The sequence below is a fragment of the Exiguobacterium sp. PvP048 genome (assembly GCF_040549175.1).
GTDB lineage: Bacteria > Bacillota > Bacilli > Exiguobacteriales > Exiguobacteriaceae > Exiguobacterium_A > Exiguobacterium_A artemiae.
Map to the genome: position 1 here is coordinate 343716 of NZ_JBEPSU010000001.1, position 57671 is coordinate 401386.

Genomic DNA, 57671 nt, shown 5'->3' on the forward strand with positions numbered 1-57671 from the left:
GTAAAAGAAATCCTTGATCGATTTGACCGGCAACCGTCCCTTCGACCGTCACGCTTGCTTCTTTGACCCGTTGTAATACGACTCGCATTTCTATCCGCTCCTTATGTCATCATGACGCGATGCACGGCATACACGTCTGATATTTGTTTAATTCGATCGACGACCTTTTGCAGGTGATTGACGTTGTCGATTGCGATCGTCATTGAAATCTTGGCCTGTTTGCTGTCGTCTCCCTTACCGCTGACAGCTACGATATTCGTGTTCATCGCGGACACCGATTGGAGGACATCATTTAACAGACCCGCCCGGTCAAAACCGGAAATTTCGATTTCGACGTTATAACTCTTGACCGTCTTGCCTTCATGTTCCCATTCGACTTCAAGCAACCGTTCCGGATTCTGTTCATGAATCACATTCAGACAATCGGACCGGTGAATCGAAACACCGCGACCGCGGGTAATATACCCGACGATATCATCACCCGGAACCGGGTTGCAGCAACGGCTCATGCGGACCAGCATGTTGTCGATGCCTTTGACACGAACGCCTTCCGGATTTTGTTTCTTCGGTCGGTCAAACGTCTTCATTTCACTGATGGCTTCGTTTAATTCAAGATTTTTTGACTCTTTGTCTTTGCGCAATTTTTCCGTCAATTTATGCGCGACTTGGGCAGCGGTCAGACCGTGATATCCGACGGCAGCATACATATCTTCTTCTTGACCGAAGTTGAACTTCCGTGTCACGTCCTCAAGTGTCTTATCGTTGATGACATCCTTTGGTTCAAAGCCGAGTTTTTTTACTTCCGCCTCAATCAGTTCCCGACCTTTCGAGACATTTTCTTCCCGTTGTTGCCGTTTGAACCATTGACGGATTTTATTTTTCGCCTGACTCGATACACAAATCTTGAGCCAATCCTTGCTTGGTCCATAACTGTGTTTCGACGTAACGATTTCAATGATGTCACCGGTCTTCAGTTTGTAATCGATCGGCACCATCCGTCCGTTGACTTTTGCTCCAATCGTCCGGTGTCCGATTTCCGTATGGATCCGGTAGGCATAATCAATCGGCACCGACCCTTTCGGCAATTCGATGACGTCACCCTTTGGTGTAAAGACGTACAGCATATCGCTGAAGAAGTCGACTTTGACCGACTCCATGAATTCTTCCGCATCGGCGGTATCTTTTTGTAACTCCAGAATTTCACGGAAGTGGGCGATTTTATCTTCAAAACCTGACTTCGCCTCTTGCTCTTTTCCTTCTTTGTAAGCCCAGTGTGCGGCAATTCCGTATTCGGCGATGAAATGCATATCGCGTGTCCGAATTTGCACTTCAAGCGGTTCACCCTTCGGCCCGATAACCGTTGTATGCAACGACTGGTACATGTTCGGTTTAGGCATCGCGATATAGTCCTTGAAGCGTCCCGGCATCGGTTTGTATTGGGTGTGAATGATTCCGAGAACCGCGTAACAATCCTTGATGGAGTCGACGATGATTCGCACGGCCATCAAATCATAGATTTCGCTGAATTCTTTTTTCGAGTTCTGCATCTTGTTGTAGATCGAGTAGATATGTTTCGGACGACCATCCACCTCGGCTGCGATCTCGACTTCTTCGAGTACTTCGTTGACTTCATCGATGACAGACGTGACGAGCGCTTCGCGTTCCGTCCGCTTTTGTTTCATCATCGAGACAATCCGGTAGTATTGTTGCGGATTGATGTAACGCAGACTGATGTCTTCGAGTTCCCATTTAATCGTCGAAATCCCGAGTCGATGCGCGAGCGGCGCAAAGATTTCAAGCGTTTCTTCTGCTTTTTGGACTTGTTTCTCTTTGACCATATGTTGAAGCGTCCGCATGTTGTGCAGGCGGTCGGCTAACTTGATCAAAATCACGCGGATGTCTTCTGCCATCGCAATAAACATCTTCCGGTGATTTTCTGCCAATTCTTCTCGTTTGGACTTGTATTTGATCTTCCCGAGTTTCGTCACGCCATCGACCAGCATCGCGACATCTGCTCCGAATCGTTCCGTGAGTTCTTCCAGCGTAATGTCAGTGTCTTCGACGACATCATGAAGAAGAGCGGCAACAATCGTCGTCGCGTCGAGTCCGATATCTACCAGTATCCCAGCCACTTGAACCGGGTGAATGATATAAGGTTCACCCGATCGACGAAATTGTCCTTCATGCTCGTCTTTTGCGAATTGATAGGCACGTTCGATATCTTTGACTTCTGCCTCTGTCATGTACTCCGCACATCGAGCGAGAAGGTCTTCTACATTTACGATTTGTTTATTTGTCATCCCTTATCCTCACCCAGTCCCCGGGATTGATTACGCTGAATCCCTAATATATATCCTCTATTATCGTGAAATTTTGATAATATGTCAAAATAAAAAGAAATACCCCCCCGACCACTGCCGAGAAGGTATTGCTTATTCATTAATCTGCGTAACGAATCAAGGATAAAATATCGTATCCTTCTAATTTTTCACGTCCGCCTAAACCGTCAAGTTCAATCAGGAATCCGATTCCGGCAACCGTTCCACCGAGTTGCTCAATCATTTTGATTGTCGCTTCGATCGTGCCGCCTGTTGCCAGTAGGTCATCGAGAATGACGACGCGTTGTCCTGGTTGGATTGCATCGTGGTGCATCGTCAAGACATCTTTCCCGTACTCAAGACCATACTCGACACGGACTGTCTCACGCGGTAATTTTCCTTCTTTACGAACTGGAACAAATCCGATTTCCATCGCGTATGCTGCTGGGCATCCGACAACGAATCCGCGTGCTTCCGGTCCGGCGATGACGTCCGCGCCTTGCTTACGGGCATAGTCGATCAATGCATCGACTGACTGCTTATAAGCAGGACCGTTCTGCATCAGGGATGTGATATCTTTGAAACTGATTCCTTCTTTCGGCCAGTTTTCGACCTCTTTTATATGCTGTTTGAACTCCATGTCATTTCCTCCTGCTTCGCCGCTTCTACCAAAGTATCAAAACGCTCTTTCAACTGAGCGAGTGACGAATAAATGTATTGTTGCTCAAGACGTTGACGTTCCTCATGACGCTTGTACGTCGTTGCTTCCGTCAAGTCCCGTTTTTCAGCATTCGGGTTTACACCCGGCAGCCCGTCCTCCATTGTAACAAGAAAATCAAGTTCCGAAAACACTGAATGCATAAAGTTAATCGAACGTTTCGACCATTTTCGCGATTTCGACAAACGAACAAGCCCGATTCGGAGCTCGTCACGGGGACATTTCGCAAAGTAATTGAAATAATGTTTAAACTCTTCCCGTGACGGAATCGTCTCGAAATAGTACCCTTCATCCTTAAACGCACAGTAAATCCGTTCGGCATCTTTTAAATACGGCAAGAAAGCTGCTTCTTCTTCGGGCAAATCCAAAAAGACAACATTTGCCTTCGCCTCTCCGTTCAGCGGACGCTCGGCATATTTGGATTGTGTTTCTTCCGAAAATGCAACAAATGTCGTCGTGTCGTGCGGAAGTTCAAATAAATCCGTTAATGGTTTTTTCCCACCGCGGTAATCGAACAATTGATAATCCACGACGGCCAGATCCTGAATCATCAGTTGCGGTTTACGGAAACCGTTCCATTCGTTGATGTTCAGACTCCCCATCAATGAAACTTCAGCGAGCGATGATACTTCGTCAACGGCATCTCCAAACCCGAATCCGATACCATCGAGTTCCGTTTTCCCGTCCGTCACAAGAACCTTCAAGTGCGTTAAATCACGCCCGATTCGTTTCAAGTCCCGAATGTTGGCGCCTTCGACGACGACACGCGGCGACGGATTTCCCATACCAAACGGAGACAACCGTCCCATTTCTTCAATCAAGCCAATCGAGACATCCGAGACACGTAAACGTAAATCAATCTCCGTCGTGGCGATAAACGCTTCGTCCGGCAGACTTGCCGCTTGGGCATTCAACCGTTCTCGTAACACCGGGACGTTTTCTGATGACAATGTCATCCCGGCAGCCGCCGGATGTCCTCCGAAGTGCGGTAAGATGTCAGCCGTCTGATTCAACTCGGCAAAGAGGTCAAAGGCTGCAATCGAACGTCCTGATCCTTTAGCCGTCCCTTTTTCTGCATCGTGACACAACAGAATGACCGGACGATGGTACTTTTCAACGAGCCGGGATGCGACGATTCCGACGACACCGGGATTCCATTGATCGGAATCAACGACTAAAACACGATCGGATAGATAATGTTGCTCCACGAGTGCCGTCGCTTCTTCGGCAATTTTTTTGACGATATCCTGCCGTTGTTTGTTTTGCTGATCGAGTTGCTCGGCGAGCGGTTCCGCTTCTTCCATCGTTTCCGCAAGCAGCATCTCAAGCGCTGGCATCGCCGAGTCAAGACGTCCGGCCGCATTGATCCGGGGTCCAAAGGCAAATCCGACCGATTCTTCCGTCAATTCGTCTTCGACGAGACTGCAGACTTTCCGTAACGCCAGGATGCCAGGCCGTTCACTGGCATTCAATGCTTCAATTCCTTTTGCTGCAAGCAAACGGTTTTCGCCGATAAGCGGGACTAAATCGGCAATCGTTCCGAGTACAGCCAAATCAAGCAATTCTTCCGGTACACGCCCAAGCAGCGCGTGAGCGACCTTAAAGGCTACACCGGCTCCGGCGAGCTTCGAATACGGATAGTTGGAATCGACACCCGGATGAATCATAGCAAAAGCGTCCGGCAGGACATCTTTTGCTTCATGGTGATCGGTAATGATTAAATCGACGCCGAGTTCTTTTAAAACAGCCGCTTCCTCGATGCCGGAAATCCCGCAGTCGACCGTGATGACGAGACCGAATCCTTCTTCTGCTGCCCAGCGGAACGCCGCCTCGTTCGGTCCATAACCTTCCGTAAAACGATTCGGGATATAACATTCCGCCATCGCACCGACTTCAATCAACGCATGCCATAAAATCGCAGCGGAACTGACACCGTCAACATCGTAATCGCCGTAAATCAAAATCATTTCACCTTCATCTGCCGCCTGCTGAATTCGGGTGATCACTTTGGTCATATCCTGGAACAAAAAAGGATCATGAAATGCCGTTTGATCCGTTTCCAAAAATGCCTTGGCTTGATCGGCGGTATCAAATCCCCGCTGAACAAGCAAGTGCGCAACTTGCCGGGATACGTTCACCTGGTCGGCTAACTCGTCTATTTTAAGCGAATCGACGTCTTTGTCGATCCATGTTTTCTTTGAATGATACATCCAATCCCTCCAATCAACTCCATCATTATAGAACAAAACCCGCGTTAGCGATAGCTAACACGGGTCAGGTTATGAGGCTTGTTTAGATGATTTGAGCGTCCGGCCTTTCATGACGAGCCACAATTGGGCTGCGATGAAAATTGAAGAATACATCCCCATGATCAGACCCACCAATAAGGCAAGGCTGAATCCACGAATCGCTTCACTGCCGAAGATATAGAGCGCCGCTGCCGTCATGATGACTGTGACGACAGTATTGATTGAACGAATGATTGTCTGTTGAATCGATTCGTTGACAATATGCGACAATTCGCTGAACGTCACTTGTCGGCCGCCTTTTTCAGCATGGGCAAGATTTTCCCGAACCCTGTCGAACGTAACAATCGTATCATTGACCGAATACCCGATGATGGTCAAGATCGCTGCGATGAAGTACAGATTGACTTCAATCTGGAACAGCGAGAAGAAGGCGATGATCATCAAGGCGTCATGGAGCAACGCAAGAACAGTCGCAATCCCGTATAACGGTTGGAAACGGAACGAGACGTAGATGACGATCCCAAGCGACGCCAGTAAAACGGCATAAATTGCATTACGGGCAATCTCCTGACCGACCTGGGCAGATACAGTCGAAATGCTTGGTTCTTTCTTGTATTTCGCTTCAATCGCTTGTTTCATTTTCGAGATTTGTTGCTGATCGAATTCTCCGACGAACGTCACGTTCGCGAGCTTGCCGTCTTGCGCAAATTGAACACCGTTAATTTCCGCTGCGTCAATTCCGGCATCTTCGATAACGGAACGAACCTCTGATTCCTTAATCGTGTTCGTTGAAGAAATTTCAACCCGTGTTCCTTCTGTAAAGTCAATTCCGAGGTTCAGGCCGCGGAGTGTGAGCAACAAAACAGAAATGACGACAAGGGCAATCGTGATGATAAAGTAAATGTTCCGGTGTTTTACATAATCAAATTTCGTAGGATTAAAGTTCACGAATTTCACTCTCCTTTACGCCAAACCAGGTTTTCTTCTTATCAAACCATCGGCTGCTGACGAGAAGTTGCATCAGGTAACGTGAGATGAAAACATTCGTGACGAACGTGACGGCAATTGAGACCATCAGCATGATCGCGAATCCTTTGACGGTACTCGTTCCGAAGTAATACAACACGCCTGCAGAAATCAACGTCGTCAAGTTGGCATCAAGAATCGTACCAAATGAGCGGCGGTTACCGGCTTTGAAAGCAGACAAGACAGATTTCCCGCTTCGGAGTTCATCTTTGATCCGTTCTGCCGTGATGATGTTGGCATCTACCGCCATCCCGACTCCAAGGACAAGGGCCGCGATTCCCGGTAAGGTCAGGACGGCGTTAATTCCGTTAAAGAAGATCATGACGAGATAGATGTAGAACAACAAGGTAATGATCGATACGAAACCGGATACCCGGTAAAACAGCAACATGAACAAGAAGACGGCTGCGACACCGATCATCGACGCAAACAAAGTCTGGTCGAGGGCATCTTGACCAAATGCGGCCGAGACAGACGTCGAGTAGATTTCATCCAGCTTAACCGGTAGTGCTCCGGCGTTTAAGATGGAGGATAGTTGCTTCCCGTATTCTGCTGTAATGTCACCACCGGAGATGATGGCTTTATCCGAGTTGATCGGCTGTTGGACCGATGCATCGGAGACAATTTTAGAGTTTTCTTTTTGAATCTCTTTTTCGTACGTATCGCCTTTCTCATAGTCGAGCCAAATGACAAGACGATTGGCGGGCGGTTGCATTTTTGATACTTGTTGTGTCACTTCATAAAATTTTTCTTTCGACTTCATTGTCAGTTCGACGAGCGGTGCATTTGTTTGCGGATCGTATCCGACTTTTGCGCCTTTAGCCTTTAAGTCTGAACCATCAAGTAACACTTTGTCGTTGATGTCCCGGAATGACAATTCGGCTGTCGAGGATAGAATCTGACGGGCTTCACTCTGATTTTTGACACCGGCTAGTTGAACACGAATCCGGTTGTCTCCTTCAATCCGGATATCCGGCTCTGAGACACCCAGTACGTTGACCCGATTTTCGATTGCCGTCAGTGTCGCGCTCATCGCATTGGCATCGATGACGTCGCCTTTTTTCAACGGTTGTACTTCATACAACACTTCAAATCCGCCTTTTAAATCAAGACCGAGTTTTGTGTCTTTTAAGAGCCAATTCGATGTCGTGCCAATCAAAACGAGCAGCGCGGCAACGATGATGAAGAACGTGACCAGTTTTCCCTTCTTAATCATGCTACATTGTCCTTTCTCTCAATCCCAGTATATTTTCAGACAACTTTCTTATCCTATCCTAGCTTACATAAGAATTAGTAATCTTAGCAATCGTTTTTCTCATATAAAAACAGAAAAGACGCTTCCGAATTCGGAAAGCGTCTTTTTCTAGCCTTATTCGACGATTTCGTCGTCCATGACAGTCGTAGTTTTTTTCGTAACTTCTGCGACCGCACTACGGTTGAACGTCAATTGAGCGTTACCCGATTTCAATGTGACTGTCGTCTCATCTACTTTTTGTACGACCCCATGAAGGCCACCGATCGTTACGATCGAGTCACCGCGTGATAACTGGGTTTGCATCTCACGCACTTGCTTCTGGCGTTTGTTCTGTGGACGAATCAACAAGAAATAAAACACCACGAAGATCAAGATCATCGGGAGGAATGTCAATAATTGTTGCATCTGAGTCAGCTCCTTTTCATTCAAATCACGTTCATTATACCGTAAAAAGAATAGAATTGTCAGACCATTTATCAGAAATTCTTCGCGTTCGGTAAATTATAACCGTATTCTTCGAAGAATTCGTCTTTGAAATCAAGCAGACGATCTTCGCGAATCGCTTGACGGACGCCTTCCATCAACTTGACGAGGAAGTGAAGATTATGTGTCGAACAAAGGTGAAGACCAAATGTTTCCTGTGCCCGGATTAAGTGATGGATATAAGCACGCGAGTAATTCTTACAGGCGTAGCAATCACACTTTTCGTCGAGCGGACGGAAATCACGCGCGTATTTGGCATTCCGGACGACGAGACGTCCGCTTGATGTCATCAACGTACCATTGCGGGCAATCCGGGTCGGCAAGACACAGTCAAACATGTCAATCCCGCGGATGGCTCCTTCGATCAAGGCATCCGGCGAACCGACGCCCATCAAATAACGCGGCTTGTCTTCCGGCATGAGTGGTGTCGTGAAATCAAGGGCACGATACATGACGTCTTTCGGCTCTCCGACCGACAGACCGCCGACTGCATAACCCGGGAAATCAAGCGATGCGAGATCGCGTGCGCTTTGGCGGCGCAAATCTTCATACTCTCCGCCTTGAATAATCCCGAACAAGGCTTGATCCTGCGGCCGTTCATGAGCTTCAAGGCAACGTTCCGCCCAGCGGCTTGTCCGCTCGACTGAAGCTTTCATGTATTCGTGAGAAGCCGGGAATGGCGGACATTCATCAAAGGCCATCATGATATCCGAACCAAGGGCATTCTGGATTTCCATCGCTTTTTCCGGTGACAGGAATAGTTTGTCTCCGTTCAAGTGGTTGCGGAAGTTGACACCCTCTTCCGTGATGTTGCGCAAATCAGCGAGTGAAAAGACTTGGAATCCGCCCGAATCGGTTAAAATCGCACCGTCCCAGTTCATGAATTTATGGAGACCGCCGGCTTCCTTGATGACATCATGTCCCGGACGGACCCACAAATGATACGTATTTGACAAAATGATGTTCGCGTTCATGTTTTTGATCTGTTCCGGCGCCATTGTCTTGACCGTCGCTTGTGTCCCGACCGGCATGAAAACAGGAGTCTCGAAGCTGCCGTGCGGCGTATGGACGATTCCTAACCGCGCACCAGATTGTTTACAAGTCTTGATATGTTCGTACGTTACTGCATGTTTTGTCATCGGTTTAATTCCTCTCTCGTTAAGAACATTGCGTCTCCGAAACTAAAGAATCGGTAGTTTTGCGCAACAGCTTCTTCATAGGCATGTAATATGTGTTCGCGGGTCGATAAAGCGGATACGAGCATGATCAACGTCGACTTCGGCAAGTGGAAGTTCGTAATCAATCCGTCGATTCCTTTAATTTCCTGACCAGGATAGATGAAAATATCCGTCCAACCGGAAGCTTCAACAAAATCCCCATGATCGCGGATGACGGTCTCAAGCGTTCGTGTCGAAGTCGTTCCGACAGCAATGATCCGTCCGCCGTTTTTGCGGGTCTCGCGTAAAATCTTTGCGGAAGACTCCGGTAACTCGTAGTATTCACTATGCATTTTGTGGCTGTCGACGTCATCAACAGAGACCGGACGGAATGTCCCGAGTCCGACGTGCAACGTCAACGGCGCAAGCTGAACCCCTTTATCCGTCAGGGCCTGCAACAGTTCCGGCGTAAAGTGAAGACCGGCTGTCGGAGCTGCCGCACTTCCCCGTTCCCGGGCGTAAACGGTCTGGTAACGATCCTGATCTTCAAGCTGCTCGTGGATATAAGGCGGCAACGGCATCGTCCCGAGTTGATCGAGTACTTCATAAAAAATCCCTGTATACGAGAACTTCAGGATCCGTCCGCCGTCGTCGAGTGCTTCGACACATTCCGCGCGGAGCAATCCGTCACCAAAGGACAGGACGGTTCCCGGTTTGACGCGTTTCGCCGGTTTCGCGAGTGTCTCCCAGACGTCATCGCTTGTCTGTTTGAGTAACAACAGTTCGATTTTGCCGCCGGTCTCTTCCTTGACACCAAATAGGCGTGCCGGCAAGACCTTTGTATCATTGATGACAAGAGTATCCCCCGCATTAAAATACGAGACGATATCATGAAATTTTTCATGCCGAAGGGCGCCGGTTTCCCGGTTGACGACCATCAGCTTCGAACTTGTCCGATCGAGCAAAGGCACTTGCGCAATCTGCTCTTCCGGTAAATGAAAATCAAATAAATTTACATCCATCTTTAGTTTCCTTCTTTCAATCCTAAATGTCGCCGCGCAAACGGCGTCAAAACACGACCTCGTGGTGTACGTTGTAAAAATCCTTGCTGCAGCAAGTATGGTTCATAGACATCTTCAATCGTCTGGGCATCTTCACCGATCGTCGCAGCAATCGTTTCAAGGCCGACCGGTCCGCCGGCAAAACGTTCGGCAAGCGAACGTAACAGACGGTGATCGACGTCATCCAGCCCGAGTGCATCCACATGCAGACGATCAAGGGCGCCCGTCGCAAGTGTCGCATCGATTGCCGTTTGGTGTGCGACTTGTGCAAAATCACGGACACGCCGCAACAGACGGTTGGCGACACGGGGTGTTCCCCGGGAACGGAGCGCAATCGCTTCCGCTGCCATCCGGTCCGCTTCAAAACCAAACAAGCGGGACGTCCGTGTAACAATCGCCGACAATTCCGGCATCGTATAGTACTCGAGTTTCAGCGTCACTCCAAACCGGTCACGAAGCGGAGCCGATAACATACCGGCCCGCGTCGTTGCTCCGACGAGGGTAAACGGCGGTAAATCAATCCGCACACTGCGGGCGAGTTCGCCTTGACCGATGACGATATCGAGGCAATAGTCTTCCATCGCCGGATAAAGAATTTCCTCAATCGACCGGCTTAACCGGTGAATCTCATCGATGAACAAGACATCTCCCGGTTCGAGCGAAGATAAAATAGCAGCCAAATCGCCCGGACGTTCAATCGCCGGTCCGGCTGTCGTCTTGATACCGACCCCCATCTCATTGGCAATGATTGTCGCAAGCGTCGTCTTACCAAGACCGGGAGGACCGTATAAAAGTACGTGGTCCAGTGTTTCCTGACGGATTTTTGCCGCTTGGATAAAGACACTTAAGTTGCCTTTTGCCTTCTCTTGACCAATATATTGATCAAGTGTCTGAGGACGCAAACTCCACTCTTCCTGATCTTCCGCATGTGCGGATTCTGACAAAATCCGTTCTTCCACGTTCTCACCTCACATTCAATAACAACTGCAACGCCCGCTTCACATATTGATCCGTCGACAACACTTCACCTTGAAGTGCTTTTTTGACTTTTTCGACTTCCCGTTCACTGTATCCGAGTGCCGTCAACGCTTCACATGCTTCATTTAATTCCGCATTTCCTTGGGCAAATAATCCTTCGCTCGGAATATAATCCGGTGCGAGCTCTGCCAACTTCCCTTTTAAATCAAGGGTCATCTGCTTCGCAGTCTTTTTGCCGACACCGGGGAACTTGATCAAATAACTTTCCTTTTCCTGCTCAATCGCTTCAACAAGCGCATCGACGTCTCCGGACGCCACAATGGCGAGTGATCCTTTAGGACCGATTCCCGTTACGCCAAGCAATTTTGTGAACAGCGCCCGTTCCCGTCTTGAACGGAATCCGAACAAAACTTCCTGGTCTTCTCTGACATAATGATACGTATATACGATAACCTGTTCGTCTCCGGTCCGATAAAAAAACGGGTTCGGTGCTACGATTTTGTAGCCAATCCCCCCGAACTCGATCGTCACGAATTCCGCACAGACATAAGCGACTTCGCCGCGTACGAATTCTATCACTTTAGAACGCTCCCATCCATTAACAAACTCTCGTGTTATTGTAGCATATAACGAGGAGGCTCTTCAAAACGTAATTCTTTAAACGGAAGACGGTCACGATGGAAATTCATCTCTTCTAAACTACTAAAAAAACGAACCAGAAAAACGGAATGCGACATTCCTTTCTCTGGTTCGTAGTGCGTAAATGGTTCAGATTGACTTTTCTTTTCGGACGATCAAGAACGTTCAAGCATCCGTTCGAGTGCAAGTACCGCATATCGCGTCGTTTCCGGATCAACGGTAATGATATTGACCGGCTGACCGGCTTCGATTTGTTCGAGCGACCAGGCGAGGTGTCGTAAATCAATCCGGTTCATCGTCAGACAGGGACACATGAAGGGATTCAAGGAGACGATATCGAGTTGCGGATAATCGTTCGCCAGTCGTTGGACTAAGTTCATCTCTGTACCGATCGCCCATTTCGTCCCCGGTTCCGCCCGTTTGATTTGATCGATGATATAGGCTGTCGAACCGTTCAGGTCCGACGCTGCCACGACCTCAAAGGAACACTCCGGATGAACAAGAATTTTCCGCTCGGGGTCCGCTTGACGGAACTGTTCAATTTGTCCGACCGTAAACTTCTCATGGACGGAACAATGTCCTTTCCACAGGACGACCCGGATGTCCTCATCCGCTCCGTCGAATATCAGCCGATCCGCAATCGGATCCCAGACTGCCATCTGTTCCAGGGGAATCCCCAAAGCATGTGCCGTATTTCGCCCGAGATGTTGGTCAGGCAGGAAAAAAAGAATCTCGCGTTCCCCGAGTGCCCATTCGACCATCGGAACGGCATTCGAGGACGTGACCGTCGCTCCACCGTGCCGTCCGACAAACGCTTTGATTTCAGCCGTTGAATTGACATAGGTCAGCGGGAGAATCGATCGGCCCAACCGGTTCGTCAATATCTCATATGCCCGTTCCGTCTGAAATCCATTTGCCATATCAGCCATTGAACAACCGGCCCGCATGTCCGGTAAGACGACTGTATGTGTTTGATCCGTCAGCATATCTGCCGTCTCTGCCATGAAATGAACGCCGCAAAAAACAGTATATTCTGCGTCTGTCATCTGTTTCGCCAGTTGGGCGAGCTGGAGTGAATCTCCGGTCGCATCGGCGAACTGAACGACCTCATCTTTCTGATAATGATGTGCCGGTAAAAATAACCGTGAGCCCATCCGTTCTTTGATACCTTTAATGATTGTCACTAATTGTGCATCCGTTTTTTCTGAGTACGTTTTTGGAATCCCCTGCTCTGTAAATAAATCAAGACTCATCTTTTTTTTCCTCCCGCAATTTTCATACTGATGTCTAACGCCGGTGCCGAATGGGTCAATGCTCCGAGTGAGATGTAATCTGCCCCGCACTCACTATAGGCTGGCAACGTATCCAGCGTGATCCCGCCGGACAATTCAACGGTGATTGATTTCGGAATCCATGACCGGAACCGCTTAATTTCTTCCGGTGTCCGGTTGTCGAGCATGATAATGTCGACCCCTGCTGCAACTGCTTCCTTGACCTCTTCACCGGTCTCGACTTCGACTTCAATCGGTGTCGTATGACCGACTTGCGCCTTCGCCCGACGGACAGCTGCTGTAATCGAACCGGCGACGGTGATGTGATTATCTTTGATCATGACGGCGTCATCGAGTCGACCGCGGTGATTAAATCCGCCTCCGACTCGAACCGCATGTTTCTCAAGCATCCGGAGTCCCGGTGTTGTTTTACGGGTATCCGCAATCCGGACGTTCCCGGCGACCAGACGGACAGCCTGATGCGTCAATGTCGCGATTCCGGACGTCCGCTGAATCAGATTCAATGCGACCCGCTCTCCCGTTAAAATCGCTTGTAACCGCCCGGTCCACTTCGCAACGACTTCTCCCCGGACTATCGGTTCTCCGTCCCGGACAAGTGTTTCGTGTTCGACTCCGAGCAGTCGGGCTAGTTCGACCAATACCGCTTCGCCGCAAAAAATACCGTCCTCTTTCGCCATGAAGTGACCGGTTCCTATTTCATCGCCGGTCAAACACACCTCACTCGTCACATCCTGATGCCCGATGTCCTCCACCAAAAAATCCTCAAGCTGTCGTCGTAGATACCATCTGTTCATGTTGTCGGTCTCCTTTTAATCGTTGAATTGCACCTTCAAGCAACAGCTTTGCCGTCATCAGATGCAGGCGCCTCAGTTCAGCGTCCCGTCCTGTTGCCCGTTCCTCCGGTTGGTTTTTGAAGGTTTCCAAGGTTTGTTTAAGTACGGTTTCATCAAGATGGACGGCCAGCGCTTCTGTCCATGATGGGTCAAGTGCCACCTTCTCTTCATCTTCTTTGAACTGATTTTCAGGCAATGGCAGACGGGGCGGCAACTGGAGTCGTAACGCCAGTTCCTTGCCCATCACAAAACATTCGAGAAGTGAGTTCGAGGCTAATCGATTTTTTCCGTGCAATCCTGTTGAAGCGACCTCTCCGACTGCATACAGTCCCGGAACAGTTGTCCGTCCGAGACGATCCGTTTTAATCCCGCCCATTAAAAAGTGCACACCGGTCGTCACTTCGACGATATCAGGTGATATGTTCAATATTTCACATTTTTCAACAAATGTTGGAAAGTGTGTTTGCAGATGTTCGACAGGCGTCGTATTGAGATAGACCGCTTCCTGTTCTCGTACCGTCGTGATTCTCATCGCCACTTCATCCCGGGCCGCCAAGTCGCCTTGCGGATGATCCGACATCACGCGCCGGCCGTCTGCCGTCATCAAAAAGGCACCGGCGCCACGTAAAGCTTCCGTAATCAAACCGTGACTGACGCCGTCATGCAACAAAACGGTCGGATGATGTTGGATATAACCTAAATCCGATAGACTGGCGCCAACTTGAGCAGCCAAAGCTAAACCGTCACCGGTCAAGCTCGGTTCATTCGTCGAGGCTGCAAACAGTCCGCCGATGCCTCCTGTCGCCAGGATGACAGACCGAGCTGAAAAGACAATCGGTGTTTCACCTTGATATCCTCGTGCTCCGACAACCTGTCGGTGATCAGTCAACAATTCCGTGATGACCGTGTTTTCCCTGACAGGATGCTTGAGCTGTCGAAACAGTTGCGTCATGATTCGTTCTCCTGTTTGATCTCCGCCACTGTGAAAAATCCGCGGTAACGAGTGCGCCCCTTCCTGACCTAGAGCGTATGCTCCTGTCACCTGACGATCAAACGTAACACCAAATGCTTCGAGTTCCGGAATCACCTGCTTTCCGGTTGCGGTGATAAAAGAAATCATCGTTTCATCGGTCCGTCCTTTTGCCGCCTGCTTCGTATCCGCTTGATGACTGACATGGTCGGCTTCGAGATACGCTGACGCAATTCCGCCTTGTGCCCGCATCGAATTTGTTTCTGTCCTTGTTCCTTTTGAGACGAGAATGACATTCAGATCAGCCGGAAGATGCAGGGCAACCGATACGGCAGCTAGTCCTGTCCCGATGATTAGAACATCCACTTCTTCTGTTTTATGTAAAGACATATGAAAAACACCTCTATACAATTATATTTACTATTGACTTGACAATAAGTTTGGCATATTTTTAGCTGAGTGACAAGATGAAAGGATACGATAATTGATGATTTATTTAGATCACGCGGCAACGACACCTATGCACCCGGATGCCATCGAACAGTATCGGGACACGGCAGAACGGTTCTACGGCAACAGTTCTTCGCTCCATGACACGGGAGAAGACGCCCTTCAACTGCTGGAACAGGCACGGAATAAATTAATGCAATGGCTCGGTGTAACGGAAGGAACGATTATATTTACGGGCAGCGGTTCTGAAGCTAATTACATCGCTTTAAGCCATCTTCTCCGCCAAACCAATAAGACAACTGTCTTGACACTTAAATCGGAACACGATTCCGTTTTACTTCCTTTGCAACGGTGGGCAGTCCATTGGCAGGCACTCGATTTAAAGACGACCGGTGAATTCGACTGGGACTTATTCGAACAAGCGTGTACGGAAGAGGTCGGTGTCGTCTCTATCCAGCAGGTAAACTCAGAAACAGGATTCATCTTTCCGATTGCCGCGATTGCCGCCTTTTGCCGAAAAAAAGGTATTCTGTTCCACTGTGACGGGATTCAAGGCTTTTTGAAGAACCCGGTTGATTTGACCGACGTCGAAGCTTATACGATCAGCAGTCATAAAGTGTATGGACCGAAAGGACTCGGTGCCGTCTATTTGCGTCATCCCCTGTTCAGTCCCTATTATGAGGCGCACCACGAATTCGGAATCCGGCCGGGAACCGTCGATGTCCCGGGAATTGCTGCTTTCATGATGGCATGTCACCGTTATCTTCAGGAAAATCAACAGATCCAGGCATCGAGCAAAAGATTTCGTGGTATGCTAAAAAAAAGACTTCCAGCTGCTTATTATCAAATCATTGAGTCCCCTCAGCAACTTCATTCGATTTGTGCCATTCATACGAAACAACGGGATGGTCAATTCGTCCTCCTCGCCCTGAACCGTGCCGGAATTGCCGTCTCGGCGGGAAGCGCTTGTCGTGCAGGTGAAAATGGCCCCAACTCGACTTTACGGGCGATTGGTTTTGATGAGTCGGCGGCTCATGGATTGATTCGACTCAGTTTCGGTCGGATGACAACAGCCGAGGAAGTAGAGCGATGTATCGATGTTCTATGTTCTCTGGAGGAATCAGATTAATTGGAAAGGCAGGAATAATCATGGGAAGAAGACAGTCCGGAGAAGAACGCCGGCAAGAGTTGTTAGAAATCATTCAACAAAGCGAACAACCCGTCACAGGAACGAAGTTGGCGAAGCAGGCAGGTGTCAGCCGCCAGGTCATCGTGCAGGATTTATCATTGCTAAAAGCAAAAGGACATCCTGTCGTTGCGACTGCCCGGGGATATCTATTAAATCATCCGGAGCTTGACGAATCCCGCCATATGAGAAAAGTCGTCTGCCGGCACGCTAGTGATCAATTAAAAGCAGAGTGTGACGCCGTCGTCGATGAAGGTGTCATCATCCGTGATGTCATCGTCGAACATCCCGTCTACGGCTTTTTAACAGGAGAATTGATGCTGAAAAGCCGCCGCGATGTCCGGGCGTTGATCGAACAACTGGAAGAAACGCAGGCGACCCCTTTATCCACTTTGACGGATGGTGTCCACATTCATACGCTGGAAGCGGATAACGAAGAAGCGTTAAATGCCGCAATCGATGCGCTCGACCGTTTGGGTATTCTTGTTTCAGAACTCGATGTTTAATCACGAGGATGCCTTTTAAATACATCCTTTCATAACAAAAAGGTCCATTCCTAATCGGAACGGGCCTTTTGTTATGCAGATCAGACGTTTAAATCGTCCGTTCCTTCTGATGGTTCATGTTGTGAGAATACGGCTGAAACGGTCCGGACCCGCCGGTTTTCGACGTGCAGGACAGTCAAGGTCAACGGTCCATACACCATCTGAGTCCCTACTTCCGGAATATGACCGACATCTTCCATAATCCAGCCTCCAAGCGACTGTGCTTCCGTTTCCGGCATCGCCAAGTCAAATTGATGACAAAAATCTTCGATGTCGTATTCCGCCAGACATTCATACCGGTTCGGGCTCACCTGTTTCGTGTACTCGAGTGATTCATCATGTTCATCCCAGATTTCTCCGACCAGTTCCTCGAGAATATCCTCCAGTGTAATCAAACCGGCTGTTCCTCCGAATTCATCCAGTACAACAGCCATATGTGACTGTTTGACTTTTAATTCCGGTAGCAAATCAATGATGTGGGTTTGCGGAACGACAAACGAAACCGGACGAATCAATTCGCGAATTTCGACACGTCCGTGCTTGACGAATTCCCGTAAAAAGTCACGTTCTGATAAAACTCCGATGATGTGATCAATCGAATCCTTATAGACCGGCAAACGCGAGAATCCGCCTTTTTGCACTTCACGTAAAATTTCATCAAAACCGGCATCAATGTCGATTGCCTGAATATTCGTTCGCGGTGTCAGTGCTTCTTCGACCGTGACATTCTTAAAGTCAACCGCCCGATGCACGATTTCTGCTCCCGCTTCGTCCATGACACCTTCTTCTTCACTGATATCGACTAAAGCCCGTAATTCCTGTTCGGTGACAAGCGGTCCTTTCGGATCGGCCCCAATCAGCAACAACGCAACCTGTCGTAACTTCAGAAACAGGAAAATCGCCGGTTTAAAGAGACTCAGACAGACATGCAGCGGACCACTGATCCAAAACACATACGTTTCCGCATGTTCCCGAGCATAGGATTTAGGAATGAGCTCCCCAAATAACAAGATGAACAGAAACGTCAGAAAAACAATACTGATTTGTACCAATAGATCCGTCGATACCGTCATCGCCAACCAGCCGCCAATCATCGCGACACCGAGGTTAGACAAGGTATTTCCGATTAAGATGGCGGTCAGTGTCTCCTCATACCGTTGCAACAGACGAAGAGCTTGAGTCGCACGACGGCTCCCCTCCTCCGACTGATGCAAAATCCGTAACCGGTTTGCACTCGACAAGGCGGTTTCAGACGAGGAGAAAAAGGCCGAGATGACAAGCAGGACGAAAAACCAGATGAACTGAATCGCGGGAAGTGGGTCCACGATGCTCTCACACTCCATTTCTCAAATGAACTTGTTGTATTTTAGAACGAAGACTCGATGAATTCGAATTCGAAGTCGCGGATTCGAACGACGTCGCCGTCAATCGCACCCATCTTACGAAGTTCTTCATCGACACCCATTTGACGCAACGTCCGGGCAAAGCGTTTGATGGATTCTTCACGCATGAAGTTTGTCATCGTAAACAGCTTCTCGATCCGTGGTCCTTTGATGACGAAGCAATCATCTTCATCTTTCGAAACCGTAAATCCGGCTTCCGGTGCTTCATATCCGTAAACGACACGCGGTGTCGCTGTTTTTTCTTCGAGTTCTTCGAGACCGAATTCCGGCGTCGCATCAACAAGGTCGGCGATACGGAACAAGAGATCGCGTAATCCTTGGCGTGTTGCAGCTGAGATGGCAAACACTTCAAGATCCGGGAACGCTTCTTTGAATGCTTCGAGATTCGCTTCCGCATCCGGCATATCCATTTTATTTGCGACAACGACTTGTGGTCGTTCTGTCAGACGAAGGTTGTAGTCCGCAAGCTCCTTGTTGATGATATTGTAATCGTCAATCGGATCGCGTCCTTCCATACCACTCATATCGATGACGTGCACGATGACTTTCGTCCGCTCGACGTGACGGAGGAACTGGTGACCAAGACCTACACCTTCGCTTGCCCCTTCAATCAGACCCGGTAAATCGGCCATGACGAAACTGCGGCTGTCTTCCGTTTCAACGACACCAATGTTCGGCGTAATCGTCGTGAAGTGATACGCCCCGATTTTCGGACGTGCTGCTGATACGATCGACAGCATCGTTGATTTCCCGACACTCGGGAAGCCGACAAGTCCGACATCTGCGAGCATTTTCAATTCGAGTTTCAAGTATTTCTCTTCACCGGGTTCACCATTCTCTGCATGTTCCGGAGCCGGGTTCGCTGGTGTTGCGAAACGTGAGTTTCCACGCCCGCCGCGTCCGCCTTTAGCCACGATGGCTTGTTGTCCATGGTGGACAAGGTCAGCGATGACTGCATCCGTATCATCGTCATACACGACTGTGCCTGGCGGGACTTTAACGACCAGGTGCTCGGCTTTACGTCCGTGCATCCCTTTCGACATCCCGTTTTCACCCTGAACGGCCTTAAAATGACGTTTGTAACGGAAATCCATCAACGTCCGAAGTCCTTCATCCACTTCGAGAACGACGTGAGCACCATGCCCACCGTCTCCTCCGGCTGGTCCGCCGTCTGGAACATATTTCTCGCGACGGAACGCTACCTGCCCGCGTCCTCCATCTCCTGCTTTTACATAAATATTTACCTGATCGACAAACATGTCAGATCCCTCCTATTACTTTTCTTCCTCGACAGGAAGACTTTCGATTTCAATCACACACTCATGTTCTGTCTGTGACTCGATCTCCATCGGCGTCACTAGATCTTTAAGGCGCGACATATCTAGTAGATCCCGATAGATCTCGATGGTCACGCCCTCATGGAAGGTCACGGATACTTCTCCATTCCCCACTTCTATCATGTCAAACGCAGCTTCAAGAATAGACGCCAAGCGTGAATCCTCGATCTGCTTTGGTATTTCGATTACATCATATTCGACAGTTAGGCCTGTCCAATCTGCTCGTTGCAGTGCGAGTGCCGTTTTCGGTAGTCCAATCAGGGAAAGTCGTCCTTCTCGCGACGCTTGTTCCCGATACATTGAACAAATCGATTCAACAGCCGCCTCGTCACCCATCGCGCTATATGAACGAACAAGTTGTAACCGATTCAACCATTCGTGACGAAGTGACTTCAAAAGATCCAGTACCTGTTCATCCTTCATCAGTCGTTCCCTCCTAAAAAAAACAGACCCTAACCCCTGAAAGTGGCTAGAGTCTGCTTCATCGATCACTTATGCTGGGTAAACGCTGACTTGTTTTTTGTCGCGTCCGAGACGTTCGAAACGAACGACACCAGTTGCAGTTGCGAAAAGTGTATCATCGCCACCACGTCCGACGTTCATACCTGGGTGAATCTTCGTACCGCGTTGGCGGTAGAGGATTGAACCAGCAGAAACAGTTTGACCGTCTGCACGTTTCGCCCCAAGGCGTTTCGATTGCGAGTCACGACCGTTCTTTGTCGAACCTACCCCTTTTTTCGATGCGAAGAACTGAAGATTAAGTTTCAACATGTGGAATCCACCTCCTATATTTGTTCAAGTTGGATAAACTCACCGTAACTGTCGGCGATGGTTCCGAGTTGGACCAACATCGCTTCCAGTAACAATTGGGTGCGTTCACTGACATCCGGTGCTAAGTCAGCATACGGTTCTACGTAAAAGTAGCCACCTTCTTGTTGTTCTGCCATTTCAAGGAGCAGGACCTGCCCGAGCAGTGATTCGATGGCATTATATGCCCCGAAGATCACACTTGATGTGCCGGCACAGACTAAATCTAAACCAGGCTCAGCGAACTCGGCATGTCCTGTCACTTCGATGGAACGGATCAAATCCGCTTCATCTCGTCGAATCTTGACACGTATCATGGCTTACGCTTCGATTTTCTCGATGCGGACCTTCGTGTAAGGTTGACGGTGACCTTGCTTACGACGGTAGTTCTTTTTAGCTTTCATTTTGAAGACTGTGATCTTTTTCGCGCGAGCGTGTTTGATGACCGTTGCTACGACCTTCGCACCTTCTACGAGTGGAGCGCCGACTTTAACATCGTCACCACCAAGGATCAAGACTTCGCCGAATTCTACTGTGCTGTCGACGTCTGCGTTTAATTTCTCAACGTAGATTTCTTGGCCAGCTTCGACTTTAACTTGTTTACCACCAGTTTTAATAATTGCGTACATTACGTGCACCTCCTCTTAGGAACTCAGACTCGCCATCACGGGCAGCGGATGCTTTAAAACCCGGTCTGTGCGGTTGTAGTCATTTGGGTGCTTTCCAAACGAACTAACGTTATTCAGAATACCAAACGATGCTGACTGTTGTCAATAACGTTCTCCTTTATTCTTATTGTCTTTTGACGAAATCGTCACAATCGGCTTTCGTGCCGGTAAACAGAATCCCCGGTTCGCCTTCTACCAGAAGCAATTCGAGAGGACTTTCGGCAAGAAGCAACGGACTGAGCAAAGCGAGCGGAGCACGCACGACCGCCGCCTCCGCATGAGTTGCCAGTTCCATCAGCCGCGGTTCGAGTTGCCGGTGGATGGCAATCCTAGACGGCTGACCGTGATCCCGGGACCGTTCGAATAAGGACTTTCCGTGCCGCTGACGCGTCAATTCACATAATCCCATCTTCGTAAAACCGTATACTTCAATCTGTTTTGACTCATGTGCGGCCCGTTCCTTCAACAGTTGCGTCACCCGTGTCTGCCCTTTACTGGAACCCCTTAAAAAATCGACGGCAATCATGCCGCTAATATTCCGCAAACGGAGTTGCCGCATGATTTCAACAGCAGCTGCTTCATTGATTTGATCAAATGTCCGCTTTTGTTCTTTGACGGAAACCGTTTTCCCGCTGTTGACATCAATCACGGTCATCGTCTCGACTTCTTCAATCAACAGGTAAGCACCACCATCAAGCCAAACGACCCGGTCCAGTGCCTTCTCAATCGCCCGGTCGACCTGTTCCATGACCGGCAGGCGCCCTTTGATGACCGGACGCTCGACTTGCAACCCCATCTGCTCGAGCCGCTCTTTCTCCGCTCTGGTCGTGACAAGCGCTTCGGCGACATGACTTAACCGTTTCGCTTCCTGAATGATCAACGGCTCATCCTGTTCCAACGTCGCCTGCTGTAGCATGTGTTGATGACGCGCACGCAATTGCTTTAATTCCGTCATCAACACTCCGACCTCGGCTTGTGCCGCTTCTGTCCGGTATAAAATCCCTTCTTCTTCCGCTACCGGAATCACTTTCGCCAGCTGCTGCTGGACGACGAGATCCAGTTTGCGGCTGAAGCGTACACGGCGTCCATACGGGAAATAGACGAGAAACCGTCCGCCGTAGGTGATGTTTTGTGTGACTTTATGCTGTTTCGGCGCAGCCCCTTCTTTCACCACCTGTACGAGTAAGGTTTGACCGACCTGAACGGCTTGGCCGATTGTCGGAACTTCCGGATAACGGCGTAACGTCTCGAGCGTCTCATTGATCGGTAAATAAAGCGGCGTCCCATCCGTCGCAATCAAAAATGCCGCTTCCAGTGTCGGATGCAACCGATCGACTTTGGCATGCAGCAACGTACCGACCCGAATCTCATCCCGCATCCGTTCATGGTACTCGACGACCCGTCCTCCTTCGACCAATGCCACCCGTTCCAGGGACGGAGTCTGTTCACTAATCCATTTCATCTTCATTCCTCCATGAAAAATAGACTAGAAGCATCAAAACCCTTCTAGTCTATTTTTCCCCATCTTATTTCATGCCAAGCATTTTTTTAAGTTTCACGAAAAATCCTTTTTGCGGCTGTTCCATGATGTCGAGCAACGGAACAGACTCTCCGAGAATCCGGCGGGTGATGTTCCGATAGCCAAGACCAGCCCGGTTATCCGGATTCATCGTCACAGGTACACCACGATGTGAAGCCGCGATGACTTCTTCATCATCGACGATCAGACCAAGCAGATCAATCGACAGAATACGCATGATTTCATCGATATCGAGCATATCTCCAGATGCCATCATATGCGAACGGACACGGTTGACGACGAGCTTCGGTACGATTTGACGTTCCGAGCGCTCAAGCATTCCGATGATCCGATCTGCATCCTGAACCGCTGCTTTTTCCGGTGTCGTGACGATGACTGCTTCATCTGCACCGGCAATCGCATTCATGAATCCTTGTTCGATTCCTGCCGGGCAGTCAATCAAAACAAAGTCATACTCGAGTTTCAACGAATCAATGATGCCTTTTACCTGTTCCGGTGTAACGGATGATTTATCCTTGGATTGGGCAGCAGGTAACAGATACATTTCTTCAAAACGTTTATCACGGACGAGGGCTTGATGCAGTTTACATTGCCCGGTCACGACGTCAACGATATTATAGATACTCCGGTTGTCGAGGCCAAGTACGATATCCAGATTCCGAAGACCGATATCTGTATCAACGAGACAAACTGAATGCCCCATCAGCGCAAGTGCCGTCCCGATGTTAGCCGTTGTCGTCGTCTTACCGACGCCACCTTTACCAGATGTGACGACGATGGCACGTCCCACATGCGTTTTCGCATCTTTATGTACCTGTTCTTTCACTTGTTCCATATCTGTCACCCTCTTTCACTATCAATCGCAAATTGATCCATCCGCGCAAGCGGAACGGTTTGAAGACGAGAAAATTCTACTCCTGTTTCCCCGACAAACGCACAGCCCATATCCAGTGCCTGAATCGGCGCATCGTCCGGATCTTCATAAACAAAATCAGAAATTGAAATCCATTTCGGTTGTAAGACACTGGCAGCAATGACAGCTTGATGATTCCCGCCTTTTCCTGCATGAACCGTTCCACGTAACGCTCCCAGGCAATAAATGCTGCCGGTTGCGTGAACGACGGCTCCTGGATTGATGTCGCCAATGACGACAATCGATCCTTCAACGTCTACGACATGCCCACTGCGGGCCGTGCCGCCGAAGTAATGAAATGTTCGTTCCCCGTACAGGGCTTTTGCTTCATCCTTCGTCAGACACTCGCTGTCGTACCCATTAAATGAAAATGAATCATGACGCGCGACGATGGACTCGACGGCCGTCACAACGCCTTCGTCGACATAACGGCGACCAAAGAAGAAGGTAATCGGAACGGCGCGTCCGTTCTCGACGGATTTGTCGGCAAGCGTCAATTCTAAATCGTCAAGAAATTCATCCACACTGCACCTTTCATTTACATAGACGGCGAGGCCACCACGATGACCTTTCATCGTTACATAACGCTTACGCTCAATCATGACTCATCCTCTTTTCTCATCAAATGTGGATTGCACCAGTCGCGTCATCGGGTAATACAGCACGATGATCCCAATCAACTGCGCAATGAGACTCCTTGGAATGATTTGTGTCGCGAGTTCCTTGAAGGGAACACCGACCCCTACGACCGAAGCCGTGAAGAAATAAATATCCAGTTCAAACAAAATAGCGCTGAACGTAAAGGTGACGATAATCGTTAATACGTTCTCCTTTACATATTTTAGCACGAAGCTACTAAAAAGCGGAATGGCAGATAGCGCAAATAAATAAATTCCGATGATATCCGAGTAGACGAAATCATATAACAGACCAAACAGCAGTCCAAAACCAAGCGCCTGTTCGATTTTTCCGTAACGCCCCAAAAACATCAGCGCAATCAGCGTGACATGAATGACGTAAGGAGAGCCGTCTCCGAGCGGACCTGCGAACAGTGTTCCTTCCAAGATAAAAAGAAGGAACACGGCGAAAAACAACTTGATGTTATTCACGAGTGTCCCCTCCCTTGTCGGTCTCAGCGAAAGGTTCCTTCGCTTCGCGCTGGATCACGAAAACGTGACCAAACTGTTCGAAGTCTGCTGCCGGTTTGACGTATGCGATTTTCGAAGCACCGTATTGATCCGATTTCACTTGTTCGATCTTACCGACGACGATACCGCTCGGATACTTGCCACCGAGTCCGGATGTCGTAACAATTTGACCTTTTTTCAGTTTGGCGTCGTTCGGAATCTTCGTGAATTTCAAAAGATTCGTCTCTTCGTCAAAGCCTTCGATCGTTCCGAAGACCCCTTTTCCTTTTGTATCGTCAGCGACAGCTGAGACATTGTTCGTCCGGCTTGTATCCGATAATAACTGAACGAGTGAAGTGTAGGCACTTGTCTGAATGACACGACCGACCAATCCATCTGCCGTCACGACGGCCATGTTGGCTTTCACCCCTTGTTCTTTACCGATGTTGACCGTAACGAAGCGTTGCCACTCGGATGACGTCCGACCGATCATTTCTGCCGGTAATAACGTATAATCACGAATCGATCCCTTTAACTTCAACATGTCTTTTAATTCATTGTTCTCACGTTCCAGGTCGCGGACTTTAACGGAATTTCCGGCATAGTCGCCCAGTCGTGATTTTAAATACTCATTTTCCTTATACACATCGCGCACTTCTTTAACCGAAGTGACCGTATCATCAATCCAGCCAATCGGTGTCGCAAAAAGACGTTGGCCAACCCCGACCGTATCGCGGACAAAGCTTTGATACCAGTGGGTTTGGTTACGTCCTTGAAGCGAGATTCCGATTAAAATCACCAAAAGGAGAAAACTAAGGAGTGTGATGAGCAGTTTTCGATTATTTAAAAATCGCTTCATCGCTCATCCCGTCCTTATCTTTTTTGTGAGATGCCTGATTTCGAACGCAACACATTCATCATCTCCAGTGATTTACCTGTACCGATTGCAACACAGTCGAGCGCATTTTCCGCAACGAGTGTCAGGATGCGTGTTTCATCTTCAATCACAGCATCCAAGTTTTTCAGAAGAGCGCCGCCGCCTGTCAGGACGATTCCGCGGTCCATGACGTCTGCTGATAATTCCGGCGGTGTTTGTTCGAGCGTATGCTTGACACCGGCTAAAATCGCATCGACCGTATCAGACAACGCGTCACAAATTTCTGCACTTGTGACTTCGATTTGTTTCGGAAGTCCCGTTACGAGATCACGTCCACGAATTTCCATCGTCTCGTTTTCCGATTCTTCATCAATCCGCGCATAACCAATTGTCATTTTCAACGTTTCAGCCGTCCGCTCACCAATCATCAAGTTGTATTTCGATTTGATGTAACGAATGATCGACTCGTCCATCTCATCTCCACCAACACGAATCGATTGGCTTGTGACGATACCACCGAGTGAAATGACAGCAACTTCCGTCGTTCCGCCACCGATATCGACGACCATGGATCCCGTTGGTTCAGAAACCGGAAGACCTGCTCCGATTGCTGCCGCGAACGGTTCTTCAATCGTATAAGCTTCGCGTGCACCAGCGAGTTTGGCTGCATCTTCGACCGCACGTTTTTCAACGGACGTGATGCCGCTTGGTACACAGATCATGACGTTAGTCTTAGACGAGAATAAGCCTTTTTTCTTCGTTGCTTGATCCATGAAGTATTTGATCATCGTAGCCGTTGTTTCATAATCGGCGATAACCCCATCTTTCATCGGGCGTCGTGCCGTCACGTTTCCCGGTGTCCGTCCAATCATGTTTTTCGCTGCATTACCTACTGCTTCAATCTTTCCTGTATCGGTACGGAATGCGACGACAGAAGGTTCGCGCACGACGATGCCTTGCCCCTTCACATAAACGAGCGTATTTGCCGTACCTAAGTCAATGCCGATTTCACGGCTAAATGATCCAAACATTATTCAAAAAACCCCTCTCTGAGAATACACTTCACTAATTATAACGGAAAAGCCTTCCTTGGAAAGCGTTAAAACGTTACAGCTTGTTTACAGTTCAATGGTGGTTACAAAAGTAAAAACGCCTGAGGTCAGGAAGCACAGTTCCCCCTCAGACGTTATTCTTACATAAATCCCCGCTGTTTCATACTAATAAATTGTCCATGTCCGATGACGAGGTGATCGATGCAACTGATTCCGATCAATCTGCCCGCTTCAACCATTCGTTCCGAGACCTCGATATCTTCCCGGCTCGGTGTCGGGTCACCGGACGGATGATTATGGACGGCGATGAAGCTTGCCGCCGAACAACGGATGGCTTCCCGAAATATGTCGCGCGGGTGAACAATCGATGTATTGAGTCCGCCGATGAACAGTGTTTTCTTCGAGATCACTTCATTTTTCGTGTTCAGATACAGGCAGATGAAGTGTTCCTGTTGGTATAACCGCATCTCCTCCATCAGCAATTCCGCGGCATCATCCGGTGAGCGGACGACCGGACGGACCCATTTCGGTTCCGTGACGAGCCGACGGCCGAGTTCCAGTCCCGCCATGATTTGGAGCGCCTTTACTTTTCCGACGCCCGGTGCCTTCTCCAGTCCGCCGACACCTGCTGCTTCCAGTTCGATCAGCGACGGATAGATTTCAAGTAAGTCTTCGGCGATTTCAAGCGGACTTCGGTTCCGGGTTCCGCTGCGGACGAGACATGCTAACAACTCCACAGTCGTCGCCTGTGCCAACCCTTTTAATTGAATCATATCCTTTGGCCATTCAATCACTTCATCCGACCTTTCTGTACAAGGAATTACGCGAACATCGGCTCGATTCCAAATGCCTCAAGACGGCGGCTGATCGGATTGATCGGCAGACCGACGACATTGTAATAGTCGCCGTCGATCGCTTCGACAAACAGACCGCCTTTCCCCTGAATTCCGTATCCGCCCGCCTTGTCATACGGCTCATCTGTCGCAGCATAGGACAACATCCAGCTTTCTGGAATCTCGCAGAACCGGACCGTCGTCGTGACCGTAAACGTCTCCTCTCGTTCATCCTGCAAAAGCGTCACCCCGGTCACGACTTCATGCGTTCGTCCAGATAACCGCCGTAACATTTCGAGGGCCGCCGGTTGATCGGCCGGTTTTTCAAGAATGTGGTGATCCAGTGCCACGACCGTATCCGCTGCCAGAACGATTTCCCCGGGCTTCGCTACGGTACGGGCTTTTTTCCGTGATAAATACATCACGTACTCGTCAGCCGTCATCGGGTACGGGGCTTCCTCCAACACATCGGCCGGCCGTATCGTATGGGGCACACCGATCTGCCGTAACAGTTCAGTCCGTCTCGGAGAGGCCGAAGCCAGAATCAATGGGTGTTGCGTTATCATCAGTATCACGCTCTTTTCCTTCTTTTTCGACCAGTCTTACTGGAATCAACTTTCAGTATAACGAAAAACAAGTGCCGCTCCGAGTCAGAGCGACACCTGTTTTTTGATTAATTATCTGTAACATCGACAAACGGATCCGATTTAGGTGTCGTCTCTTGAAGAGGCGTCTGTTTATCCGGAATCAGCTGTGTCAAATCCGGACGGTAGTAACTTTCGATTTCCACCGTAAAGGACATCATCTCGTCCTCTAATACGATCGTCTGGCTTCCCGGACCGGGTTCATCCGGACCGGTTAGCTGAATTTGACGTAAAATCGTAATCCGGTCCGTCCGTTCGATCTGTTTGAGGAAGGCCATCAGTTCAAGATAGGACGGAGCCTCGACCGTCAAAGAAGCTGGCAGTGCCGTCGCGGTTGTGGTCGCAACCGGTGTCTCTGCAGTCTGGGCAGCTTCCGTCTCGGATTCTGTTGCCATTGCGCCATCGACGGCAGGCGTTGACTGGACCGGCGATGCAGGAGCTGCTTCCGTTCCAGTTGCGCCAAACGTGATAGCTTGGACTTTCACACCGGCAATTTGACTGGCCGCATTGATTGCATCAATCACGTCATCATTCGCCGGTACGACCGGTACTTGTTTTTGAAGAAAGCTGGATTCAGCAACATCCACTTTTTGTTCATTCGCCTTCGCTGCTTCAAGCTCCATCTGTTCCCGCTCAAGCGTTGCTTCCGTTTGATTCAGCTCTTGGTAAGTCGTATATGTTGTATATCCGAAGTAGGCGAGCCCTCCGACGATCAAGACAATCGTCAAGGCAAGAAGAATGAGACCACTGTATCGTTTCAATTTTCTTCCACCTCCTCTACTTCAGTCGAAACGGGTTCGCCCGCTTCTGTGTCGGTTGTCGGCGGTTCAACCGTTTCCATCGATTCCGCTTCCGGATCGACCACTGCATCCGTCGCCGCGTCTTCCTTCGGTGCATCGGGATCCGCCTGGTTCGTTTCCCCTTTGATGACTTCCGCCGGAACGACCGTCAGACCAAATTGTCCGATATAGCGCGGTTCTTCCGTCTCCGTATCATCCGTCGGCGTAATTGTCGTCGATGGAATTTCTTGACCGGTCGTCGGATCAATTGTCGTCGATGTGACGACTTCCGCCTCTTCATTCATCGTTTTTGTCGTGACACTCGTTAACGTCACTCCGGTGAAGGCCGTATCCGTCAACAATTGACGGTAAAACCCGTTTAACTCTTCAAGTGTCTCGAACTGCGCATTCATCGTGACAAGATGGTCGGCGCCATAGGCAAACTGCAGGATATAACCGCGTTCCGGCAGATACCGTGTAATCCGTTCAAGAGCCGGAACAGCTGGACGTGGTGTCGCTTCAAGCCCGTCAACTGTCTGCTTGAGCTGCGCGACTTCTTGTTTGGCGGATTGGGCCGATTCCGATTGTAGCGCCCGGACGATCTGAATCTGATTGTTCGAGGTCTCGATCCGGTCGGCAAATTGATCGGTCTGCCAGTAAAGATATCCGCCGACCATACCGCCGAATAGCAGCAGGATCAGCGAGGCGACGAGCGGAAACTTTGGAGCCACATCACTGTCCGGCAACAAGTTAATCCGGTCTTTATGGACCGTTGCTAATCCAACGAGGGGTAAGTAAGCTTTTGGAATCGATTGACCTGCCACATCAAGTACATCCGGTACTTGTTCCAACCGGACATCAAAGTTCGTTTCAAACCGGCGGACCAGCTCCTCTTGAAACGGAAAATCTCCAGTCAGCATGACGCGGCTAATTTCCCGCCCGTCCCGTGCTAACGAGAAGCGATAGAAATCAAGCACACGTGAAAATTCCAGTAACATCTCTTCCAAGATGAATTCGACGTTGGCATCGTCCGATTGATACCGGTAATGCAACCGGTCCTCGTTGACATCGACTTCCCAGGCATTCGCGACAAACGTATCGACCGAACGAATCAGACGCGGTATCTTGTCTTCAATGATGATCAGCTGATGATTCGTCGCGTTGACGTTCCAAATCAATAGATTACTGTCGGCTTCGACCTCATACAGCGCATCGAGACCAAAAAACGTTGCCAGTGGCTGGGGCTCCGCTGCCACGAGACGGATATGTTTTTTCCGGAACAGTTCCATGTACTGTTTTAACGCTTCGTTCGGTGCAGCATACAACATGATTTCCCGTTTACCGTCTTCTTCGAGCAGCGTGTAATCAAAATACGGTTCTTCAAACGGCAGGACGATGCTGTGTCCCAGTTCCATAAACAAATATCCGCGAATCTGATTCGTCTCGACCGTCTCCGGAATTTCGAGTTTCCGGGCCAGGACGAGTGATCCGTCAATCGCCAAGACCGCTTGCGAACCGCGGGGAACCTTTAACTTCGCCAATAAGCTGTCAAAAATCAGATCAAGCGATGCTTCCGGTTGGAGCCACCCCCCTTGAAGGGTTCCGGGCGGTAACGAGACGACGCCTCGTCGTTTGATAACACCCTTTTTAACGACCGCTCCAAAAATCCCGACATCTGTGAAATTAAAGTAAATATATGTACCTCTGCGCCGTGCTTGCGCCATATGTATGTTCTTCCTTTCCTAGAGGAACAGATCGAGATAAAGCTTCACCCAATCGTCCGCGAAATAATATGTCAGTAATGTTCCGACTGCAATCGAGGGAACAAACGGAATCGGTTGTTTTCGTTCAACGCGTTTGAAACCGAGTAACCCCAGTCCGATGATCGATCCGACGAACGCGGAAACAAACAGGGCGATGACGACGTGTAACGGACCTAAAAAAATCCCGAGCACACCAAACAACTTGACGTCTCCTGCCCCCATCCCTTGTCGTGACGCAAGAAAGATCACGAACAATAGAAAGAATCCGACGAATCCGCCAATAATTGGATTATACCAGTTCTCAAGGGGAGAAAGGTAGCGAACAATCAGACTAATCGGTAAAAAGAATAATAAGATTTTGTTCGGAATCAACATGTAGGCAAGATCGGACATGACGAGGATGCTGAGCAGACTCGTCAGCAGAATCGACAGGACGAATTGCATCGACCAGCCGAACTGATAAAAGGCGTACGCATATAACATACCGCCGAGTAATTCAAGTGCCGGATACTTGATTGAGATCGGCAGCTGACACGTCCGGCATTTGCCACCTAATGCGAGATAGCCGATGACCGGAGTCAGCTCAAGCGGACCGAGGACATGCCCGCAGTTCGGACAATGCGAGCGCGGACGGACGATGGATTCCCCGACCGGGACCCGTAAGCCGACGACGTTTGTAAATGAGGTCACGAGCAGCCCAATCAGGAAAAAATAAACGGTAAAGACGACTGTCATCATACAGTTCCCTCCTAAAAAAGTTCAGAAAAAAACCCCCGAGATGGGGGGAATGTTGCTTATTATTTCTTTTCTACTACTCCAGCACGTTTTAAGTCTTTTGGTGCTGCTGCTGTAAAGTATGTGTAGTCTGTTGATTCACTTTTCAGCGTAACTTCATAAGTGTAACTACCGTTCTTCTCAGTCACGGTAACGAACGAATCTTCATAAGGTGCATCAGAATTTAGAGCATCTTTCATATCATCGATGTATTTTTTTAACGAATCTGTTCTTGGAGCCTCTTTTGTACCTTTAGCAACAGCATTAGCTTCGATCGGTTTTTTATCTTCGTTGACACCAACTTTAATTGTTTCCCCAGGCTGAACCGGGTTCGACGAAGTATAAAGTTTTGCTGCTGCTACTAATTGTTTCGCATCGGATACAACCGCATCCTTACGTGAGTTCTCAATCAATCCGCCGATGGCGACGACAGCGATTGCTGCAATGATTCCTAAAATAACAACAACAACGAGTAACTCGATCAATGTCAAGCCGCGCTCGTCACGCATTTGTTTGGCGTCTAACCAGATTTCTTTCATACGTTCTAACATGTTTAATATTCCTCCCTAGCACTTTTTTACTATTTCCGGCGTATAGGTCATACTGTCCAGATGAATACTATTATAGTAGCACCATATTTTTTGTAGAAAATGGTTTTTTTCTACATCAGGTAAATGTTTTTACAGTTGTCAACTTGCTTGAATATCGGAATAGATTTTAAACATTGGGACAACGACAGCGATGACGATGACACCGACGATAACAGCTAATACTACAATCAATAACGGTTCGATAATGGACTTCAAGCGATCTGTTGTCGTCTCGACTTCCGTTTCGTAAAAATCGGCGACTTCCGTCAGCATTGAGTCAAGTCGTCCTGACTCCTCCCCGATCGCAATCATCTGTGTGACGAGGGGTGGAAAATATTTGTTTTTCGCCAATGGTTCGTGCATCGGAATTCCGCGGGCCATCGCTTCGTTCGCTGCGGCAATCCCTTTGCGGATGACCCGGTTCGTGACAATCCGTTCCGTGATATCGAGTGACGCGAGAATTGGGACGGATGCATTCAGCAGGACAGCCAATCCCCGTGTCATCAACGCAATTTGTGACTTTTGTATCAATGGACCAAAAACCGGAATCATCAATAACAACCGGTCGAAGACAACCCGTTGCCGTTCGTTCTTCAAGTTAAAATACAATAATCCGAGTAAACCAAACACAATTAAGAGTAAGACCCACCAATAGGCAACAAAAAAGTCAGAGACCGCCACGACGATTTTTGTAATCAACGGTAGTTCACTTCCCAGTTGGTCAAAAATCGACGCGAACGTCGGGACGACGTTTAACATCAAGAAGACGACGACGCCGATGGCAACAACCGAGACGACTGCCGGGTAAATCAGTGCCGAGATGACTTTACGTTTGATTTCATATTGTTTCTGCAACTGGGTGACGATATTATCCAGTGCTTCTTCCAAGTTTCCGCTTGCTTCCCCCGCCATCGCCATACTGACAAAAAACGTATCGAAGACACGGGGATGTTTTTCAATCGCTTGCGAAAATTGAATGCCGCTCCGCAAATCATCTTCAACTTCGACAAGTGCCCGCTCAAGCGGTTTTGAATCGGTCTGCTTCCGTAAGATTTCCGTTGCTTTGACAATTGAAACACCGGACCGGACGAGTGTCGCGAACTGCCGGGCGTACATGACCAAATGCTCGATTTTCGGTTTCGCGGTTAAAAATGTGATCTCCGTATTTAATCCTTTAGACTCTTGTTTCTCAAGTAACGTCACGGCAATTTGATCAGTCCGTAAACGTTCTGCTGCTTCCCGTTTCGTCAGTGCTGTAATCTTGCCTTTTTTCCGTTTACCGGTCATCGTGCGACCTTCATATTTGAAGACTGTCATTAATTCACCCCGATATGTAAGGTGTCGCGGCTGATGCTGGAATCAAACCTCGACTCACTAAGTCTTGTAATGCCATCTGCATCGTCTGCATCCCGTACTGTTTCCCTGTCTGCAGGACAGATTGAATCTGATATTCTTTTCCGGTCCGGATCAAGTTGGATACTGCGGGTGTTTCAACCATGATTTCAAGCGCGGCGACACGACCGGACCCGTCCGTTCGCGGCATTAGCCGTTGCGAGACGACTCCGGCCAGGACGTTTGCGAGTTGAGCCCGAATCTGATCCTGTTGCTCCGACGGAAAGACATCGATAATCCGGCTGACCGTCGAGGCCGCCGTCGACGTATGGACGGTTGCAAAGACTAAGTGTCCGGTTTCTGCTGCTGTCACGGCCGTCGAAATTGTTTCGAGATCCCGCATCTCCCCTAGCAGAATGACATCCGGATCCTGCCGGAGAGCAGACCGTAACCCGGTCGCAAACCGTGGGGCATCAATCCCGATTTCCCGCTGGTCAATCAAACTTTTCTGGTGACTGTGCAGATACTCGATCGGATCTTCGAGGGTGATGATCCGTTTATACATCGTCTGATTGATTTCATTGATCATCGCTGCGAGTGTTGTCGATTTCCCGGAACCGGTCGGACCGGTCACGAGAATCAAACCGTGTGGCTTTGTCAGGAAACGTTTTAAGACCGGCGGCAACGACAATTGGTCGAGTGTCGGAACTTCAGTCGGAATCGTTCGAAAGGCCATCGACAATGCACCGCGTTGGTAAAAACAGTTGACGCGGTAGCGTGCCACTCCTGTCACACCAAACGAAAAATCGATATCCCGGTCTTGTTTTAGCTGTAAAAACATTTCCTCGGTAATTAGCGAGCGTACGAATCCTTCGATGACGATTGGTTTCATTTTTTCTGTTCCGAACGGAGTTAACATCCCGTTGATTCGAAAGACCGGCGGTGAGCCGGCTGTCAGATGGACATCGGATGCTTCTTTTTCTTTTGACGATCGTAAAATATCTTCAATTTGGGCGCGTTCCATCGTACTCATTCGGAAATCACCGTCCGGAGAATTTCTTCGGTTGTCGTGATGCCTTGTGCGACTTTGGATAGTCCGTCGGCCAACAACAATCGTTGTCCTTGTGATTTTACATACATCGTGATTTCACTCTCCGTTGATTGATTCATGATCATTCGTCGTAAGCTCTCATCGACCATAACCACTTCTTGGATTGCCAGACGTCCGCGATAGCCGGTCATGTTACACGATGAACAACCGCGTCCCCGCATGACGGTCGTCGCTGTGATGCCTTCTTGTGCAAACAACTCTTCTTCCCGTTTTGACAGCGGCTGGGCTTCGCCACAGTCGCGGCAAACGCGCCGGACGAGACGCTGGGCAATCAGTCCTGTTACTGAGGCTGCAACGAGAAACGGTTCAACCCCCATATCAATCAATCGGGTGATCGAACTGACAGCGGAATTGGTGTGCAATGTCGAGAGAACAAGGTGACCAGTTAATGAAGCCCGGATTGAAATCTCGGCGGTCTCGATGTCCCGAATCTCCCCGACCATGACGACGTTCGGATCCTGCCGTAAAATCGAGCGGAGTCCACTCGCAAACGTCAAGCCGATTTTCGAGTTGACCTGGACCTGATTGATGCCGTCGACTTGATACTCGACCGGATCTTCGACCGTAATAATGTTGCGGGTCTCATCATTTAATTCATTCAACGCGGCATATAAGGTCGAGGATTTTCCGGATCCGGTTGGGCCGGTGATGAGAATGATACCGTTCGGTCGTTTTAACATCTCCCGGAACTGCTGTTCATTCCGTTCGCTGAATCCGATTTTTGCAATCGAGATGTTGGAATTCGAGCTGTCGAGAATCCGGATAACGACTTTTTCACCGTAAACGGTTGGTAACGTCGAAACACGGAAGTCATAGGCCACTCCGTTGTGGAGATACTTAATTCGCCCGTCCTGTGGCAGACGGGATTCGGTAATATCCAGTTCGCTCATGACTTTGATCCGGGTCGTCAAAATATTTTGAATCTGTTTCGGATAATTATTTTCAGTCCGCAATTCTCCGTCAATCCGAATCCGGATCGACAGGGACGTTTCCTGGGGATCCATGTGAATATCGGACGCCCGTTGGGAAATTCCGTTCTCGAGGATTTGATTGACCAGACGGATAATCGGCGCATCTTCGCGTGTCACCGTATCACGTGATGTGTCGGAAATCGTCATCTCGTCCGACTCGAGTAATTCGCGCAGGGATGAATCGATATCGTAATACTTTAAGATCGTCCGCCGGATTTCGTCGCGTGTCGCAAGACCCACTTCAATCATCAATCCGGTCTGCAACCGTAAATCATCAATCGCAATCAAATCCATCGGATCCGCCATTGCGATGAATAAACGATTCCCTTCCCGATAAACCGGTACAAGAGTATGCCGCTGTGCCAAATCTTTCGAAATCAATTTCGTGACCGCGACATCAACCGGATAGTTATACAGTTGAATGACAGGGATTTTTAATTGATGATGCAACGCTTCAATCAACTGTTGCTCCGTTAAATGACCGATTCGCAACAATGTATCCCCGAGTTTTTCCGATGTTCGTTTGACGGATAACGCCTCTTCAATCTGTGCTTCCGTCACAACGCTTTCTTCTAACAGCATTTCACCTAATCGTTTTCGTTTCATCGCCATTTACGTTGTCATCCTTCCGCGTGCCATGTTTCTTCCTCATCCAGTGGTGTCAGTTTTTGTTTTTTTTCATCAATGACACTCGTGATTGCCGTCACAACAAGAATTGATACGATGTAACCGGCAATAATCAAAGGATTTGAAATCCAGTCAAATTTAACGAGTAAATAAAGCGAAGTGACCAAGACGAGTGCCGTCAATGAGAGAATCACTTTTGCTGCGGTAGTCGTGACGAAAGGAATTTGAATTGCAAACATCAATCCACAAATGATGGTCGCAAGACCGATGATGATACCGAGTTCAATTGCTAAGTCCGTCCAGTTCATATTCATCCTCTTTTCTTTTTAGCAGAATCAGCCGACAGCGCCTTCCGTCGAATCGTCTTCGACCGGAGAGGCCGGGTCCCCTGTTGTCGGTGTGTCCGGAGTATCTGGTGTCGTCGGTTGATCCGGTGTCACAGGTTCTTCCGGTGTTGTCGTTCCGTCGGTTGTTCCATCCGTTGAATCCGTTGTTGAGTCATCCGTCGCATCATTGGTTGTTTCATCGTTCGTCGTATCGTTCGTCGAGTCGGTAGTCGGTTCTTCTGCCGGCGGTGTCACGACAGGCGGTAACTCCTCTTGACTGCTTTTCGTCACAACGGCAGGAGTTGCCGCATAAAAATCAAGAGCCAGCAATCGTTTAACTTCTCCTTGATTGGACTTCGTCACACGATACAATTCGATCGATTTCCCTTCGACCCCGGATTGGGTATCGCTGCTTGTTCCGGCAGACAGTGTTGCCGAATATCGTGTAATCGTCCGGTACGGAATCGTTTTTTCCGCTTCAAGGACGGCCGTGACCGTTTCTTTGAATGGTGTCCCACGTAATTCCAACGTGACATCGCTTCCATTCTTCGTCGCGACGACCTGATAATTGACAGCTTGTGTGTTGCGAACGGCAAAATCTGTTTTTTCATCAATTTTGACGTCATAACCAAGTGTGATATCATCCGGTAACTGCGCATGCGGCATCCGTTCGACGATTTCAAATGGAGTTTTCGCAAATAATTCGTATAGTTTACTGCCGATGAAAGAAGCAGCCATCGGATCCATTCCGTACGTTTTCACATTCATCAATTGACCGGCCTTAATATCGACTTTGGCCATTGCGTCAATCATCTGTTCTTCTGCTGCCGAACGTGTCGTAAACGTGACACTCGAGACGACTTCTCCTGCCGGATCAATGGCCGCTGCCGTTTCCGACGGATCAAAGTTTCCTTCTTCCAGCTTTTTGCTAGTTTTCATCAACCAAGCATTAAATGTCTTGACCTGTTCTTCCGTATATGTAATCGGTTGTGAGGCAAGGTAGGCTTCCATCGCTTCTTGATCGACGGTCACTTGTAAAGCCCCGCCCTTTTTTAAAGAAGCCTGTTTGATGGATTCTTCAATCTTAAATGTTACGAGTTCAGTCGGGATCGGTAACGTTTCTTCTCCTGTCCCGACCGTCAATGGTGTTTTTTTAGACCAGGACGTGACAGCTTCCTGCACTTTCGGCTTTGCTTCTTTTCGTGTCAATCCGCTGACCGGAACGGAGCCGATTCGGGCAGTATCGGAAAAATTTTCAATAACAGTTGCTTTGCCCGTAAAGGAAATCAAGGCAAACGAAGGAACATAGATAAGTGCGATCAAGGCGACCAATAACAGCGTATGCACAGCAAAACGTTTTAAATTTATCATTATCTGTTTCCTTTCCGTATGAAATAACCATTTCAGGTGTCTAGTATTTCCATTATAATGAATATTATGATGAAACATAAGTCCTACCTGACAAATACTTTCTCTATGTGTGAATACATACCTTTTTTCAATTTTCAGGTCCAAATATCCTATTGATTTAACCATGAGGTGAGTCTATGTCAAACCAGCAAGATGGGTTCTCGTTAATCGAGGTACTCGTCAGTATTACGATCCTATCCATCATATCTGTATCATTGATCAGTATTTTTTCACAGTCTCTGTCCGCTTCGAGAGATAGTACAAAACTAACGTTTGCGAATTACTTAGCCAAAAATGCCGCCTCCTACATCGGGCGGGAAGCACTGGAAACTGAATCCGGTCCATTTGTTTTCAGTGACCTGAAAGACAAAGCGCAACAAACAACTTATCAAAACGGAGCTTTTGCAATCCCGACGCCGAGCACGCCGTCATGTGGTGTATCGGCTATTTGTGACTCAATCTTCAATGATGCGGAAATAAATAATTTACCGTTTGATGTGAAGTTCAGCGTCACCCCCCATAAGATAAACGGTACAAACGATCCGAATCTACTCGATCTTTATATTTATGTCTATCCGGATGGACAACCGGAGCCGATTACGTCTTTGAAAGGATCGATCACCAATGCGACGCTTAATCAAAGTTTTCCCTCAACGAAATGATGGATTTTCGCTCGTCGAGCTGCTCGTCGCCATCGTCATTGCCGCCATTTTCAGTGCTGTCATCTTGACCGTATTTATTTCAGGAACTAAAAGTTTTCAAGCAACCGGTATCATTAGTGAATTGCGGAGCGAAGCTGACAGTTCAGTCGGTTTAATATTAAACGAAATCACCGGATTTGATGCTATCCGGATCGACCAAACGAATACATTATCATTTTATAAAAAAACATTGCCGAATATCAGTCGGACAACCGGTTTATTGGAGCGGTCCGAAGGTTTCATCCCCTATAATGCAAATCAGAACGATGTCATTGATCCGGTTGCCTATTCTTTTGTCGAAAAACGAATGGAAAATACGACGATGATTTATTCGGGGGCACCGGAGATTATTGATGAACAGACCAGCCTCAAAAAAACCTTTACCTTATCCAGTCCAGAAACGGTCACAATCAAGACCGGTGAGTTCCCTGGAGTTTATGTCATCCATGGAATTTTGACAATCACCTTGACCATTCAGTCCACCAATCAAGAAGAAACACAAACACTCACAAGTACGATTGGTTTTTAAGACAGAAAGGAGGACTCATGCGAAAATCCGAAGAAGGTTATACTTTATTATTTGTATTAGTAACTCTGACGGTGCTATCCGTCTTAGCGGTTGCAACGATTGGTATTAGTCTTCAATCTACGCGGCTGACAGAAATTCGCGGAACAAATATTGAAGTGGAGTCAGCAACACAAAGTGAGTTGAATCAAGCGATTGCTGCTTTACAGCAAATCGTCGCAACGACAGCAGGAACCAGCCCGACCAGTTCTTCGAAGGAATTATTCAGTGATCCGACCAATCAAATCATTGCAAAACTTGCGACTGCTGCGCCTAATGTCGAAGTCAAGTTGAATGAAGGTGCTTCAAATGTCCGGGTCAAGGCATTTGATTTAACAGCACAAGTGGCAGAAACGAAAGGCGATCAGCCGACCGTCCGGAAAAAATATACGCAACGTGTCTATTTATCCGCCATTCCAAGTTTTTTATATTATATTCTTGGCTCTGATAATCAAGTCATTTTAAATGGTGCCCCTCGAATTCAAGGGAATGTCTTTTCCCGGCAGGCATTAAAGGTTTCCGCATCACCGAAATTCATCTACAATGGTGCGACCGGCGCCTATACGGATAAAACAGCCCGTTCCTACATCGATGGTCAGGTTAAAGTTTTTCAGCCGAAGGATCAACCATTGTTGAGCTGTCTTGACTTCCTCACTTGTGATACGAGTGTATTTGACCCGACTGTCCAGACGGACCTGGTCGCAACGAAAGAAGCTTTGGTTCCGTTCGATTTCGAATTTGCTTTAAACGACTTTTTAAATATTCCGAGCACAACTACCCTTTCGGCATTACCGGGCTATTTGCGTGCTCAACCAATCAAACAAGCGATTTTAACAGGTCCTTTCCTAAACGAACTCAGTACAGACAAACAGCTGATTCGACCGGCACCTGCGGAAAATAACACGGTGACAATCACTGACGATATCGTCAAGGAATCAAAAGAACCGCTCATTATCGACGGTAATTTAACCATTTCTTCTTTAAATCCGGTGAATCAGCCGCTCGAAATCAAGCGGCCGATGGTTGTCTTAGGTAATCTATTGATTCGAGGGAATGTCAGCTTTGCAACGACCATGTTTTCAACGGGTTCGAGTCGACTGGACGATGCAAACATTCAAGGAATCGCCAGTTCATCCAGTCAAAACACGTTGATTCTTCTCAGTAAAGGAAGCCTGACGATTAACCGTGTGAACAAGTTTTCAACGCCACAGACATCAAAACCAGACATGAATGCCTTTTTATACAGTGATGATTCTGCCTTGAATCGAATCTATTCCGTCGGTTCTACGATGAATCTTCATGGAGGTATTTTCACGAGAGGTCAGCTTGAAATCAACGCCTACCGTGGAACGCTGGATTTACCAGAAAACAGCTTCCCGCAAGATGTGCTCGCCCTTCAAACGTTGATGACAGCCAAACAATCGACGGATGCTGAAAAATCACGCCTGCGTCTGACTTACGATGCCAGTGTTCTTCAAAATCCAACTGCCATGTTACCGCTCAGCCGCGCTGTTCAATTATATGTTGAGACACCCAAACGTCTTCCGTGACATACAAAAAACACGACATCCTTTCTGATGAGGATGTCGTGTTTTTCGTTATTTAAATGACTCTGCTCCGTAGCTCTTCGCTATTTTCTTTACTTGTTTCGCCGTTGCTGACGCCCCGTTCTTTTCTAGCAATTCGTATAAATCGATTCGATTTTGTTTGACGGTCTCGTAGATTGGTGGATCTGTTCCTCTATCCGGTGCAGCACCTGCTACAAGGAGCAACTCCATCGCTTCTTGATTTTGATCCACTGTCGCATAATACAGTGGGGTGTGACCAAATCGATCAAGTTGATTCAATTGCTTCTTGGAAGCTCGTTTGACGAGTAAAGCATAGGCATCGGCAGAACGATTGATGCTGGTTGAGACATGTAAAACATTTTGTTTGTTTTTATTCAGCTGTTTCGTTGAAGCTCCAGCCGCTAACCATTGTTTGACAACATCGGACGAAGCAAACTGTGCGACATAGAACCAGTTTTGTTGATTTCCGGCACTTGCTCGGTCCAGCAAGACAAGTGCCTTTTCGTACTCTAATGACTCTTGAAACTTCCGAATATACCGGTTTCGCTCTTTTGTAGACAAATTGACAGCTTCAGCTGCTTGTTCCAACTTGGTTGCATCTTTTGCTTTAAGACTTTCTTCAAATGTTTGCTGGTTTCGATAATCAATTAGAAAGTACGTTATCCCTCCGATTCCAATCAGAAACAGAAAGACTACGCTGATGATTTTTTTGCGCGTCACGTCGTTTGCCCCTTTTTAATACACATCGGTGTCACTTTCTCCTGTTGAACCGTCGGATGAAACCGTGACTTTAAACGTTGTCGTCAACGGTTGTTTCTCATTTGTTCCTTCTTTCGTCACTTCAAAAATATCTTTATTTTCTTTTAAAGCAGTTACTTTAATCCGGGCAACACCTGGTCGGAGCGCTTTTAATGTTTGAGCAGACGTATCCGTCTTGACATATTCCTTCCCTTGTAACACTTCCAAACGATAGAAACGTTCAGTCGCAGTAACCGGTAACCAGTTAAGAATCGGTCGTTTTTGATCGTCTTGCAAGGTCATCGTCAAATCATTTGCTGTCAACGAGATTGGATTTTCACGAACATTAATTTTAGTTACAGCACGGGTATCCGGGAAATCTTTTAATTGTAAGACCGCATCGACTGGACCGTTTGGTGTTCCGGTCAGCCCTTTGACGACATATCCGGTACTGGTCGCTGTCAGCTCAATCGCATCACTGATTTTTGATAGCACGAACGCTAAGCGGATATCCGGAGAAAACGTGGCCGTCACATTTTGAGTCGTTCCTTTCCAAAGTTCCAAATTGCTTGGACTAACAACGAGTTCCGGCAACTTGACTTCAATCGGATAAATCTGCGATTGTGCCAGATAAGTGGTTGACCCTGCCGCCGCCGGTACGACTGCTTGTACAGTTATCGTACCGGGTTTAATCCCTGTTAATTTCAATATGTCTGTATCCTTGCCTGTGGCTTCGACAGACGGCGTGTTCGTGATGATCCATTTAACCGGCGCATCTGTTCCCGATAACATGACGGCATCTCCGGTCATCGACTTCGTTTCTCCGACATACAAGACACTCGGGACATCACGAACAACTAATCCTCCAAACACATCATTAACGGTTAATTTTGACGTCGCAACAAGTTCTCGTCCATTCGCTACAGGAACAATCAATTTAATATCCGTTGTTCCGATTTTTTTCGGCACAATGATTCCATCTTGGTTGATGGTCGCAATGTCTGTATCTGCAATCGACCATTTCAACGTGCCGTACTGACTGCCGGCCGGACTGATTTCCGGCAAGACTTTATAGGACGGTGTATTGAGATCGATTCGGACCGGCTGAATTTTTACGTCTGTCGCATAAGGCGTTGATAAAGCATACCCGAGCGTCGGAAAAGCTTGTGTATCGTTGGAAACAGATGACGACTTGTCTTTTCCATTTTTCTTATCCCGATAAATCGTTTTTGTTGAACTGACGGTATTATCTTTTTTATCAAACAGATGAGTTCCCACGCTATCTTTTGCTCGAACTTTTACGGTAAATGTAAGTTCAGACGGTTGCGCAACCCATAATCCTTTATGGACCCCTTCGATTGCTTCATCGTATTCAATATCCGGAATATCTCCGGTTAATTTTTTTCCTACAATTTTAATGTTACCCAGTCCGGTCGCTGAAACGACATCAATATTTTCCGGGAAATTTTCAGTGAATAAGATGTTTTGCATTGTAACTGAAAATTGACTCATGATATATCCGTTATTTCCAATGGCATCTTTTTGAAGCATCGGACTGGTTTTAACTGTATACGTGATATCAGCTGTTTCACCTTGCGGAATGGTGGCCGGATTGATTGAACGCGACAAGATGAACGGTGAGGAAGCAGACGGTTGAACGACTTGAATCGTTCGTGTCTCAATCGTCTTCGCTCCGCGCTGATCTTCTGCTTCAATTCGGATGACCGCTGAGGTTTTACCCGACAGTTTCCCATTAAACGTCTGACTGACAAAGGAGTTATTCTTTAATTTATCGTTCTCAAATACTTTTTGATCATCGATATAAATCCGTGTTTTTAATTGGCGATCACGTAAATCATAGTCATTCACTTTATACGAAATCGTAAGCGGCTCATTACTTAAATAACTGGCTTGATTATCAGGCAGAATATTTTTAATCAGTGGTTTGTGATTAGCACCGATGAATGCGCGGTACATGGTATTGGAGAAAAGTTGCATTTCTCCAACCTTATCAAACTTAGAGGTATGTCCTGCTCCGGAGTAGGTCACGTTGCCTTTCGTATACATGTAGTAATGATTGCGTGCATCACCAACGGTTCTTCCAGCGTCTTGATTAGCTGCATCAACACTGTTTTCCCGGATGTTATACCATGGAATCAAATCGGGTTGTTCGAGATCCAGTCCAAAGTACTGGTTATGTGTTTCGGCAATATCAATTTCATCCGTAAGATTAAAGGGATACGATGTCATGACCCCTAAGTTTTGTTTGATGGCTTTAGTTGATTTATGAGGAGCCGCATATCCCATATTCGTGAAATTTTGTTGTCCTGCGAGTCCTGCGAACTTCGATTCCCAAAATAATTCTGAATTCGCCGATTGACTTGGTCTAAAAATCGTATCATGAGACAACATGAGTCCTTGTCCGGTATTTGTAAATCCAAGAATTTTATTTGAAGCCGCTTCACTTACAGCCGCCGCACCATAGGAATCCTGGAATCCAAATATTAATAAATCGTATTTGGAATTCAAATCAACGTTCGCGTAGTCCGAAGAAAATTTAGCAGAATCCGTTACTTCAATATTAAATTTATAAAAGTCCGGTTTCTCCAAATAAGTACCGCTTAAATAGGTATTCAACGATCCCTTACCTGTATCTCTTGTAACTTGAAGAACTTTTGCCTCTGCAACTTGGTCCTTCATCAAAAAACTGCCGGTCTTATAGTCGGTTAAACCGTCACTGCTTAAAACACGAATCATCCAGTTTCGTGGCCCCGTATAACTTGGGGCATCAAAATTATAGGTTAACGTACCGGTTTTTCCGGCCGGTTTCTCATCTATTTTTTCAGATTCGTCAAATTGATCGTTACTGTCAAAGTCGATGAAGAGTTGCGCCAGTTGATTCGTATTTTCGACACTAGTCGTATATGAAAAATCGATTGGTACATTCGGAACCGCCATCGGTCCTTTATCGACTCCGGTCAGCGCCGCTCCATTTTGTTGAACAGATACATTTTCGAGCCGTGGTCGAACAATTTTCTGTGCTTTTAATTTTGTAATGACCGTCGTCATGTCGGTATAGGTAGGGATATCTTTAAAAATTAAATTAAAATTACTTGAGGTTTGCGCGAAGACATCTTGATGTAAAAAAACAGGTAATCCTTTTTTAATGTAGGCATTTTTTATTTCGTTCGCTTTTAGCTTCGTAATATCATTTTCAATTTTATTGGTATTATGATTTTTTTTCGTATCCGAAATCGTCATCGAATAACGATCTGTACCCGAAAATACAGATGAATCAAAGACAATCGCGTCAAATGCGCCATCAAGTGAAAAGCGTGAGGCATTTAGTTCCTTGACCGTCATCATCTTGATCTCGTATTTAGTCGTATCCAGTCCCGTCAACATCGATGTGATGACGGTATTCGGATCAATCCGGTTTGTTGCTGACCAGGCATCCCGTACCTCTAAAATCTTAAATTTTTCTCCAGCTGCAGCCTTTGTATGTGGTGGTTGTATATACGTAATACTAGTAAATATCAATAAGCTGACTAAAAACAGACGTACCCAACGTTGCATCTCCATCGTCTCCTCGTCGTAAGATCTTAAAATCTAGGACTATATTACCCCACCTTTAGTATACAAGGACTTTTACTGTTTTCCCTTTTTTGTAAAAGACTGCGCCTTTAGTAATGTGCGGACTGTGCTGATGAAGTAGAGGGATCCGGTGACGATCAGCGTCTCTCCTGTCGTATCCACTTCCTTGAAAAAACGGTTGAGTTCCACCGCGTTCGCTCCGTCCGTCTTTAATTCTTCAAGCGTCCGCGCCCGCGGGAAATCAAATGTCGTCTCATAAATCTCTGACGTTACTTCCCGTAACTGCGTCAGCATCGCTTCCCTGTCCTTGTCCCGTAAGATCGAACACAGGGCGACGACCGGTTTTGACTCTTCCTTCAAACGTTCGACAAGTGCCGTCACCCCTTCCGGATTATGGGCACCGTCTAGGATGATCCGCGGTTTGCGGGAAATGATTTCAAAGCGTCCCGGATGCGTGGCGTTACGTAATCCGCGACGGATCGCGGTCTTTGACCAACCGAGCTGTTTCGCACAGACGACAGCATTGACCGCATTGTGGACCTGATGTATGCCTTCGAGTCCAAGACGTGTCTCGGGAATGCCTTCGTACGTCGCCCACGTCCCGGTCTCACTCAGCCGGTAATGGCGGATGACTTCCTGACTCCAGGACAGACTTGCCTGTCGATCGCCACAATAGGCCATCAACGGTACCGTCAATTCTTCCTGAAGTTTCCCGGCAATGACTCGTGTACCCTGTTTGATGATCCCGAACTTCTGTAAGGCAATCTCTTGGAGCGTATCTCCGAGAATCGCTTGATGATCGTGACCAATCGATGTAATGATTGCCGCTTTCGGCTGCTTCAGGACATTCGTTGAATCATACAAACCACCGAGTCCGACTTCGTAAATGACAAAGTCAGGACGGATTTGATTGAAGTGATAAAAGGCAAGTGCCGTCAATGCTTCGAATTCCGTTACGGTACCGATTGCCGATTCTATGTTCATCATTGCTTTCTGTACATTATTTGCCGCCTCAACCAGGTCCGGTTCACTGATCGGCACACCGTTCAGCATGATACGTTCCTCAAACTGAATGATGTACGGTGAGGTGAACGTTCCGATTTGCAGCCCTTGCGCCATCCCCATCTCCCGTAAGAAGGCGACCGTCGAGCCTTTCCCGTTTGTTCCCGCGACATGAACCGTCGGAATCGCATCCGGATCAATGGCAAGTTCCGCCAGTACCGCTTCCATCCGACTCAGTCCCGGTTTGATACCAAATGCCAGTAACGCCGATAACCATTCGAGTACATCTTCTCGTGTTCTCACGCTTGCTTCACTCCTTCAAAAAAAGTGACTCAAGAAAACTTGAGCCACTGTTAAGATTATTTTGCGAGTTCGCTGATCCGGACTTCGACTGCTGCCCGTTTCTCTTTGTAGTCTTGTGCTTTTGCTCGTTCTTCTTCAATGACATGTGCCGGTGCTTTCCCGACGAAGCCCGGGTTGTTGAGTTTTTTCTCGACCCGTTCGACTTCTTTTGTATACTTGACGAGTTCTTTGTTCAGACGGGCGATCTCTTCTTCGATGTTGATCAAGTCAGCGAGCGGAATGAACAATTCGGCTCCCGTTACGATGGCACTCATCGCTTTTTCCGGTGCTGTCATATTGCGTTCGACGAGCAACTCGGATGCATTGGTAAATTTCTTCAGGTACGAGACGTTCGTCTCTAAATCATGTTGGACTTGGTCGTCACTCGTTGAAATCATCAACTGGATTTGTTTCGACATCGGTGCGTTCACTTCCGCCCGGATGTTCCGGACTGAACGGATGACGTTTTGAACGGCTTCAAAGGCCGGGACAGCTGCTTTGAAGTCGAGTGCATCGTTTCGTGTCGGCCAAGCGGCACGTGTGATGGTTTCGCCTTCATGCGGCAGGTGCTGCCAAATTTCTTCCGTGATGAACGGCATGAACGGATGCATCAGACGCATGATTTGATCCAGCGTATAGGCAAGAATCGAACGTGTCGTCAATTTCGCTTCTTCGTCCTCACCGTTTAACGGCAACTTCGCCATCTCGATATACCAGTTACAGAAGTCTTCCCAGATGAAGTGATAGAGGACACGACCGGCTTCCCCAAACTCATATTTGTCCGACAGACGCGTCACATCATCAATCGTCGTGTTCAGACGCGTCAGAATCCACTGGTCAGCCAGTGATTTTTCACCTGACAGATCAATCTGGTCGTATGTCAGTCCGTCCATGTTCATCAACGCAAACCGGCTTGCATTCCATAACTTGTTCGAGAAGTTCCATGTCGCTTCGATTTTTTCCCAGTAGAAACGTAAATCGTTCCCCGGTGTGGAACCGGTCGTTAAGAACCAGCGCAGTGAATCGGCACCGTATTTCTCGATGACATCCATCGGATCAATTCCGTTCCCGAGTGATTTGGACATTTTCCGTCCTTCCGAGTCACGGATCAACCCGTGGATCAAGACATCGTTGAATGGACGTTCGCCTGTGAATTCATACGATTGGAAGATCATCCGTGAGACCCAGAAAGCGATGATATCGTAACCCGTTACGAGTGTTGACGTCGGGAAGTACTTCTGATAGTCAGCTGCACCTTCGTTTGGCCAGCCCATCGTCGAGAACGGCCAAAGGGCGGATGAGAACCATGTATCCAGCACATCGTTGTCCTGTTCCCAGTTTTCGATGTCCGACGGTGCTTCTTTGCCGACGTACACTTCGCCCGTTTCTTTGTGGTACCAGGCCGGAATCCGGTGACCCCACCAAAGTTGACGGCTGACACACCAGTCACGGATGTTTTCCATCCAGCGGACATAGGTGTTTTCAAACCGTTGCGGGATGAAGTTGATTTTATCTTCGCCTTGCTGTTCCTGCAATGCTTTTTCAGCGAGCGGTTCCATTTTCACGAACCATTGGAGCGACAAGTACGGCTCAACAATCGCGTCCGACCGTTCCGAGTGACCAACGGAATGCAGATGCGGTTCGATCTTGATCAAGACACCTGATTCTTTTAAGTCTTCGACAATCTGCTTACGGCATTCGAATCGGTCCATACCTTCGTATTTCCCTGCATTTTCGTTCATCGTTCCGTCTTCGTTCATGACGAGGACACGCGGTAAGTCATGACGATTTCCGACTTCAAAGTCGTTCGGGTCATGAGCCGGTGTAATTTTAACGACACCGGTTCCGAACTCCATATCGACGTATTCATCAGCAACGATCGGGATTTCCCGGCCGACGATCGGTAACGTGATCGTTTTTCCGACGAGATGTGCATAACGCTCGTCTTTCGGGTTAACAGCAATCGCTGTATCGCCGAGCATCGTTTCCGGACGTGTCGTCGCCAGTTCAACGTGACCCGTTCCGTCCGTCAAAGGATAACTGAAGTGATAGAAAGCGCCTTCGATATCTTTATAAATAACTTCGATGTCTGAAATTGCTGTTTTCGTCGCCGGATCCCAGTTGACGATGTATTCGCCGCGGTAGATCAAGCCTTTTTCATATAATTTGACGAATACTTCCTGAACGGCCTCTGACAGTCCTTCGTCAAGCGTAAACCGTTCCCGTGAATAATCGAGTCCGAGTCCGAGTTTTGACCACTGCTCGCGAATCGTTGAAGCATATTCTTCTTTCCATGCCCATGATTGTTCAAGGAACTTCTCACGTCCCATTTCAAGACGCGATTTACCTTCTGCGCGGAGTTTCTGCTCGACTTTTGCCTGTGTCGCAATTCCGGCATGGTCCATTCCCGGCAGGTACAAGACGTCAAAGCCCTGCATCCGCTTCATCCGTGTCAGCATATCCTGAAGTGTTGTATCCCAAGCGTGACCAAGGTGCAATTTACCGGTAACGTTCGGCGGTGGGATAACGATTGTATACGGTGCTTTCTCCGGATCCTGATCAGCTTTAAAATATTCCCCTTTTATCCAAAAGTCGTACCATTTTTCTTCCGTCGCCTGCGGATCATATTTTGTCGGCATTGATAATTCCTGCATCTGAATCGCTCCTTTAGTCCATAATAAAAACGGCTTCTCTCGTCCTCATCTAAGGACGAAAGAAGCCGTTGCTCTTCCGCGGTACCACCTTAGTTCACTCTTGACAGAGTGCCCTCTAGTCCGCGTAACGTGCGGCAATCCGGATTCTGCTTGCTGTCGCTTACAGAACCAGCTCGTGGGGTGACCTTCGTCAGCACTTCCTGTCACATCTCTCAGCCAGTGGATGTGTTCTCTCATACAGTCCGGTTGTTGACTACTCTTCCCGTCATCGCTGTTTTCCAAATTATTCTTTCTTTATTTTATCCGAGACCTCTACGGCTCGTCAAGAACTGCTTAACGATTAAATTCGAGTTGTAATTCTTTGAATGTCAGCTCGACTGCTGCAATCGTCTGCTCGATATCGTCGTCCGTATGAACGGTCGACAGGAAGAGTCCTTCAAATTGTGACGGTGGTAAGAAGATACCACGTGCCGCCATTTTTTGATAATATGAGCGGAACATATCGAGGTTCGATGATTTTGCCTGTTCGAAGTTCGTCACCGGCTGATCCGTGAAGAAGACACCGAACATCGCACCGGCGCGGTTCGTCGTCAATGGAATATTGTATTTCGCAGCTGCTGCGAGATACCCTTCCGACAAACGGTTGGCTTTCCGGTCAAACTCTTCGTAGTGTTCCGGTTTCAGTTGCGTTAATGTCGCAAGTCCTGCCGCCATCGCAAGCGGATTACCTGATAATGTACCGGCTTGATAAATCGGACCTTGCGGCGCGATTTGTTCCATGATATCGCGACGTCCGCCGTAAGCACCGACCGGCATACCGCCACCGATGACCTTACCGAGACATGTGATATCCGGTGTGACACCGAAATGTCCTTGGGCACAATTGAAGCCGACGCGGAAACCGGTCATGACTTCATCAAAGATCAACAGTGTGCCGTGCTGTTCCGTGATTTCGCGCAGTCCTTCGAGGAAGCCCGGTTGTGGTGGAACGAAGCCCATATTGCCCGCTGCCGGTTCGACGATGACACCGGCGATATCGTCGCCGTGTTTTTCAAATGCAATCCGGACCGCATCCATGTCATTGTACGGCACCGTCAATGTCATACTGGCAATTTGTGCCGGTACACCCGGTGAATCCGGCAGTCCGAGTGTCGCAACACCTGATCCGGCTTTAATCAACAGTGAATCGCCGTGACCGTGATAACAGCCTTCGAATTTCAGGATTTTTGTTTTTCCTGTATATCCGCGTGCGAGACGAAGCGCAGCCATCGTCGCTTCCGTTCCGGAGTTGACCATCCGGACGACTTCAACCGACGGGACACGGCTGATGACGACTTCCGCCATCGCCGACTCGATTTCGGTTGGTGTGCCGTAGCTCCATCCACGTGTCGCCTGCTCTTGAATGGCAGCCGTCACGATCGGATCAGCATGACCAAGAATCATCGGTCCCCATGATAAAACATAGTCGATGTATTCTTTTCCGTCGATATCGTACAGACGTGATCCTTGCGCACGTTCTGCAAAAATCGGTGTCATGCCGACTGATTTATACGCGCGAACCGGGCTGTTGACACCGCCCGGCATGAGCGGTAAGGCCCGCTCAAACGCGGCTTTTGATTTTGAATTTTGATTCGTTAAGCTCATTTCGACCCCTCCAAGTAACGGCAAATGTCTTTCGCGAAATAGGTGATGATTAAATCGGCTCCGGCCCGTTTAAAGCCGAGCATCGTTTCCATGACAATACGTTCTTCGTCAATCCAGCCGTTTAACGCAGCAGCCTTGACCATCGCATATTCACCCGATACGTTATACGCGACGATTGGTAAGTCTACCCGTTCCCGGACATCCCGAATGATATCCATAAAGGCGAGAGCCGGTTTGACGATCATGAAGTCGGCACCCTGCTCGACATCTGCTGTCGCTTCACGGAATGCTTCCCGACGGTTAGCCGGATCCATTTGATACCCTTTGCGGTCCCCTTCACCAGGTGCCGAGTTTGCCGCATCACGGAACGGTCCGTAATAAGCGGAAGCATACTTGACGCCGTAACTCATGACCGGGATATGGCTGAATCCATTCTCATCGAGTCCTTGGCGGATCGCCGCGACAAATCCGTCCATCATGGAAGATGGTGCGATGATGTCGGCACCGGCACGCGCTTGAGACACTGCTGTTTGGACGTGCAACGGAAGTGACACATCGTTATCGACCGTTCCGTCGGCGACGATGCCGCAGTGTCCGGTTGACGTATATTCGCATAGACATGTATCCGCGATGACCGTCAGTTGCGGTGCGACTTTTTTAACGAGTCGCGTCGCTTCTTGAACGATTCCATGATCATGGAATGCCCCTGTCCCCTGTTCATCTTTTAAGTGATCGTGCGGAACACCAAACAGGATGACCGATTCAATACCAAGTGAAACGACTTCCTTGATTTCTGCTTCAAGATGGTCGAGTGAAAGGTTGAATACGCCGGGCATCGAGCTGACTTCCCGTTTGATATCTTCCCCTTCTGCGACAAACAACGGATAAATCAAATCAGTTTTGTGGAGATGATTTTCCCGGACGAGTGAGCGCAATGATGCTGTATTCCGCAAGCGGCGGTGACGTGCGAATTCTAATGTATTCATAACAGTTCCTCCTCTAAAATACAGTCAATCAGTCCGTCGAGTGTATAGACGGCAGCGACCAAAAGTGGTGTCAAACCGAAACGTCGAGCGGCTTGCTCGGTAATCGGTCCGATGGTCACGTAAGTCGCCGTCGTCTCTTGACGTAGTGGAGCAATCGCTTCGACAGCTGAAGGACTTTGTAAACCAATATACGCAGCCTGTTGCAACAGATTAGGGGGAATCACCCGCAAGTTTGTTTCATACGTGATGACTTCCAACACTTCAGCCGCAACGGCATTTCTTAATCGTTCGAGCGGTTCTTGACGTGACCGGTTCCCGCGGGCAAAACAAATCCGTTGTCCTGTCCGGAGAAGCGGCCGTAATTCTTCAACCAGCATATCCCCTGTAAAAGCGGATGGCATGAAATCAGGTGTTCGTCCCTGCTTGATTAACGCTGCCGCCGTTTTTGATCCGACGACTGCAATCTTCGTATGTTGCAAGAACGGAAGCTCTGACTGGATGCGTTCGACGCCGGTCGGACTTGTCACAATCAGCCAATCGAGTTCCGCCGGCAACTGAAAATCGACCGGAATCGTTTCGATGACCGGATGATGGACGACTTCAATCCGCTGTGCTGTCAAACGCTCCACCTGCTCCGCAGTCGGTCGACGGCTTCCCGTCAACACCAGGCGCTTACAGGTCATCCGGTAAAGATGCGAGAATCTCACGACCACCTGCATCGAGAAGACGCGTCGCAACCGTTTGACCGAGTTGCATCGGATCAAGTGATGTTTCCCGTTCGAGCAGGATTTGTTGACCGTCGACTGAACCAAGGAATCCGACGAGTGTTGTCGATAAGTCTTCATTAATCGTCGCGAATCCGCCGACCGGAACATGACAGCTTCCTTCGATTGCCGCCAAGAACGAGCGCTCGGCGAAAGCTACTTTTTCTGTCATCTGATCGTGGATCAAATTCAGCAAGTCGCGGACTTCTTGATCGTTCGCCCGGCATTCGATTGCCAAAATCCCTTGTCCGACCGCCGGAATCATATCGTCGGTTGAAATGTATTCCGAAACAATGTCTTCTGACCAGCCCATCCGTTGCAGACCGGCAGCCGCAAGCAGGATACCGTCAAACGGACCTGTCTTCAGCTTTTCAAGACGTGTATCGATGTTCCCGCGGATCGATTCGATTTTTAAATCCGGGCGTAATTTGAGTAATTGGGAACCGCGGCGTAAGCTGCTCGTTCCGACAATTGCCCCTTCCGGAAGCGAGTCCAGTCCGCCACCTGTCGTCGTAATCAAAGCATCTCGTGCATCGACTCGTGAAGGTGTCGCACCAATGATGAGTCCTGTCGGTAATTCAGACGGGAGATCTTTCATGCTATGCACGGCAAAATCAATGTCTTCGTCAATCATCTGTTGTTCGATTTCTTTGACGAACAATCCTTTACCACCAACTTTAGATAGTGTCACGTCAAGGATGCGGTCACCCTTCGTGATGATGTTCTTGATTTCGAATTCGTATGGTGCACCTGCTTGTTTCAATTGCTCGATGACCCATTTCGTTTGTGTCATCGCAAGTTTTGAACTACGTGAACCTACTATGATTTTTCGCATGCTGAAATCCCCCTGTACAATAATAAAGGGGCGGCACAAGTCCGCCCCATGCTTTTCTATTGTAACACAATTCGGTCTATGTTCACCGATTCACAGCTTTCCGTTCGGCTGTTGTTTCTTCTTGTAACACCATTTCCTCGGCGGCACTATCAAACAACTCTTCGTCTAATGCAAACGTATCCATGAACTGCGCAATCCGTTGCTCGGCATCTGGTTTCGCGGCTGCATCTTTAATATAGGATAATGGTTCGCGAAGCAGTTGATTGATGATCGATTTCATGTGTTTTCCGATCACGGTTTTTTCCCGATTTGTCATATTCGGCAACTTCCGCTCCAGACTTTGCATCGTCTCTTGCTGGATTTTAAGCGACTGATCACGGAGTTCCGTAATGATCGGAACGACACCAAGCGTCGTCATCCATCCTTCGAACTCAGCAATCGCAGCTTCAATCCGCCGTTCGATTTTTGCTGCTTCCTTCAATCGTTCCGCCATGTTTTGCTGAACGATTGACGTTAAATCATCGACATCATACAGGTGGACACCTGGCAAGTCACCCGCCGTCGGCTCGATATCACGGGGAACCGCAATGTCGATCAACAGGAACGGACGGTCACTTCGGAACAATTGGGCTGCGGCAATGTCTTCACGTTTGATGATTGCTCGTTTTGCTCCGGTTGAAGAAATAACGATGTCAGCCCGAAGCAGACCGCATTGCATTTCGTTTATCGAATGTGCGGATCCTTCGAAACGATTCGCCACTTCTTCCGCTTTTGCCAGCGTCCGGTTGAAAACAGTGATATCACGGGCACCTGCTTCATATAAGTTCAGGGTCGTCAGTTCTCCTGTTTCTCCGGCACCGATGACGACAATGGATTTATCTTCAAGCGATCCAAGTAACTGTTCCGCTAACGTGACAGCAGCTGCGCTGACCGACACGGCATTTTCACCGATTCCCGTTTCCGCATGCGCGCGTTTCGCAAGCGTGACTGCTTCTTTAAACAATTTATTGAAGACCGTTCCGGTCGTCTCGAGTTTTTGTGCCGTAAAGAAACTTGTTTTCACTTGCCCGAGAATCTGTGTTTCACCGACGATCATCGAATCGAGTCCGCTTGTCACCCGGAAAAGATGTTTCATTGCGTCAAATCCTTCGTGGATGAACAAATACGGCTCCAGTTCTTCCATCGTCAAACCAAACCAGTTCGCCAGAAAACGTTTTGTATAGTAACGACCTGTATGCGGTTGATCCGTAACAACATATAATTCCGTCCGGTTGCATGTCGAAACGATGACGCTCTCGAAAATACTTTTTTCGTCACGTAGCGCAACGACCGCTCCCTTCATCTCATGTTCCCCAAATGAGACTTGTTCGCGGATTGATACAGGCGCCGTCTTATTATTTAAACCGACAACTACGATATGCATGCGCTCTACCCCTTACGTCCAAAGATTTCATTCTCATCTATCTTTCGTTCTCTACTCTACATTATAACCATTATAAAAAAGATTCCAATCAATTTATAAACTAAAATGAGTCGAAGTTGTGAAACTTATCTTCTTACCATATCCCTCTCAGCGACAAAGTACAAACCCTCTGCTTTCATCGTCAGCAGAGGGTTTGTCTTTCTTATTTCGTCGAATCGGTAATGATCCGTGACTCATCGATCTGGACATCCAACTTTTGTTGGCGCAAACGATAAATCCGGGCAATGTTTTGAACAACAACTTTCGTTACGGCATAGGTCGGGACCGCTAAGATGACACCGATGATGCCACCAATCTTTCCGGCAACAAGCAAGACGATGATGATCGTCAAAGGATGGACCTTCAGCGTCTTTCCTTGAACATACGGCGAAATCAGATTTGATTCAATCTGTTGGGCGACGACAATCGTAATGATAGCGTAGAGTGCTTTGATCGGATCATCGATGAATCCGACGATGACGGCAGGAACAGCCCCGATATACGGTCCAAGATACGGAATGATGTTCGTAACCGTACAGAACAATGCCAGCAGCAACGCATATTGAATATCCGAGATGAAAAATCCGATCAACGACATCAGACCGACGCACAACGAGACGATGACTTGACCGTTCACGTAGTGTTTAACCGTCACATGCATATCGTGAAGAATTTTCCGGGTTTCCGTTTCATAGCTTTTCGGTAACAGTTTGACGACTGAGTTCGGAAACTTATAGCCGTCGAGTAACATGTAGACCAAAATGAACGGTACAAGCACGATGATCAAGACGGTCGAAGAGATGACCCCGAAGATCGTTCCGACAGACGTCGAGACCGACTTGAATAACGTGCCGATATAAGATGTCGCTTCATTCGTCCAGGAATCAAACATGGCGGTATTTTCATGCACCCAGTTGGAGATAAAACGATTGTTCATCAACTGGTCCCGGAGATTCAGTGTCTGGTCCCGCAGTTCGACGACCAGGTTCGGAATGCTTGTCACAAAATCCGACACTTGCTCGACCAAAATCGGACCCATCGAAGCGACGGCAATCGTGATGATACCAAGAAATCCGAGCAAGACGATCAGAACCGCGAGTCCTCGTTTCTTGACGCGTTTTTGAAGCGTGTCAACAATTCCGAGGGTGAAGTAATAAAAGATACCGGCGATAATCAGCGGTGGGAAAATCAATGCTAACATCACTTTAATAGGTTGGAATAAAAATGAGATTTTTGTTCCGACCCAGATAACCAAGAAAATCGTCAAAATCCAAAGTAAGGCTTTAAACCATTTGTTTCGAAGTAAATCCACGAACAGTCCTCCTACGAGTTTACAATCAACTTGTTTTTTCTTTCACTTCGTCTGTTACGACATCGTCCAGTCGCTGTCGTTCCATCTTACCCCATTGACCGCGTCCCGTCATGAACTGAATTAATCCACCGAGCTTAAAGAAGACCAGGATCGGACGGTACCAAAACGATTCTGTCAATGACCACAAGTATAGACGGATCAACTCTTTGACGTTCTTGAATCGGTGCATCGTCCACTCTTCAAGCAGAACGGCTCCGGCGGATAACAAAGACCCGTACAGCAAAGCAACAGTCAATAGGACAACACCGAACTCAAAATTAAGTGTTCCAACCAGCAGGTTAAGCGGAATGATGAAGTACCCGATCAACTCGACAATCGGTCCGAGCAATTCGATTAAAAAGAAGTACAGCATCGAGACGCTTCCGACGAAACCGTAGCGCGGATTCCCAATCATCCGTTTATGTGTCCATAACGTTTCTGCCAGTCCCCGATGCCAACGGCTCCGTTGCGAGCGTAAGACTTCCATCGTATCCGGTGCCTGTGTCCAGCAGACCGGTGAAGGGACGTACTCAATCCGTTTATCAATCTTATTTTCTTTCATGTAACGATGCAGCCGGACGACTAACTCCATGTCCTCGCCGACAAGCCCCTCTTTGTACCCGCCCGCCTGAACGACGATTGCTTTTTGGAATAATCCGAAAGCACCGGACACAATCAGTAACATATTAAAACGGCTGAGTCCGAGGCGTCCGAACAAAAAGGCACGGAAATACTCAATCATCTGCATCAATACAATCCGTTGTTTCGGGGTCCGAATCTCAACAATTTCGCCGCCTTCGATCGTACAACCGTTGACGAGGAAAATCGACCCGCATGTCGCAATGACGTCTTCATCGGACTCTACAATCGGTTTCATGACTTTCAGGAGAGCATCCCGTTCAAGAATCGAGTCGGCATCCAGCGAACAGAAATACGGATAACTGGAGTAGTCGATTCCGGCATTCAAGGCATCCGCCTTCCCGCCGTTCTCTTTATCAATGACAATCAAACGGGCATCGATTCGGGAACGGTAAACGTGTTTGACGGGTTGCGACCCAATCAGAATCCTGGGAAAACGTAACTCCTTTTCCAATTCGTACGTCTTAAACAGCTCATCCATCGTCCCGTCACTCGATCCATCATTGATGACAATGACTTCATGTTCCGGGTAGTCGAGTGCAAGCAGCGCCTGAACACTGGTGACGATCGTATACTCTTCATTGTAAGCCGGAACAAGAACACTGACCGGCCGCGTATAAAGAGAACGCATTAATGGCAAATAAGAACTTTCCTTTCGTCGGAACCGTTGTTTTCGGACCATTTGTGCCGAAATCAGATACAACGTTGAATAAAAAATGATGACGAGAATCATATAAATCAGAACAGTCCAGGATAAAACGTTAATGATATTTTGAATCGTT

The 57671-nt window shown here is 48.1% G+C and carries 51 protein-coding genes, 1 pseudogene and 2 other annotated features (2 of these 54 cut by a window edge); of the genes and pseudogenes, 5 read left to right on the top strand and 47 right to left on the bottom strand.

The window, feature by feature from the left end; genetic code table 11:
- The 13 genes and pseudogenes from dtd to ABIC15_RS01840 form a co-directional block, all read right to left on the bottom strand.
- Positions 1-88: the beginning of a D-aminoacyl-tRNA deacylase gene (gene dtd / locus ABIC15_RS01780; RefSeq protein WP_012370957.1), read on the bottom strand. It extends 350 nt beyond the left edge of the window; 88 of the gene's 438 nt are visible here — the first part of the coding sequence; it begins with the start codon at positions 86-88; its stop codon lies off the left edge, out of view.
- Between the two features lie 13 nt (positions 89-101).
- On the bottom strand, positions 102-2300 hold the full coding sequence (locus ABIC15_RS01785) for a RelA/SpoT family protein (RefSeq protein ID WP_214763538.1): 2199 nt from the start codon (positions 2298-2300) through the stop codon (positions 102-104).
- 139 nt (positions 2301-2439) lie between these two features.
- Positions 2440-2958, bottom strand: a complete 519-nt coding sequence (locus ABIC15_RS01790) for an adenine phosphoribosyltransferase (RefSeq protein WP_012370959.1) — start codon at positions 2956-2958, stop codon at positions 2440-2442.
- Entirely contained in the window at positions 2937-5246 is a 2310-nt protein-coding gene (recJ, locus tag ABIC15_RS01795) for a single-stranded-DNA-specific exonuclease RecJ (protein ID WP_012370960.1), read from the bottom strand. Before recJ ends, ABIC15_RS01790 begins: the two co-directional genes overlap by 22 nt.
- A 69-nt stretch (positions 5247-5315) precedes the next feature.
- Positions 5316-7524 (bottom strand): annotated as a pseudogene (gene secD, locus ABIC15_RS01800) (protein translocase subunit SecD).
- A 156-nt stretch (positions 7525-7680) separates the two neighbouring features.
- Positions 7681-7971 carry a preprotein translocase subunit YajC gene (gene yajC / locus ABIC15_RS01805; RefSeq protein WP_012370963.1) on the bottom strand — a complete coding sequence of 97 codons (291 nt, stop codon included), beginning with the start codon at positions 7969-7971 and terminating at the stop codon, positions 7681-7683.
- 71 nt (positions 7972-8042) lie between these two features.
- The gene (gene tgt, locus ABIC15_RS01810) at positions 8043-9188 is read right to left on the bottom strand and encodes a tRNA guanosine(34) transglycosylase Tgt (RefSeq protein WP_012370964.1); all 1146 of its coding nucleotides are present in this window, start codon (positions 9186-9188) and stop codon (positions 8043-8045) included.
- The gene (gene queA / locus ABIC15_RS01815) at positions 9185-10228 is read right to left on the bottom strand and encodes a tRNA preQ1(34) S-adenosylmethionine ribosyltransferase-isomerase QueA (protein ID WP_012370965.1); all 1044 of its coding nucleotides are present in this window, start codon (positions 10226-10228) and stop codon (positions 9185-9187) included. Before queA ends, tgt begins: the two co-directional genes overlap by 4 nt.
- Before the next feature lie 2 nt (positions 10229-10230).
- The gene (ruvB, locus tag ABIC15_RS01820) at positions 10231-11226 is read right to left on the bottom strand and encodes a Holliday junction branch migration DNA helicase RuvB (protein ID WP_354019569.1); all 996 of its coding nucleotides are present in this window, start codon (positions 11224-11226) and stop codon (positions 10231-10233) included.
- Positions 11227-11230: 4 nt separating this feature from the next.
- Positions 11231-11824, bottom strand: a complete 594-nt coding sequence (gene ruvA / locus ABIC15_RS01825; RefSeq protein ID WP_354019570.1) for a Holliday junction branch migration protein RuvA — start codon at positions 11822-11824, stop codon at positions 11231-11233.
- Positions 11825-12039: 215 nt separating this feature from the next.
- Positions 12040-13137 (bottom strand): quinolinate synthase NadA, encoded by a 1098-nt coding sequence (gene nadA, locus ABIC15_RS01830; protein ID WP_012370968.1) that lies wholly within the window; start codon positions 13135-13137, stop codon positions 12040-12042.
- The gene (gene nadC / locus ABIC15_RS01835; RefSeq protein ID WP_354019573.1) at positions 13134-13970 is read right to left on the bottom strand and encodes a carboxylating nicotinate-nucleotide diphosphorylase; all 837 of its coding nucleotides are present in this window, start codon (positions 13968-13970) and stop codon (positions 13134-13136) included. Before nadC ends, nadA begins: the two co-directional genes overlap by 4 nt.
- The gene (locus ABIC15_RS01840; protein ID WP_354019574.1) at positions 13939-15369 is read right to left on the bottom strand and encodes an L-aspartate oxidase; all 1431 of its coding nucleotides are present in this window, start codon (positions 15367-15369) and stop codon (positions 13939-13941) included. The genes nadC and ABIC15_RS01840 overlap by 32 nt, the downstream gene beginning before the upstream one ends.
- Positions 15370-15466: 97 nt before the next feature.
- Between ABIC15_RS01840 and ABIC15_RS01845 the strand changes: the two genes are divergently transcribed.
- Together ABIC15_RS01845 and ABIC15_RS01850 are read left to right on the top strand one after the other, a co-directional pair.
- The gene (locus ABIC15_RS01845) at positions 15467-16558 is read left to right on the top strand and encodes a cysteine desulfurase family protein (protein WP_354019576.1); all 1092 of its coding nucleotides are present in this window, start codon (positions 15467-15469) and stop codon (positions 16556-16558) included.
- Positions 16559-16578: 20 nt separating this feature from the next.
- Complete coding sequence (locus ABIC15_RS01850) at positions 16579-17121, top strand: transcription repressor NadR (RefSeq protein ID WP_214763524.1); 543 nt, start codon at positions 16579-16581, stop codon at positions 17119-17121.
- A gap of 80 nt (positions 17122-17201) precedes the next feature.
- On the opposite strand, the gene ABIC15_RS01855 is transcribed toward ABIC15_RS01850, so the two are convergent.
- From ABIC15_RS01855 to ABIC15_RS01965, 23 genes are all read right to left on the bottom strand, one after another.
- Positions 17202-18485, bottom strand: coding sequence for a hemolysin family protein (locus ABIC15_RS01855; RefSeq protein ID WP_214763523.1), 1284 nt, complete (start codon positions 18483-18485; stop codon positions 17202-17204).
- Between the two features lie 41 nt (positions 18486-18526).
- Positions 18527-19822: a GTPase ObgE gene (gene obgE, locus ABIC15_RS01860; protein WP_012370974.1), complete on the bottom strand. Its 1296-nt coding sequence runs from the start codon at positions 19820-19822 to the stop codon at positions 18527-18529.
- 15 nt (positions 19823-19837) lie between these two features.
- Positions 19838-20323, bottom strand: a complete 486-nt coding sequence (locus tag ABIC15_RS01865) for a Spo0B domain-containing protein (RefSeq protein WP_012370975.1) — start codon at positions 20321-20323, stop codon at positions 19838-19840.
- Positions 20324-20392: 69 nt separating this feature from the next.
- Entirely contained in the window at positions 20393-20671 is a 279-nt protein-coding gene (rpmA, locus tag ABIC15_RS01870) for a 50S ribosomal protein L27 (RefSeq protein ID WP_012370976.1), read from the bottom strand.
- A gap of 14 nt (positions 20672-20685) precedes the next feature.
- Entirely contained in the window at positions 20686-21024 is a 339-nt protein-coding gene (locus tag ABIC15_RS01875) for a ribosomal-processing cysteine protease Prp (RefSeq protein WP_012370977.1), read from the bottom strand.
- A 3-nt stretch (positions 21025-21027) separates the two neighbouring features.
- On the bottom strand, positions 21028-21336 hold the full coding sequence (gene rplU / locus ABIC15_RS01880) for a 50S ribosomal protein L21 (RefSeq protein WP_012370978.1): 309 nt from the start codon (positions 21334-21336) through the stop codon (positions 21028-21030).
- A gap of 15 nt (positions 21337-21351) precedes the next feature.
- Positions 21352-21421: a sequence feature (ribosomal protein L21 leader region), on the bottom strand.
- A 78-nt stretch (positions 21422-21499) separates the two neighbouring features.
- Positions 21500-22837, bottom strand: coding sequence for a ribonuclease E/G (locus tag ABIC15_RS01885; RefSeq protein ID WP_012370979.1), 1338 nt, complete (start codon positions 22835-22837; stop codon positions 21500-21502).
- A 64-nt stretch (positions 22838-22901) separates the two neighbouring features.
- Entirely contained in the window at positions 22902-23705 is an 804-nt protein-coding gene (minD, locus tag ABIC15_RS01890; protein ID WP_041261996.1) for a septum site-determining protein MinD, read from the bottom strand.
- Between the two features lie 50 nt (positions 23706-23755).
- Positions 23756-24430 (bottom strand): septum site-determining protein MinC, encoded by a 675-nt coding sequence (locus ABIC15_RS01895; RefSeq protein WP_012370981.1) that lies wholly within the window; start codon positions 24428-24430, stop codon positions 23756-23758.
- A gap of 3 nt (positions 24431-24433) precedes the next feature.
- The gene (gene mreD / locus ABIC15_RS01900; RefSeq protein ID WP_012370982.1) at positions 24434-24937 is read right to left on the bottom strand and encodes a rod shape-determining protein MreD; all 504 of its coding nucleotides are present in this window, start codon (positions 24935-24937) and stop codon (positions 24434-24436) included.
- Complete coding sequence (mreC, locus tag ABIC15_RS01905; protein WP_012370983.1) at positions 24930-25814, bottom strand: rod shape-determining protein MreC; 885 nt, start codon at positions 25812-25814, stop codon at positions 24930-24932. Before mreC ends, mreD begins: the two co-directional genes overlap by 8 nt.
- Before the next feature lie 14 nt (positions 25815-25828).
- Complete coding sequence (locus ABIC15_RS01910; protein ID WP_012370984.1) at positions 25829-26863, bottom strand: rod shape-determining protein; 1035 nt, start codon at positions 26861-26863, stop codon at positions 25829-25831.
- A gap of 161 nt (positions 26864-27024) precedes the next feature.
- Complete coding sequence (radC, locus tag ABIC15_RS01915; protein WP_483298750.1) at positions 27025-27657, bottom strand: RadC family protein; 633 nt, start codon at positions 27655-27657, stop codon at positions 27025-27027.
- A 47-nt stretch (positions 27658-27704) separates the two neighbouring features.
- Positions 27705-28283, bottom strand: coding sequence for a Maf family protein (locus ABIC15_RS01920; protein WP_354019854.1), 579 nt, complete (start codon positions 28281-28283; stop codon positions 27705-27707).
- Between the two features lie 107 nt (positions 28284-28390).
- Positions 28391-29122: a hypothetical protein gene (locus ABIC15_RS01925; protein ID WP_354019580.1), complete on the bottom strand. Its 732-nt coding sequence runs from the start codon at positions 29120-29122 to the stop codon at positions 28391-28393.
- Positions 29119-30864: a fimbrial assembly protein gene (locus ABIC15_RS01930; protein ID WP_354019581.1), complete on the bottom strand. Its 1746-nt coding sequence runs from the start codon at positions 30862-30864 to the stop codon at positions 29119-29121. The genes ABIC15_RS01925 and ABIC15_RS01930 overlap by 4 nt, the downstream gene beginning before the upstream one ends.
- Before the next feature lie 18 nt (positions 30865-30882).
- Positions 30883-31641 (bottom strand): prepilin peptidase, encoded by a 759-nt coding sequence (locus ABIC15_RS01935; protein WP_354019582.1) that lies wholly within the window; start codon positions 31639-31641, stop codon positions 30883-30885.
- A gap of 59 nt (positions 31642-31700) precedes the next feature.
- On the bottom strand, positions 31701-32228 hold the full coding sequence (locus ABIC15_RS01940) for a type II secretion system protein (RefSeq protein ID WP_354019584.1): 528 nt from the start codon (positions 32226-32228) through the stop codon (positions 31701-31703).
- A gap of 138 nt (positions 32229-32366) precedes the next feature.
- A complete protein-coding gene (locus ABIC15_RS01945) occupies positions 32367-33584 on the bottom strand; it encodes a type II secretion system F family protein (RefSeq protein WP_354019585.1) in 1218 nt (405 codons plus the stop codon).
- A gap of 4 nt (positions 33585-33588) precedes the next feature.
- The gene (locus ABIC15_RS01950; protein ID WP_290827239.1) at positions 33589-34632 is read right to left on the bottom strand and encodes a type IV pilus twitching motility protein PilT; all 1044 of its coding nucleotides are present in this window, start codon (positions 34630-34632) and stop codon (positions 33589-33591) included.
- Entirely contained in the window at positions 34629-36293 is a 1665-nt protein-coding gene (locus tag ABIC15_RS01955) for a GspE/PulE family protein (RefSeq protein WP_354019587.1), read from the bottom strand. The genes ABIC15_RS01950 and ABIC15_RS01955 overlap by 4 nt, the downstream gene beginning before the upstream one ends.
- Positions 36294-36301: 8 nt before the next feature.
- Complete coding sequence (locus tag ABIC15_RS01960; RefSeq protein ID WP_354019589.1) at positions 36302-36616, bottom strand: hypothetical protein; 315 nt, start codon at positions 36614-36616, stop codon at positions 36302-36304.
- 27 nt (positions 36617-36643) lie between these two features.
- Entirely contained in the window at positions 36644-38005 is a 1362-nt protein-coding gene (locus ABIC15_RS01965; RefSeq protein WP_354019590.1) for a G5 domain-containing protein, read from the bottom strand.
- 176 nt (positions 38006-38181) lie between these two features.
- Here ABIC15_RS01965 and ABIC15_RS01970 point away from each other — a divergent pair, with 176 nt between their 5' ends.
- Genes ABIC15_RS01970 through ABIC15_RS01980 form a run of 3 tightly spaced genes read left to right on the top strand, consistent with a single transcriptional unit; the run spans position 38182 to position 40860 of the window.
- Positions 38182-38706: a prepilin-type N-terminal cleavage/methylation domain-containing protein gene (locus ABIC15_RS01970; protein WP_214763483.1), complete on the top strand. Its 525-nt coding sequence runs from the start codon at positions 38182-38184 to the stop codon at positions 38704-38706.
- Positions 38669-39274 carry a PilW family protein gene (locus ABIC15_RS01975; RefSeq protein WP_214763481.1) on the top strand — a complete coding sequence of 202 codons (606 nt, stop codon included), beginning with the start codon at positions 38669-38671 and terminating at the stop codon, positions 39272-39274. The genes ABIC15_RS01970 and ABIC15_RS01975 overlap by 38 nt, the downstream gene beginning before the upstream one ends.
- A gap of 17 nt (positions 39275-39291) precedes the next feature.
- The gene (locus ABIC15_RS01980) at positions 39292-40860 is read left to right on the top strand and encodes a type II secretion system protein (protein WP_354019592.1); all 1569 of its coding nucleotides are present in this window, start codon (positions 39292-39294) and stop codon (positions 40858-40860) included.
- 48 nt (positions 40861-40908) lie between these two features.
- On the opposite strand, the gene ABIC15_RS01985 is transcribed toward ABIC15_RS01980, so the two are convergent.
- The 11 genes from ABIC15_RS01985 to ABIC15_RS02035 all read right to left on the bottom strand — a co-directional run.
- Entirely contained in the window at positions 40909-41598 is a 690-nt protein-coding gene (locus ABIC15_RS01985) for an ankyrin repeat domain-containing protein (protein WP_354019593.1), read from the bottom strand.
- 15 nt (positions 41599-41613) lie between these two features.
- Positions 41614-45192, bottom strand: coding sequence for a DUF5057 domain-containing protein (locus ABIC15_RS01990; protein ID WP_354019594.1), 3579 nt, complete (start codon positions 45190-45192; stop codon positions 41614-41616).
- Between the two features lie 72 nt (positions 45193-45264).
- Positions 45265-46515: a bifunctional folylpolyglutamate synthase/dihydrofolate synthase gene (locus tag ABIC15_RS01995; protein ID WP_354019595.1), complete on the bottom strand. Its 1251-nt coding sequence runs from the start codon at positions 46513-46515 to the stop codon at positions 45265-45267.
- Between the two features lie 56 nt (positions 46516-46571).
- Entirely contained in the window at positions 46572-49214 is a 2643-nt protein-coding gene (locus ABIC15_RS02000) for a valine--tRNA ligase (protein WP_354019855.1), read from the bottom strand.
- 42 nt (positions 49215-49256) lie between these two features.
- Positions 49257-49486 (bottom strand) — a binding site (T-box leader).
- A gap of 55 nt (positions 49487-49541) precedes the next feature.
- Complete coding sequence (hemL, locus tag ABIC15_RS02005; protein ID WP_214850191.1) at positions 49542-50852, bottom strand: glutamate-1-semialdehyde 2,1-aminomutase; 1311 nt, start codon at positions 50850-50852, stop codon at positions 49542-49544.
- Positions 50849-51838 carry a porphobilinogen synthase gene (hemB, locus tag ABIC15_RS02010; protein ID WP_354019596.1) on the bottom strand — a complete coding sequence of 330 codons (990 nt, stop codon included), beginning with the start codon at positions 51836-51838 and terminating at the stop codon, positions 50849-50851. Before hemB ends, hemL begins: the two co-directional genes overlap by 4 nt.
- Positions 51835-52545 (bottom strand): uroporphyrinogen-III synthase, encoded by a 711-nt coding sequence (locus ABIC15_RS02015; protein WP_354019597.1) that lies wholly within the window; start codon positions 52543-52545, stop codon positions 51835-51837. The genes hemB and ABIC15_RS02015 overlap by 4 nt, the downstream gene beginning before the upstream one ends.
- Positions 52511-53437 (bottom strand): hydroxymethylbilane synthase, encoded by a 927-nt coding sequence (gene hemC / locus ABIC15_RS02020; protein WP_012371006.1) that lies wholly within the window; start codon positions 53435-53437, stop codon positions 52511-52513. Before hemC ends, ABIC15_RS02015 begins: the two co-directional genes overlap by 35 nt.
- An 82-nt stretch (positions 53438-53519) precedes the next feature.
- Entirely contained in the window at positions 53520-54860 is a 1341-nt protein-coding gene (gene hemA, locus ABIC15_RS02025; protein WP_354019600.1) for a glutamyl-tRNA reductase, read from the bottom strand.
- A 202-nt stretch (positions 54861-55062) separates the two neighbouring features.
- Positions 55063-56211 carry an AI-2E family transporter gene (locus ABIC15_RS02030; RefSeq protein ID WP_354019602.1) on the bottom strand — a complete coding sequence of 383 codons (1149 nt, stop codon included), beginning with the start codon at positions 56209-56211 and terminating at the stop codon, positions 55063-55065.
- Positions 56212-56236: 25 nt separating this feature from the next.
- Positions 56237-57671 carry the 3' portion of a glycosyltransferase family 2 protein gene (locus ABIC15_RS02035; protein WP_012371009.1) on the bottom strand. The gene runs 14 nt beyond the window's last position, so 1435 of the gene's 1449 nt are visible here — the last part of the coding sequence; its start codon lies off the right edge, out of view; its stop codon occupies positions 56237-56239.

What these genes read in the sequence shown, in the direction of transcription:
- ABIC15_RS01875 (WP_012370977.1), bottom strand. Translation starts at nt 21,024, where the DNA reads ATGATACGTGTCAAGATTCGACGAGATGAAGCGGATTTGATCCGTTCC.
- yajC (WP_012370963.1), bottom strand. Translation starts at nt 7,971, where the DNA reads ATGCAACAATTATTGACATTCCTCCCGATGATCTTGATCTTCGTGGTG.
- ABIC15_RS01910 (WP_012370984.1), bottom strand. Translation starts at nt 26,863, where the DNA reads ATGTTTGGATCATTTAGCCGTGAAATCGGCATTGACTTAGGTACGGCA.
- tgt (WP_012370964.1), bottom strand. Translation starts at nt 9,188, where the DNA reads ATGACAAAACATGCAGTAACGTACGAACATATCAAGACTTGTAAACAA.
- ABIC15_RS01850 (WP_214763524.1), top strand. Translation starts at nt 16,579, where the DNA reads ATGGGAAGAAGACAGTCCGGAGAAGAACGCCGGCAAGAGTTGTTAGAA.
- ABIC15_RS01965 (WP_354019590.1), bottom strand. Translation starts at nt 38,005, where the DNA reads ATGATAAATTTAAAACGTTTTGCTGTGCATACGCTGTTATTGGTCGCC.
- ABIC15_RS01845 (WP_354019576.1), top strand. Translation starts at nt 15,467, where the DNA reads ATGATTTATTTAGATCACGCGGCAACGACACCTATGCACCCGGATGCC.
- hemA (WP_354019600.1), bottom strand. Translation starts at nt 54,860, where the DNA reads ATGCATATCGTAGTTGTCGGTTTAAATAATAAGACGGCGCCTGTATCA.
- queA (WP_012370965.1), bottom strand. Translation starts at nt 10,228, where the DNA reads ATGGATGTAAATTTATTTGATTTTCATTTACCGGAAGAGCAGATTGCG.
- rplU (WP_012370978.1), bottom strand. Translation starts at nt 21,336, where the DNA reads ATGTACGCAATTATTAAAACTGGTGGTAAACAAGTTAAAGTCGAAGCT.
- radC (WP_483298750.1), bottom strand. Translation starts at nt 27,657, where the DNA reads ATGATTCAATTAAAAGGGTTGGCACAGGCGACGACTGTGGAGTTGTTA.
- nadC (WP_354019573.1), bottom strand. Translation starts at nt 13,970, where the DNA reads ATGAACAGATGGTATCTACGACGACAGCTTGAGGATTTTTTGGTGGAG.
- hemC (WP_012371006.1), bottom strand. Translation starts at nt 53,437, where the DNA reads ATGCGAAAAATCATAGTAGGTTCACGTAGTTCAAAACTTGCGATGACA.
- ABIC15_RS01865 (WP_012370975.1), bottom strand. Translation starts at nt 20,323, where the DNA reads ATGAAGGATGAACAGGTACTGGATCTTTTGAAGTCACTTCGTCACGAA.
- mreC (WP_012370983.1), bottom strand. Translation starts at nt 25,814, where the DNA reads ATGAAGCGATTTTTAAATAATCGAAAACTGCTCATCACACTCCTTAGT.
- ABIC15_RS01840 (WP_354019574.1), bottom strand. Translation starts at nt 15,369, where the DNA reads ATGTCTTTACATAAAACAGAAGAAGTGGATGTTCTAATCATCGGGACA.
- ABIC15_RS01955 (WP_354019587.1), bottom strand. Translation starts at nt 36,293, where the DNA reads ATGGCGATGAAACGAAAACGATTAGGTGAAATGCTGTTAGAAGAAAGC.
- ABIC15_RS01935 (WP_354019582.1), bottom strand. Translation starts at nt 31,641, where the DNA reads ATGATGACAGTCGTCTTTACCGTTTATTTTTTCCTGATTGGGCTGCTC.
- hemL (WP_214850191.1), bottom strand. Translation starts at nt 50,852, where the DNA reads ATGAGCTTAACGAATCAAAATTCAAAATCAAAAGCCGCGTTTGAGCGG.
- ABIC15_RS01920 (WP_354019854.1), bottom strand. Translation starts at nt 28,283, where the DNA reads ATGATAACGCAACACCCATTGATTCTGGCTTCGGCCTCTCCGAGACGG.
- recJ (WP_012370960.1), bottom strand. Translation starts at nt 5,246, where the DNA reads ATGTATCATTCAAAGAAAACATGGATCGACAAAGACGTCGATTCGCTT.
- ABIC15_RS01785 (WP_214763538.1), bottom strand. Translation starts at nt 2,300, where the DNA reads ATGACAAATAAACAAATCGTAAATGTAGAAGACCTTCTCGCTCGATGT.
- obgE (WP_012370974.1), bottom strand. Translation starts at nt 19,822, where the DNA reads ATGTTTGTCGATCAGGTAAATATTTATGTAAAAGCAGGAGATGGAGGA.
- ABIC15_RS01930 (WP_354019581.1), bottom strand. Translation starts at nt 30,864, where the DNA reads ATGGCGCAAGCACGGCGCAGAGGTACATATATTTACTTTAATTTCACA.
- ABIC15_RS01950 (WP_290827239.1), bottom strand. Translation starts at nt 34,632, where the DNA reads ATGAGTACGATGGAACGCGCCCAAATTGAAGATATTTTACGATCGTCA.
- ABIC15_RS01980 (WP_354019592.1), top strand. Translation starts at nt 39,292, where the DNA reads ATGCGAAAATCCGAAGAAGGTTATACTTTATTATTTGTATTAGTAACT.
- ABIC15_RS01970 (WP_214763483.1), top strand. Translation starts at nt 38,182, where the DNA reads ATGTCAAACCAGCAAGATGGGTTCTCGTTAATCGAGGTACTCGTCAGT.
- hemB (WP_354019596.1), bottom strand. Translation starts at nt 51,838, where the DNA reads ATGAATACATTAGAATTCGCACGTCACCGCCGCTTGCGGAATACAGCA.
- ABIC15_RS01975 (WP_214763481.1), top strand. Translation starts at nt 38,669, where the DNA reads ATGCGACGCTTAATCAAAGTTTTCCCTCAACGAAATGATGGATTTTCG.
- ABIC15_RS01945 (WP_354019585.1), bottom strand. Translation starts at nt 33,584, where the DNA reads ATGACAGTCTTCAAATATGAAGGTCGCACGATGACCGGTAAACGGAAA.
- ABIC15_RS01940 (WP_354019584.1), bottom strand. Translation starts at nt 32,228, where the DNA reads ATGTTAGAACGTATGAAAGAAATCTGGTTAGACGCCAAACAAATGCGT.
- ABIC15_RS01885 (WP_012370979.1), bottom strand. Translation starts at nt 22,837, where the DNA reads ATGAAATGGATTAGTGAACAGACTCCGTCCCTGGAACGGGTGGCATTG.
- ABIC15_RS01790 (WP_012370959.1), bottom strand. Translation starts at nt 2,958, where the DNA reads ATGGAGTTCAAACAGCATATAAAAGAGGTCGAAAACTGGCCGAAAGAA.
- rpmA (WP_012370976.1), bottom strand. Translation starts at nt 20,671, where the DNA reads ATGTTGAAACTTAATCTTCAGTTCTTCGCATCGAAAAAAGGGGTAGGT.
- nadA (WP_012370968.1), bottom strand. Translation starts at nt 13,137, where the DNA reads ATGAGTCTTGATTTATTTACAGAGCAGGGGATTCCAAAAACGTACTCA.
- ABIC15_RS01960 (WP_354019589.1), bottom strand. Translation starts at nt 36,616, where the DNA reads ATGAACTGGACGGACTTAGCAATTGAACTCGGTATCATCATCGGTCTT.
- ABIC15_RS01990 (WP_354019594.1), bottom strand. Translation starts at nt 45,192, where the DNA reads ATGCAACGTTGGGTACGTCTGTTTTTAGTCAGCTTATTGATATTTACT.
- ABIC15_RS01895 (WP_012370981.1), bottom strand. Translation starts at nt 24,430, where the DNA reads ATGATTGAGCGTAAGCGTTATGTAACGATGAAAGGTCATCGTGGTGGC.